Genomic DNA, 57,671 nt, shown 5'->3' with positions numbered 1-57,671 from the left:
ATAGATGCGTGTGGTATCAATGGATTGTATATCAATAATTGTAAGTTTTTAGGATTTAGAGATCTTGATGGAACACGATTTTTCTCTGAAGCAGTTCAGATAGATATACAGGTACCAGGTGCTTTTCCTAAATTTGGTGCTACCGATGGAACAATTACTAAAAATGTAATTATAGAGCACTGTTATTTTGGTAATTCAGATACACTAACAATGCAAACATGGAATCGTGCAATAGGCTCACATGCCAGTCGTTATGATCAATACTATCAAAATATCCATATACGCTATAATACATTTGATGGTCTGAACCAATACGCACTCACACCACTGAAATCAAAAGATACTTATATTCATCACAATATATTTAAAAATTGTGATGGCGGTATAAGGTTTTTAGCGGTTAAAGACGGTAAAAATGCTAAAGACTTAAAAGGTAAAGAACGTGGAACGCAAGCCGGCAGCAATTTAAATATTTATCAAAATAGTTTTGTTGGAAAAATGAGTAAAGAATCGATACGTATTCAAAGCTATAATAAGATTAAACATCAAACTGTACTCATAGCTGACAATAGTTTTGATGACTCATCACAAAGTATGCATTTACAAGATATAGAATCATTATTGCTATTTAATAATAGTTATAATGATATTAAAATAAAAAAAGTCCGTGTAGAGTGATTATATTTTTGAAATAAAATCATAAATATTCTTTATGTAAGTGATTAAAAATACTAACCCTATTTAAAATGTATTATGTTATACTCTAATAAATTATTATGAATATTCAGATAATAATTAAAAGGGGGAAGACATGATGAACGATTTGAATAAAGGGGATAAGAGACGATCGCATTATTTGACGTTTTTTTCAAACAAAAAAGAAAAGAAGTCATATAATGCCGGTCAATTAACAGGTTTAATATTGGGGCCATTATTATTTGCGTTAACGTTATTGCTATTTCATCCGGATGATTTATCAGGTAAGGGAATTTATGTTTTAGCAATCACACTTTGGATAGCGACTTGGTGGATTACTGAAGCGATACCTATTGCTGCAACTAGTTTATTACCATTGATTTTATTACCAATTGGTCATGTGTTGAATCCAGAAGAAGTTTCAGCTCAATATGGTAATGATATTATTTTCTTATTCTTAGGTGGTTTTATTTTAGCAATAGCGATGGAAAGATGGAATTTACATACTCGTGTTGCTTTAACTATTATTAACACGCTTGGAACTAGTACTGGGAAGATTTTATTTGGTTTTATGATTGCTACTGCATTTTTGTCTATGTTTGTTTCAAATACGGCCGCAGTTATGATAATGATTCCGATAGGTTTGGCGATTATTAAAGAAGCAAATGAGTTGAAAAGTGAAAACACTAAATCCGAAAGTCTATCTAAATTTGAACAGTCACTCGTGCTTGCAATTGGGTATGCAGGAACAATAGGAGGACTTGGAACGTTGATTGGTACGCCACCTCTAATTATTCTGAAAGGACAATACCAATCGGCGTTTGGCGAAGAAATTAGTTTTGCTAAATGGATGATTATTGGTGTACCTACAGTTCTTGTTTTATTACTCTTAGTTTGGGGGTATATTCGTTACATTGCATTCAAACATGAAATGAAAGAATTGCCAGGTGGACAAAATTTAATTAAACAAAAGTTAAATGAGCTAGGAAATATGAAGTATGAGGAAAAAATGGTCTTAATAGTCTTTTTACTTGCTAGTACATTGTGGATAAGCAGAGAATTTTTATTAAAGCATTGGTCATATACTTCTGAAGTAGCTGATGGCACAATTGCAATGTTTATATCTGTTTTGTTATTTCTTATTCCTGCTAAAAACAAAGAAAAACATAAGAGGATTATAGATTGGGAAGTTGCTAAAGAATTGCCCTGGGGCGTTTTAATACTGTTTGGTGGCGGTTTAGCATTAGCAAAAGGCATATCCGAAAGTGGGCTAGCAAAATGGCTAGGTGAACAATTGAGACTTATTGAAGGTGTGAGTCCATTAATTATAGTTATCGTTATTACTATTTTTGTATTGTTCTTAACAGAAATAACTTCTAATACGGCAACCGCAACAATGATTTTACCAATTTTGGCAACACTCTCTGTTGCAGTAAATGTGCATCCATTATTACTTATGGTACCAGCAGCTATGGCTGCCAATTGTGCATATATGTTACCAGTTGGAACACCACCAAACGCTATCGTATTTGGAACGGGGAAGATTGGTATCAAAAGAATGGCATCCGTTGGTGTTTGGGTTAATTTATTAAGTATTATAATTGTTGTATTGGTTGTGTATTTCTTAGTACCACCAGTGTTAGGTATTGATGTTACAAAACCATTACCATTGAAATAATAAAATAAGAATCATTTATATAATACTGAAGGCATATCGTATCGAAGTTACTCAACGTAACTTTGCTACGGTGTGCCTTTTTAATAACATATCAAGTTAATTTTTTTATTTATATGAATAATAATTGTTCAAAATTTGGTGAATATGAAAGATACAAAAAAATCGACATCATCAGGTGAGACGATGTCGGTATCGCGGTATCTATTTATTGAATAATTTTTTTGACGATAGACAACGCAATTTAATAGCATTTTTAAATATAATATTAATCGTCAGGTATCTTGTTGCTTATTAGGTTGTGCTAATTCAATTTATTAAATGAACCGATGATAGTAACTTGGAAATCTAAAGTGTTGAGAATTTTAATTACTTTAGATAAATCTTCTGTTATTGGTGTGTCTGCTTGGACAAAAAAATGATACATGCCTAGTTGAGTTTTTAATGGTCTAGACTCTATCCATGATAAATTTATGTTAAACAATACAAAAGTGTTTAAGATACTAGCTAATAACCCTGGTTTATCGAACTGTGGGGTTATAAGTAACATAGTATCGCTAGCATTTTCTATATGACGTGGTTGATTACTAACGACTAAAAAGCGAGTAACGTTATGAGGATAATCTTCTATATTTTGCTCTATAGGTGTGTAACTATAGGCTTCTCCACTACCCAGCGGTGCTATAGCACCGACACCATTCTTAATCATATCTAAGCTTTTAATTGTACTATCTACATAATCAATCTCGAAACCATGTGATTGAATATATTTACTAGTTTGACTAATGGCAGGCCCAATAGAATAAACTTTTGAAATATCGTTAACAGAAGCGCCGTCAACACCATATAGTGCAAATTGAATATCTAGATGGAGCTCGCCTTGTGCATAAATATTTTGTTGTGTTAATGCATCGGCAACGATATTGATAGTACCTTCTATAGAATTTTCAATTGGCACAACTGCTATGCTATCGTCATCTTCAGATACAGCAGTGACTACTTCATATAAATTAGATTTTGATACATAATCTATGTCTGTTTCTGATTGGTATTGAGTTGCAGCTAAATACGAAAAAGTCCCTTTTGGACCTAAATAATAAAGTTTCATTTGACGTTACCCCTTGTTTATATGTGTGTGTGGTAGGGTCGTTAATGAAATGGACAACCAGTAGCTTCTGTTTTTTTATAAAAGAAATTAGGCTCTTTCATAACATTTTTATATCCGTGATGATAATTGGAAACTAATGTGGGTGACAGGGAAGGAGCTAGCCATGACCATTTACCAGTAACTTCTCTACCATTTCTTGTTTCGTTTAATTCGAATCTTTCAAATTGCTTTGATGCAGTGAGATGATCAACAATAGATACCCCAGATTTTTTAAATGAATGATAAACTGCATAATTCAATTCGACAAGTGTGCGATCTTTATTGAAAGAATTATTCTTTAGTGTATCAAATTCAAACGCTTCTGCAACACTTTCTAATAAATTATAACGATAAGAATCTGTGAAATTACGTACAGCTATTTCGTTTACCATATACCAACCATTAAAGGGGGCGGTTGGATATGTAATTCCACCAATCTTTAGATCCATGCTTGATATGATTGGTACCGCATACCATTTTAATCCAAGTTGCTGTAATTTTGGAAAATGATCATGTTCAATTGTAACTTCTTTGATCAAGTGTGGTTGATAGTTATGATATTTCATTGTGCCATTAGGCATTTTATAGATTAAAGGTAAAATATCGAAGTCAGTATGTGAACCCTGCCAACCAAGATGTTCAGCAAGTTTAGTAATACTTTTTTCTGCAGGATCCCCTATATCTTCATAACCTGCATATCTGATTAACTGATTATTATATATTTGAGGAGGATCATCCTTCGAAAATATTGTGATATAAGGTTTTATTTTTCCGTTATTTGTCGCTATTGCGATATGATTTTCAATTGCGTTAATAAAGTCATTTTCAGATTGTATGTGTCTTGCATCGACAACAGTTAATGAATCCCAAAAAAATCGTCCAATACAGCGATTAGAATTTCGCCAGGCCATTTTCGTTCCATAAGTTAATTCTTCGGCGGTATGTTCATAAGTTCCGGTTGCTTCAATGGCATATTCAATTTCTCTAATTCTTTTTGAAATACTTTGATCATCATAATTTAATTCTCTATACATTGTGTCGATGAAGGATTTCGCTTCTTTTAACATATAAACACCTCAATATAGATTATAAATCATTTTTAAGATTTTATAATCTTATATCATATAAATGTCACGACATTGTCGTTAGTCATGTCACATTTTAAACAAATTTAAATCATAGATTAAATAGTATGTGAAAAAAATATAATCTTATGTTGAATTTTTCCAGTATATTTAAGTCCTTTTTCATGTGCTATCAAGCTTTCTTTTATGCTAAACTAATGGAAAAGCCGATTGGAGAGATGGTTGTGTACCAATTTGAAGACGATACGTTAGTATTGCATAATGATTTATATCAAATAAATATGGCAGAAAGTTATTGGAATGATGGGATTCATGAACGTATGGCAGTATTTGATCTATATTTTAGAAATATGCCATTTGATAGTGGCTATGCTGTTTTTAATGGATTGAAACGTGTCATTGATTACGTTAATAGTTTTCAATTTTCAGAATCAGATATCGATTATTTAAAATCTATTGGTTACCAACAAGATTTTCTAAGTTATTTAAAAAAATTGAAATTTACTGGCAATATCCGTTCAATGCAAGAAGGGGAGCTTTGCTTTGGTAATGAACCGTTACTAAGAGTCGAGGCGCCGTTAATACAAGCACAATTAATAGAAACGATGCTATTAAATATTGTTAATTTCCATACATTGATAACAACAAAGGCGAGTAGAATTAGACAAGTAGCACATGAAGATATGCTAATGGAATTTGGTACGCGTCGAGCACAAGAAGCGGATGCAGCATTATGGGGAGCTCGAGCAGCTTACATTGGTGGATTTAATTCTACAAGTAATGTGCGAGCGGGAAAACTATTTGGTATTCCAGTTTCAGGTACACATGCACATGCCATGGTACAAACATATGGTGATGAATATATTGCATTTAAAAAATATGCTGAGCGTCATAAAGATTGTGTATTCTTAGTGGATACGTTCCACACATTGAAATCTGGAGTGCCAACAGCAATTAAAGTCGCTAAAGAATTAGGTGATAAAATTAATTTCGTCGGCATTCGTTTGGATTCTGGAGATATAGCATATTTATCGAAAGAAGCACGTCGTATGCTCGATGAAGCCGGTTTTCCAGATGCTAAAATTATCGCTTCGAATGATTTAGATGAGCAGACGATTACGAGTTTAAAATCACAAGGTGCAAAAGTTGATTCATGGGGTGTTGGAACAAAACTCATTACTGGGTTTGATCAACCTGCATTAGGCGCAGTATATAAATTGGTAGCAGTAGAAGATGGTAACGGTGAGTATGTGGATCGTATTAAACTTTCTAATAATGCCGAAAAAGTTACAACACCAGGTAAAAAAAATGTTTACCGTATTATCAATAAAAAAACAAATAAAGCTGAAGGTGACTATATTACGCTCGAACATGAGGATCCATATGAAGAATCGCCTTTAAAACTATTCCATCCAGTTCATACTTATAAAATGAAATTTATAAAAACATTTATCGCAAAAGATTTACATCATGATATTTTTAAAAATGGTCAACTAGTTTATGAAATGCCAAGTGAGGGTGAGGCGCAAACGTATCTAAGAAATAGTCTTAATTACTTATGGGATGAAAATAAACGTCATTTAAATCCACAAGAGTATCCAGTAGACTTAAGTACAGCGTGTTGGGAAAATAAACACAAACGTATTTTTGAAGTTGCTGAACATGTTAAAGAGATGGAGGAAGAAAATGAGTAACCTACAAGATATTGTTGTTAGAGAAATGAAAGTGAAACCTGAGATTGAAAGTAAAGTTGAAACAAAACAGATTGTTCACTTTATAAAAAGTTATATACAATCCCATTCATTTGTACAAGCATTAGTATTAGGAATTTCAGGCGGTCAAGATTCGACATTAGCAGGGAAATTGTGCCAAATGGCAGTAGAAGAATTAAGAGAAGAAGGGAATTTATGTGAATTTATAGCTGTTAAGTTACCTTATGGTGAGCAAAAAGATGCTTCAGAGGTTGAAGACGCATTAACCTATATTCAGCCAGATGAAATCAAAACTATAAATATTAAACCTGCAGTGGATCAAAGTGTTCAATCACTTAAAGATGCCGGAATTACATTAACTGATTTTCAAAAAGGAAATGAGAAAGCTAGAGAGCGCATGAAGGTTCAATATTCAATCGCATCTAACAAAAAAGGTATCGTTGTAGGCACAGATCATTCTGCCGAGAATATAACGGGTTTTTATACTAAATATGGAGATGGTGCTGCTGATATTGCGCCATTATTTGGTTTAAATAAAAGACAAGGCAAGCAATTATTAAAATACTTGGGTGCACCAAAGCATCTTTATGAAAAAGTTCCTACTGCTGATTTAGAAGAAGATAAACCCCAGTTACCTGATGAGGAAGCGCTAGGTGTAAGCTATAATGATATCGATGATTATTTAGAAGGTAAATCAGTACCTAGTGATGCAAAGACTACAATAGAAAACCATTATATTAAAACTGCACATAAAAGAGAGTTAGCATATACAAGATATACTTGGCCAAAAAATTAATTAAGTTCCAAATATTTTTAGTGACAAAATAAAAAGATGTTGGTAAAATAACTTGAATTTAATAGCAGAAAGGAAAATGGTCATGTCAGTGATAACATCTAATCCATGGTTAATGGTTTTAGCGATTTTTATTATAAACGTTGCCTATGTAACGTGTCTTACAATGAGAACAATATTAACACTTAAAGGTTATCGCTATGTAGCTGCAATTGTCAGTTTTTTAGAAGTTCTTGTGTATGTCGTTGGATTAGGTATGGTAATGTCTAGTTTAGACCAAATTCAAAATGTGTTCGCATATGCGTTTGGATTTTCAATTGGGATTATTGTAGGTATGAAAATAGAAGAGAAATTAGCGCTAGGTTATACTGTCGTTAACGTTACCTCATCTGAATATGAGTTAGATTTACCACGACAATTAAGAGATTTAGGTTATGGTGTAACGCACTACACAGCATATGGTCGTGATGGAAATCGATTAATCTTACAAATTTTAACACCAAGACGTTTTGAATTTAAATTAATAGAGACCATTAAGCAAATAGATGAAAAAGCCTTTATCGTAGCGTATGAGCCTCGTACAATTCACGGCGGTTTCTGGGCGAAAGGTGTCAGAAGTAAAAAACTTAAACAATATGATACGGATGAAGTTGAAAGTATATGAAAAAACAGCAAAAATTTAAAGTAGAAGAAAATGAGACAATTCAAGATTGTTTGCAACGCATGCGTGACGCAGGATATACACCTGTGAAGCGCTTTGAAAAACCACTTTATAAAGAGAATAAAGATGGAACTTTCGAAGTTTATAAACAAGAAATAGAATTTGTTGGTAAAATTTTACAATAATGATTGGCAAACCGTTATGGAATAACATGTCCATAACGGTTGTTTTTATCGGCGCTTAATTTTTTTATACAGATAGTTGAAAAGGTTTATACTTTTTACAAGAATTCTGTTAACTAATAGTGAAAAGGATAAACACGAACTTTTATTAAAAATTATGTTTTAATGTACATGTTTTAAGGCGTAATACTAACAAAATTTATGTATGATAGGAGCTTATTTCAATGATTGAACGTTATTCTAGAGAAGAAATGTCTAATATTTGGACTGATCAAAACCGCTATGAGGCGTGGTTAGAGGTGGAAATCCTTGCGTGTGAAGCGTGGAGTAAATTAGGAGATATACCTACAGAAGATGTAAAAAAAATACGTCAAAATGCCAAGGTTGATGTGGCACGTGCACAAGAAATTGAACAAGAAACACGTCATGATGTCGTTGCATTTACAAGACAAGTATCAGAAACGCTTGGTGAGGAACGTAAATGGGTCCACTACGGTCTGACATCAACAGATGTTGTAGATACTGCATTAAGTTATGTTATTAAACAAGCGAACGATATTATTGAAAAAGATTTAGAGCGTTTTATTGAAGTATTGGCGAAAAAAGCAAAAGACTATAAATATACATTAATGATGGGACGCACACATGGCGTACATGCTGAACCAACAACATTTGGTGTTAAGATGGCATTATGGTACACAGAAATGAAACGTAATTTAGAACGTTTCAAGCGTGTAAGAGAAGAAATAGAAGTTGGTAAAATGAGTGGTGCAGTAGGTACTTTTGCAAATATCCCGCCTGAAATTGAAGCATATGTTTGTGAACATTTAGGTCTAGACACAGCGGCAGTTTCAACACAAACATTACAACGTGATCGCCATGCTTATTACATTGCAACACTTGCTTTAATTGGTACATCAATGGAAAAATTCGCTGTAGAAATACGTAACTTGCAAAAAACTGAAACTCGTGAAGTAGAAGAAGCATTCGCGAAAGGTCAAAAAGGATCTTCTGCAATGCCACATAAACGTAACCCAATTGGTTCAGAAAACATTACTGGTATCGCACGTGTGATTAGAGGATACGTAACAACTGCATATGAGAACGTACCACTATGGCATGAACGTGATATTTCACATTCATCTGCAGAACGTATTATGTTGCCGGATGTTACAATTGCCTTAGATTATGGATTAAATCGTTTCACAAATATTGTAGAAAGATTAACAGTATTTGAAGATAATATGCTTGATAATATAGATAAAACATTTGGTTTAATTTATTCACAACGAGTATTACTTGCCTTAATCAATAAAGGTTTGGCTCGTGAAGCTGCATATGATAAAGTACAACCAAAGGCTATGGAATCATGGGAAACAAAAACGCCGTTTAGAACTTTAATCGAACAGGATGAGTCAATTACAGAGTTATTGACTAAAGAAGATTTAGATGAATGCTTTAATCCGAAGCATCATTTAAACCAAGTAGATACAATTTTCCAAAGAGCCGGTTTAGAATAATTGAATTTTTCAAGTGAAATCGTTACACTTTAATGTATTAGTACGTTAAACTGAGATTAAATTGAAAAATACAGGGGTTGTTTTAAATGCAAATAGAAAAATTAAAAGGGAAAGCATTAGATGAATTGTTTGATGCTATTTTAACACTAGAAAATAGAGAAGAATGTTATCAGTTCTTTGATGATTTATGCACTGTTAATGAAATTCAGTCATTATCACAGCGGTTACAAGTAGCGAAAATGATTAAACAAGGCTATACGTACGCAACAATTGAACAAGAGTCTGGTGCATCAACTGCAACTATTTCACGTGTAAAAAGATCATTGCAATGGGGTAATGATGCTTATACGATGATTCTAGAGCGCATGAATATAGAAACGGCCGATTAACGATTTCGCAAATTAGAAAAATAAAAGATTAGGCTTAGTTGAGCTAACGATAAGATGTTTTACATCTTTGTCGTTAGCTTTTTTGTTTTAATAAGAAATATTATTTGCACTATAAAACAGTCCTTTTCAACTGTAAGTACATTTTGAAACCTGATGTAAATGTTTATAAAAGGAAAGTGAGGCAATTGATATGTAACAATGAAATAAATATAATAATCAATGAACTGACTTGTGGAATTGAATGAAAGGAAGTAACGATATGTTCAAAAAATTGTTATTTGGGCTAATAATATTATTTAGCCTGATAATGTTATTCCTGTTAGCCCTTATAGTTGGAATATGTTTGGCAGTATTTTCAAATCCATACACACCCACTAAATCGAGTATTGTAAAACCTACCAATGCATTGCCAATCATTAGTAAAACACAAGGAGTTACACGTGTGAATGGTCACGTGATTGTAAATAAAAAGTATAAACTCCCAGCACAATACCAGCCAGGTGAAGATAAAGTCGCGAAACAAAATCTTAATAAATTATTGGCTAATGGTGAAGCAGACCAATTAGATTTAAAATTTACTAGTGGTTATCGAAGTTATAGAGAACAACAAGAAGTAGTGAAAGATTTTGAAGAAAAAGATGGTAAAAAAGTTGCGCATCAATACACTGCAAAACCTGGGCAATCAGAACATCAAACAGGTCTTGCATTTGATGTTGGTACCAATAAACCGTTAGATGATTTTCATAAAGATTTTGAGAAAACCAAAGAAGGTCGCTGGATAGAGCAAAATGCGTCAGACTATGGCTTTATTATTAGGTATCCAAAAGGTCAATCACATGAAACAGGTTATGCATACGAGGCATGGCATCTTCGTTATGTTGGTAAACCGCTTGCCAAGATTATTGATGAACAAGATACTAATTTAGAAAGTTACTATCATTTAAATGAAAAATGAAATTAAACAAACAAATCACTTCGAAAATTCGGAGTGGTTTTTTCTACATCATTTTTAGAACTCAAGGCATAAAAATGATATAATCTAATGTATGCTAAAAGAAGGAGTAACATGTTATGGATGAGATTAAAAAGTGGAAACATATTTTTAAATTAGATCCTGCAAAGTCAATTAATGACAAGGATTTAGAGCGGATTTGTAAATCTGGGACCGATGCTATTATGATAGGTGGTACAGATCATGTTACCGAAGATAATGTTTCACACTTAATGAAAAAAGTTAAGACTCATTCCGTACCGCTAGTATTTGAATTTTCAAATTTAGAGAGTATTGTGCCAGGGTTCGATTTATATTTTATACCTACAGTGTTAAATAGCATGGATGTAAAGTTTCATAATGGTATGCTCTTAGAAGCACTGAAAAATTATGGGTATTTAATCGATTTTGAAGAAATAGTATTCGAAGGTTATGTTGTACTAAATCCCGATTGTAAAGTGGCAAAATTGACACAAGCTAACACACAAATAACAACAGAAGATATTGAAGCATATGCACAAATGATTAATGATATTTATAAATTACCGGTTATGTATATTGAATATAGTGGTGTTTATGGAGAAGTTGATATGGTAGAAGCAGCAGCTAATTCATTATCTAATACACAATTATTTTATGGTGGTGGTATTAGTGATTATGAAGAAGCAGAGGCAATGGCTTCTGTAGCTGATACAATCATCGTCGGCAACATTATTTATGAAGATATAAATAAAGCACTAAAAACAGTTAAGATAAAGGAGACACATAAATGAATGCATTAGTTAATAAAATGAATGATGAACAAAGCCAGGCAGTACGTACAACAGAGGGCCCATTACTTATAATGGCAGGCGCGGGTTCAGGTAAAACGCGTGTCTTAACACACCGTATTGCTTATTTGTTAGATGAAAAAGGAGTGTCTCCGTATAACGTTTTAGCGATTACTTTTACAAATAAAGCAGCTAAGGAAATGAAAGCACGTGTCCAAACTTTAGTTGGTGAACAAGCTGAAGTTATTTGGATGTCAACATTCCACTCAATGTGTGTGAGAATTCTTAGAAGAGACGCAGATCGTATCGGTATTGAGAGAAACTTTACGATTATTGATCCGACTGACCAAAAATCAGTTATTAAAGATGTTTTGAAAAATGAAAATATAGATAGTAAGAAATTTGAACCTAGAATGTTTATAGGTGCAATTAGCAATTTAAAAAATGAATTAAAGACACCTGAAGATGCGCAAAAAGAAGCGAATGACTACCATACTCAAATGGTTGCGACTGTATACAAAGGTTACCAACGTCAACTTTCAAGAAATGAAGCGCTAGACTTTGATGATTTAATTATGGTCACAATCCGATTATTTGAGCGTGTTCCAGAAGTATTAGATTATTACCAAAACAAATTCCAATACATCCATGTGGATGAATATCAAGATACGAATAAGGCGCAATACACATTGGTGAAATTATTAGCATCAAAATTCAAAAATTTATGTGTAGTAGGGGATTCTGACCAATCAATTTACGGTTGGCGTGGTGCAGATATCCAAAACATCTTGTCATTTGAAGAAGATTATCCTGAGGCAAAAACAATTTTCTTAGAACAAAATTATCGTTCTACTAAAAACATATTAAATGCAGCAAATGAAGTTATTAAAAATAATTCAGAGCGTAAACCTAAGGGATTATGGACAGGCAATACAGATGGCGATAAAATCCATTACTATGAAGCAACAACTGAACGCGATGAAGCAGAATATGTCGTACGTGAAATCATGAAACATCAACGAAATGGTAAGAAATATCAAGATATGGCAATTTTATATCGTACCAATGCACAATCACGTGTACTGGAAGAAACTTTTATGAAATCTAATATTCCTTATACTATGGTTGGAGGGCAAAAGTTCTACGATAGAAAAGAAATTAAAGATTTATTAAGTTATTTAAGAATAATTGCAAACAGTAATGATGATATTAGTTTACGTCGTGTTATCAATATTCCAAAACGTGGTATTGGTCCATCTTCAGTAGATAAAATTCAAGCTTATGCCGTTCAAAATGATTTGAGCATGTTTGATGCGTTAGCAGAAGTTGATTTTATTGGTTTATCAAAAAAAGTAACACAAGAATGTATTACTTTTTACGATATGATGCAAAACATCATCAAACAACAAGAGTTTTTAGAAATTACAGAGATTGTAAATGAAGTATTAGAAAAATCAGGTTATCGTGAAATGCTAGAACGTGAGCAAACGTTAGAATCTAGAAGTAGATTAGAAAATATTGATGAGTTTATGTCTGTACCAAAAGATTATGAAGAAAATACTCCGTTAGAAGAACAATCCTTGATAAACTTCCTTACTGACCTGTCATTAGTTGCTGATATAGATGAAGCGCAAATTGAAGACGGTATAACGTTGATGACAATGCACTCTGCTAAAGGTTTAGAATTCCCAATTGTTTTTATAATGGGTATGGAAGAATCACTATTTCCACACATTAGAGCGATTAAAAGCGATGATGAGCATGAAATGCAAGAAGAAAGACGTATTTGTTATGTTGCTATTACACGTGCAGAAGAAACATTATACTTAACACACGCTACATCTAGAATGTTATTTGGTAGACCACAGTCTAATATGGCATCTCGATTTTTAAGAGAGATTCCTGAAGATTTATTAGAAAATGAATCTAAGCGTAAGTCTAGTTCTCAAAGTAAAGGGAATAGTTTCCAATCAGCTACAAAACAACCAGCTAAAAGATCTTATAGTCAAAAGACTACTAGTTCAAGAAAAACTCAATCAACAACTAATTGGAATGTTGGTGATAAAGTGATGCATAAATCATGGGGTGAGGGTATGGTTAGTAATGTGAAGGAAAAAAATGGCTCAGTAGAATTAGATATTATCTTTAAATCAGAAGGACCGAAACGTTTATTAGCACAGTTTGCACCAATTGAGAAGAAGGGGGAGTAACAAGTGGCTGATTTGCAATCGCGTGTAAATGAATTACATGAATTATTAAATCGATATAGCTATGAATATTATGTTCAAGATAATCCATCTGTTCCTGATAGCGAGTATGATAAGTTGCTACACGAATTAATAGATATTGAAACAACTCATCCTGAATATCGAACAGAGGATTCACCTACAGTGAGAGTAGGTGGTAGTGCGCAATCAACATTTGAGAAAGTGCAACATGATACCCCTATGCTTAGTTTAGGCAATGCATTTAACGAAGAAGATTTGAGGAAGTTTGATCAACGTATACGTGACAACATCGGTGACGTAGAGTACATGTGTGAATTAAAGATAGACGGTTTAGCCGTATCGTTAAAATATGAAGACGGAAGATTTGTCCAAGGATTAACACGTGGCGATGGTACTACAGGTGAAGATATAACAGAAAACTTAAAAACCATTCACGCTATTCCATTAAAAATTAATGAACCTAGAACATTTGAAGTTCGTGGTGAAGCATATATGCCTAGAAAATCATTTTTTAATTTGAATGAAGCTAAAGCAGAAAATGATGAACAACCTTTTGCAAATCCAAGAAACGCAGCTGCAGGTTCACTAAGACAATTAGATTCTAAACTTGCAGCTAAACGTAAATTAAGCGTCTTCTTATATAGTGTGAATGATTTTACACAATTTAATGCAGATACTCAAAGCGAAGCGTTAGATGAGTTAGACCAATTAGGATTTAAAACAAATCAAGCACGCCAACGTGTTAAAACGATAGACGAAGTGTTGGCTTATATTGAAAAATGGACAGAGCAACGGGAAGACTTACCATATGATATTGATGGTATAGTAATTAAAGTGAACGCTTTAGAACAACAAGAAGAACTTGGATTTACACAAAAATCACCGCGTTGGGCTATTGCATATAAATTCCCTGCAGAAGAAGTAATAACAGAGTTGTTAGATATTGAGTTAAGCATTGGTAGAACGGGTGTAGTGACACCAACTGCAATATTAGAGCCGGTAAAAGTTGCAGGAACTACTGTTTCTCGCGCTTCTTTACATAATGAAGATTTGATACATGAGAAAGATATTAGAATTGGTGACAGTGTTGTCATTAAAAAAGCTGGAGATATTATCCCAGAAGTTATCAAAAGTGTGTTAGATAGACGTCCTGAAAACGCAGAGCAATATCATATGCCTACACATTGTCCTAGTTGTGATCATGAGTTAGTAAGGATAGAAGGTGAGGTTGCACTACGTTGTATCAATCCGAAATGCCAAGCACAGTTAGTGGAAGGTTTAATACATTTTGTTTCTAGACAAGCTATGAACATTGACGGTCTAGGTACAAAAATTATTCAACAATTATATGAAAATGAATTGATAAAAGATGTAGCTGATATTTTCTACCTTACGAAAGAAGATTTAGAGCCACTTGATCGCATGGGTGAGAAGAAAATTGATAATCTGCTTAAAGCTATCGAGTTAGCAAAGTCTAATTCTCTTGAACAATTATTATTTGGATTGGGTATAAGACATTTAGGTGTAAAAGCAAGTCAAGTTATAGCGGAAAAATATAGTACTATGGATAAGTTGTTCGATGTTACGGAAGAAGATTTGATAGCAATCCATGATATTGGGCATAAATTAGCCCAATCAGTAGTAACTTATTTAGAAAATGAAGATATCCGCGCACTTATTGAAAAATTAAAAGTTAAAAATGTTAATATGACTTATAAAGGTGTTAAGACAAGTGAACTTGAAGGGCATCCTGAATTTAAAGATAAAACAATTGTTCTAACTGGTAAGTTGTATCAAATGACACGAAATGAAGCATCAAAATGGTTAGCGTTACAAGGTGCAAAAGTAACTAATAGTGTTACTAAAAGTACAGATTTAGTTATTGCAGGTGAGGACGCTGGTTCTAAGCTGACTAAAGCAGAAAAATTTGGTACAGATGTTTGGTCTGAAGAAGATTTTGTTCAGAAACAAAAAGAAATTGAGGGATAGAGGAGATAATGCATGAAAAGAACGATAATATTAATCATTTCAGCAATTTTTGTATTATCAGCATGTGGTCAAAATGAAGAGAAACCAAAAGAAAAGTCGAAGGATAACGCACAGCAACAAGAATCAGGTTCTATAAAAGAAATCGCGACAGATAAAAATGTACAAGGTGATAACTACAGAACAATTTTACCTTTTAAAGAAAGTCAGGCTCGAGGATTATTACAAGATAATATGGCTAATAGTTATAACGGAGAAGACTTTGAAAATGGGCTTCTAGATTTAAGTAAAAGCGTATTTCCAACAGACGAATATTTATATCAAGACGGTCAATACCTAGATAAATCCACAATTAATGCGTTTTTAAGTCCGAAGTATACGAAATCTGAAGTAGATAAGATGGATGAAGAAGAGCGTAAAGAGAAAAAAGCAAATGAAAATTTAGGACTTAATCCTTCTCACAATGGTGAAACAGATCCTGAAAAAATCGCTGAAAATTCACCAGCCTATTTATCTAACATTTTAGAACAGGATTTTTATGGTAGTGGTGATACTAAAGGTAAAAAAATCAAAGGTATGACAATAGGTTTAGCAATGAATAGTACATACTATTATCAAAAAGAAAAAGATGGCGAAACTTATAGTAAAGATTTAGATGATAAAGAAATTAAAAAGCAAGGTAAGCAAATGGCAGGGGAAATTCTATCTAGAATTCGTGAGCATAAAGAATTAAAAGAAATACCAATCCATTTTGCAATCTACAGACAAACTGGTGAAAATTCTATTGTACCTGGAGAGTTTATTGCAGGTACAACTGTCGAAGAAGGGAAAACTCGCATCAATGATTGGAAAGATATTAATCAAAAAACAGTTTTATTACCTTCACAAGAAGCGGCTGATTTAGATGAAAACTTAAATAATGATTTTAAACAGTTTAATGATGATTTACAAACTTATTTTAATAACTTTACTCAAGCAGTCGGAACGGTTAAATTTGATAAAAAAGAAGCGAAACAATTATCTGTCGATGTACCAATTGATTACTATGGTAAAGCAGAAACAATCGGTATTACGCAGTATGTAACGGAACAAGCAGAAAAATATTTTGATGATATTGATGAATATGAAATTCATATTAAAGATGGTAATAATCCAAAAGCCTTAATTAGTAAAGCAAAAGGTGATAAAGAACCTCAAGTTCATATTTATAAAAATAATAATTAATAAATGTGTGTAAAATGACACCCTTCAAAATTGTCACTATAAGTCAATTAAGGGTGTCTTTATATTAATATGAATGATTAGAACATATTTATTCTTTAATAATTTGCTTGACCCTGTTGAGGTCTTTTTCGACAAAATCCCCCGGTTTTTTAGTATATTTACTAACGAGATAAGTTACAATCACACTTGCTAAGAAACCAGGAATAATTTCATACATACCAAATAACTCATTGATATTAGCTTGAGGTTTTACCCATGTAATCCAAATAATAACGACTACTGCACCTGTAATCATTCCAGATAAAGCTCCTGCATGTGATAGGCCTTTCCAATATAGGGAGAAGATGACTAAAGGACTGAAAGCAGCGCCAAATCCTGCCCATGCATTCCCAACTAAATTTAAGATGGTGTCATTTGGAGACCAAGCAATCCAAATAGCAACAATGGCTACTAACAATACAGACAATCTTCCAACCATCACGAATTCTTTTTCGTGTTCTCGGGCTTGATCTTCTCCACGAATTAATTTATAAAAATCCTCAGTTAATGAACTAGACGTTACAAGTAACTGAGAAGATATTGTACTCATAATTGCTGCCAATATCGCTGCTAATAAGAAACCACCTACAAGCGGATGGAATAAAATCTGGCTCATGACAATAAATAGAGTTTCAGGGTCTTCTAATTGAATATTGCGTGCAGAAATAAATGCAATACCAGTAAGCCCGACCGCTACAGCGCCTAACAAACCTATAACCATCCAACTAATACCAAGTCGTCTCGCTTTAGGTAATAATTTATGTGTTTTAATAGACATGAATCTAACGATGATATGTGGCTGACCAAAATAGCCCAACCCCCAAGCAAATAATGAAATTATACCTAATACGGTTGTACCTTTAAATAAATTCATATTAGTCGGTTTCATTTCAGCTACTTGTCTAAACGTATCTAAACCGCTGAGCTCTATGAGCGCAACAATAGGTACCATGACCATAGCGATTAACATGATAACACCTTGGAAGAAGTCTGTAATAGAGACGGCTAAGTAACCTCCAAAGAAGGTATAGAATATAACGATAGCCGCTACAATAATAAGTCCCCAATGATAGTTCAAACCAAAAGCACTTTCGAACAATTTACCTCCTGAAACAAAACCAGAGTGTGTATATAGCGTGAAGAAAATTACGATAATTAAACCAGAAATAATTTTTATATAATTATTTTGATCATTCAGTCTATTTTTGAAAAAATCTGGTAATGTAATTGCATCACCTGCGAGCTCAGTATAAACTCTTAACCTAGGAGCTACGACAAAGTAGTTCACATATGCTCCTAAAGAGAGCCCAATTGTAATCCACATTGCTGAAAGACCAGTGCTATACACAGAGCCTGGTAATCCCATAATCATCCAACCACTCATATCCGATGCCCCAGCTGAAAGAGCAGTGACATAAGGACCAATACTTCTGCCTCCAAGCATAAATTCACTCAAATTACTTGTAGACTGTTTATATCCATAATAACCAATAACGAGTAGTACAATGAAATATATTACAATCATAATATAAGTCTGCCAACTCGCTTGAACTTGATTAGCTAACGAAGTGCCCAAAATCAGCATGGTTCATCATCTCCCTTTATCTTTATCTATTAAATTGTTTTACATGAATGATTATACAATGAAATTTATAAATAGAGTAGTACTATTTTTATTTTTAAAGAAATATTACTTATCACAACATATAATTAAGCGCTTACATATAGTTGTTGTAATGATACACTCGTTATAAATTTTAGTGATTTATTATGCAAATTAAAAATGAGTTATCTATAGATAAAGTTAATGAATCGATTAAACTTTAAAAAGTAAATAGTACAACTTGCGAAATTAAATCGCTTTAATTTGTGTATATTATTGAAAAACTTAGATTTTTGGCTGGAATTTTGGTACAATTTTGTAATGAATGAGTAAAAAGGAGGCTTTTATTTAATGGCTAAAGTTACACGAGAAGAAGTTGAACACATCGCTAATTTAGCAAGACTTCAAATTACTGAAGATGAAACTGCAGAAATGCAAAACACTTTAGAAAGTATTTTAAACTTTGCTAACCAAATAGATACAGCGGATACAAGTAACATTGAACCAACATATCATGTATTAGATTTACAAAATGTATTACGTGAAGATAAAGCAGTCGAGGGCATTCCCCAAGAACTTGCATTAAAAAATGCTAAAGAGACGGAAGATGGACAATTTAAAGTACCATCTATCATGAATGAGGAGGACGCTTAAGATGACGATCCGTTATGAATCTGTGGAGAATTTAATCAGCTTAATCAAAAATAAAGAAATAAAACCATCACAAATTGTTAATGACATTTACGATGCAATTGAAGAAACGGATCCAACTATTAAATCATTTCTTGCGTTAGATAAAGAAAATGCAATTAAGAAAGCACAAGAGCTTGATGAGTTACAAGCTAAGGACCAAATGGAAGGTAAGTTATTCGGTATTCCAATGGGAATTAAAGATAACATTATTACTGAAGGTGTGGAAACAACTTGTGCTAGTAAAATGTTAGAAGGATTTGTACCGATTTATGAATCAACTGTAATGAATAAGTTACATAATGAAAATGCGGTACTTATCGGTAAATTGAATATGGACGAATTTGCAATGGGTGGTTCAACAGAAACATCTTATTTCAAAAAGACAGTAAATCCATTCGATCATACTGCCGTTCCAGGTGGCTCATCTGGTGGTTCAGCAGCAGCTGTAGCAGCGGGCTTAGTACCATTTAGTTTAGGTTCAGATACTGGTGGCTCAATTCGTCAACCAGCTGCATATTGTGGTATCGTAGGTCTAAAACCAACATATGGACGTGTGTCTCGTTTCGGTCTTGTTGCATTCGCATCATCATTAGATCAAATTGGTCCATTGACACGTACGGTTAAAGATAATGCACTAGTGCTAGAAGCAATTACAGGCGTTGACGAAAATGATTCAACAAGCGCTCCTGTTGAAGAAGCTGATTATACAGCTGATATAGGAAAAGACATCAAAGGCCTTAAAGTAGCTTTACCAAGTGAATATTTAGGTGAAGGTATTTCTGATGAGGTTAAAGATTCAGTTAAAGAAGCAGTTGAAACACTAAAATCATTAGGTGCAACAGTTGAAGAAGTTTCATTACCTAATACGAAGTATGGTATTCCATCTTACTATGTCATAGCTTCTTCAGAAGCGTCATCAAACTTATCTCGTTTTGACGGTATAAGATATGGCTATCATTCGCCTGAAGCTAATTCATTAGAAGAATTATATAAAATGTCTAGAAGCGAAGGTTTTGGTGAAGAAGTTAAACGTCGTATCTTCTTAGGTACATTTGCGTTAAGCTCAGGATATTACGATGCCTTCTACAAAAAATCACAAAAAGTTAGAACTTTAATTAAGAATGACTTTGATCGTATTTTTGAAAATTATGATGTTGTAGTAGGTCCTACTACACCAACAACTGCATTTAATTTAGGTGAAGAAATTGATGATCCACTTACAATGTATGCGAACGATTTACTAACAACGCCTGTAAACTTAGCAGGATTACCAGGTATCTCTGTACCGTGTGGACAATCAAATGGTCGACCAATTGGCTTACAATTTATCGGTAAACCTTTTGACGAAAAAACATTGTACCGTGTCGCTTACCAATATGAAACACAATTCAATTTTCATAATGAATACGAAAAATTATAAGGAGTGGAAATCATGCATTTTGAAACAGTTATTGGGCTAGAAGTCCATGTTGAGTTGAAAACAGATTCTAAAATGTTCTCATCATCACCAGCGCATTTTGGAGCGAAACCAAACTCAAATACAAATGTAATTGACCTTGCATATCCTGGTGTCTTGCCAGTAGTAAATAAACGTGCAGTTGATTGGGCTATGAGAGCATCAATGGCATTAAATATGGAAATTGCTACGGAATCAAAATTTGACCGTAAAAACTATTTCTATCCAGATAATCCAAAAGCATATCAAATATCACAGTTTGACCAACCAATTGGTGAAAATGGTTATATTGATATCGAGGTTGATGGAGAGACAAAACGTATTGGTATCACACGTTTACACATGGAAGAAGATGCTGGTAAATCAACACATAAAGATGGCTATTCTTTAGTTGATTTAAATAGACAAGGTACGCCATTAATTGAAATCGTATCTGAACCAGACATTCGTTCTCCACAAGAAGCGTATGCATACTTAGAAAAATTACGTTCTATTATTCAATATACAGGCGTTTCTGATTGTAAAATGGAAGAAGGCTCACTACGTTGTGATGCTAATATTTCTTTACGCCCATATGGTCAAGAAGAATTTGGTACAAAAGCAGAACTTAAAAACTTAAATTCATTCACTTATGTTCGTAAAGGACTAGAATATGAAGAAAAACGCCAAGAAGAAGAATTGTTAAACGGTGGGGAAATTCTTCAAGAAACACGTAGATTTGATGAATCTAATGGTAAAACATTATTAATGCGTGTTAAAGAAGGTTCTGACGACTATCGTTACTTCCCGGAACCAGATATCGTTCCTCTATACGTTGATGATGAGTGGAAAGAACGAGTTCGTCAAACAATCCCAGAACTACCAGATGAAAGAAAAGAGAAATATGTTAAGCAATTTGGTTTACCAGCTTATGATGCACATGTACTTACACTTACTAAAGAAATGTCAGATTTCTTCGAAGGTGCTGTAGCACAAGGTGCTGACGTCAAATTAACATCTAACTGGTTAATGGGCGGAGTAAACGAGTATTTAAATAAAAACCAAATTGAATTATTAGATACTAAACTTACACCCGAAAACTTAGCTGGAATGATTAAATTAATCGAAGACGGAACAATGAGTAGTAAAATTGCTAAAAAAGTATTCCCAGAACTTGCCGAAAATGGTGGGGATGCCAAGCAAATTATGGAAGATAAGGGCTTAGTTCAAATCTCGGATGAGGCAACACTTCTTAAGTTTGTTAATGAAGCATTAGATAATAACGAACAATCAATTGAAGACTATAAAAATGGTAAAGGTAAAGCGATGGGCTTCTTAGTTGGACAAATTATGAAAGCTTCAAAAGGCCAAGCTAATCCACAATTAGTCAACCAATTATTGAAACAAGAACTAGATAAAAGATAATAAGTTAACACATAGATATTTATAAGTACTAAATTGTTATCATATGTATTAAATCTATAACTAGTATTAGCGGGCTGGGACAATTAAATTGTCTCAGCCTTAATTATTTTATTTGCAACAGCTAACGTCCCACTTCGCTAAAGAAGCATTTCTTAATTTATTGGTTAGTTCTTCTTATGCATGAGCGGAAGTTCAGCTAAATCTCTTAATCCTAGTTATCATATACAAGGGAGCGAAGTAATATTTTAAAAAGAAAATTAAATTCCTTTGTTGCTCTTGATTTTTGCACGTTGTTACATATTTTCTTTTAAAATTTAATCTAAAATGCTTTTATCATCTATGTAAATCATTTAATATAGGTAATGAGTATACGAAGTTGAGGGATAAATTATGAGAAAACGAGCTAGAATCATTTATAACCCAACATCTGGCAAAGAACTTTTTAAACGTACCTTACCAGATGTTTTAATTAAATTAGAAAAAGCAGGTTTTGAAACAAGTGCTTATGCAACTGAAAAAGTCGGAGATGCTACAACGGAAGCAACACGTTGTTTAGAACAAAATTACGATGTACTCATAGCCGCAGGTGGCGATGGCACTTTAAATGAAGTTATCAATGGCATAGCAGAAAAGGCCAATAGACCAAGTTTAGGTATCATTCCGATGGGCACTGTTAATGATTTTGGTCGTGCGTTACATTTACCTACTGATATAATGAGTGCGATTGATGTCATCATTGAAGGTCACATTACGCGTGTAGATATAGGGAAAATGAATAGTCGCTATTTTATTAATTTAGCGGCAGGAGGACAATTAACTCAAGTATCGTATGAAACACCGAGCAAATTAAAATCCATTGTTGGACCGTTTGCATATTATATAAAAGGGTTTGAAATGTTACCGCAAATGAAAGCAGTAGATATCCGCATTGAATATGATGATGAATTATTTCAAGGCGAAGCACTTTTGTTTTTGCTTGGCTTGACTAATTCAATGGCAGGTTTTGAGAAATTAGTGCCTGATGCGAAATTAGATGATGGTTATTTTACTTTGATTATCGTTGAAAAGGCAAATCTTGCTGAACTAGGCCATATAATGACTTTAGCATCAAGAGGTGAACATACGAAACACCCAAAGGTACATTATAAAAAAGCGAAATCTATAAGTGTTTCCTCATTTACTGATATGCAACTCAATGTAGATGGTGAATATGGTGGTAAACTACCAGGTAATTTCTTAAATTTGAAACAACATATTGAAGTGTTTACACCAAGTGATATACAAAACGAAGAAATAGTAGAACAATAAAATACAGAATAAACTACGAGGTTAGGTCAGTCTATAAATATTCCTAACCTCTTTTAGTGTGGGGTGAAATAATGAACGCAATTCAAAAAAATGAAGTCGTAGAGGGTAAAGTTGTAGATTTAACGCATGAAGGTCATGGTGTTGTTAAATTTGATCGTTATCCTGTTTTTGTTCCTAATGCATTAATAGACGAAATAATTGAATTTAAAGTGATTAAAGTAAAAAAGAATTTTGCAATAGGTAAACTAATCACTATTAAAGAACAAAGTGAGTCACGTGTAGAACCACCATGTGTCTATTATTATAAATGTGGTGGCTGCCAGTTACAGCATATGACTTATCAAGCACAATTAAATATGAAAAAAGAACAAGTGGTAAATTTATTTCAACGAAAAGCAGGATTTAAAGATGTTGTTATACACGATACAATTGGAATGGATAACCCTTGGTATTACAGAAATAAATCACAAATTCCAGTAGGAAAAAATAATGAGCATGAAATAATAACAGGGTTTTATCGTCAGCGCAGCCATGACATAATCGATATGGATGAATGTTTAATACAAGATAGTTTACATCAAGATGTAATAAATAAGGTTAAAGTATGGTTTAACGAACTTAATGTGAGTGTTTATAATGAACATCAGAAGCAAGGATTAATGCGTCATGTGGTTATTAGAACTGGGCACCACTCAAGAGAATTAATGGTAATCTTTGTCACAAATGGTAAAAAGTTTAAACAAAGTGATGTTATAACTGAGAGATTAGTAGCTGACTTTCCAGAAATTGTCAGTGTTAAACAAAATATAAATACAACACATTCCAATGTGATTATGGGAGATAATTCATATACTTTATATGGAAAAGATGAGATTGAAGATACATTATCTGATGTTACATTCAAAATAAATGACCAATCGTTTTATCAAATTAATTCCGTACAGACTGAAAAGTTATATCAACGTGCTATAGAATATGCTGAACTACAAGGTGAAGAAGTAGTGCTTGATACGTATTGTGGTATTGGTACTATTGGATTATACATGGCTCCAAAAGCGAAACATGTCTATGGGGTTGAAGTTGTACCTGAAGCAATAAAGGATGCGCAGTTAAATGCGACTATAAACCAATTTGAAAATACTACTTTTGTCTGTGGTAAGGCTGAAGATGTTATCTTAAAATGGGAATCAGAAGGAATTAAACCAGATGTAGTAATGGTTGATCCACCTCGTAAAGGGTGTGACGAAACATTTTTGGAAACTTTATTAGAATTAAAACCCAAAAAGATCGTCTACATTTCCTGCAATCCATCGACACAGCAGCGCGATGCTCAATTACTAGCACAACATTATAAATTAACCCAAATAACACCTGTAGATATGTTTCCTCATACAACACACGTTGAAACTGTTGCACAATTTGAGAGACTTTAGATTTAAATCAGTAGGTTAATAAAATGTTTTATTATATATAGTAATTGTGAAAGTAATTAATTATTTGTTTACTGAGTATTGCAGATTATTGCAAATAGAGTAAGTTTGTTAAAATTTAATTACAAGCAACTAACTTTGTTGAAAAGCCCTTTATTAGTGTAGGTAATCGTTGTATACTCTAGGTAATAACGAATGACATGGAGGGGTGACTGATGTTCAAAATTGATTTGTTTTCGAGCAAAAAGGCGCTTGAAGGCTTTATCTTATTTCAATTTACAATTGTGATGATAAGCATTTTAGTATCTTATAAAATAGCTTATTCTATGACACATATTATTGAACAGAACATTGTTTTAAATTTGTTGCTTGGCATAATAGGTTTTGCAGTTGTATACTTCTTACATGAATTTATTCACAACATTATGTTTCGAATGTTTTCAAAAGGTAATAAACCTACGTATCAGATTCGATTAGGTTTAATGACAACACATATGCCGAACGTTTATTTTAAAAAATGGCAGTACATCAGCATCATGTTGGCTCCATTTGTCATTATTACAACTGCGATATTCATACTATTTTCTTTCTTTGCATATTCATCATTTATATTTATAGCGTGTTTCCACATAGGATACTGTGTGTTGGATTTGTACTTTCTATCAGGTGCATTCAATAAAAACGTGCAATTGATTGAAGACACAGAAGATGGCATTATATTTTACACGAAAGCTTCACTTCAAGACTTACAAATAGAAGCAAAATAGCTTATATTTAATATAAATTGTTTTTAATTAGAGAGTTAGTATTCTACTATTAAAATACATATTGACGATACGTTCGTTATGTATTTTAATAGCTAGAACTAACTCTTTTTTAATGAGCAAATTTGAAGAATTATAATATAGTAAATTGTAAGATATAAGTAATGTAAAGTTTGAAACTTAATAAAAAGAGGAGGTGAGGACATTGTCAGAGAGAAGAATTATTCATATTGATATGGACTGTTTTTTTGCGCAAGTTGAAATGAGAGACAATCCAAAATTAAAAGGGAAACCAGTTATTGTAGGTGGTAAAGCAAGTGGTAGAGGCGTTGTTTCTACAGCGTCTTATGAAGCAAGAAAATATGGTGTTCACTCTGCAATGCCCACCGCTCAGGCTCATAAACTTTGCCCAAATGGTTATTACGTGACGCCTCGGTTTGAGGCTTATAGGGAAGCATCAGAACAGATCATGAAAATATTTAAAAGTTATACTGACATCGTTGAACCACTTTCTTTAGATGAGGCTTACTTAGATATTACCCATCTTGTCAGACCAGATTTACCTGCTTCTCAAATTGCACAATATATACGGAGAGATATTTTTGAAGCGACCCAACTTACATCATCTGCAGGTGTCTCTTATAATAAGTTTCTAGCAAAGTTAGCTAGTGGTATGAACAAACCAAACGGTTTAACTGTAATTGATTATCGTAATGTACACAAAATATTGATGGAGTTAGATATTGGTGATTTTCCGGGAGTAGGTAAAGCTTCTAAAGAAAAAATGCATGAGCATCACATATATACGGGGCAAGATTTATATAATCAAAGCGAGCGAGAGCTTATTAGGCTGTTTGGTAAAAGAGGTCACGGTTTATATAATAAGGCAAGAGGGATAGACAATAATCCAGTTAAATCAACGAGGATTAGAAAATCAGTCGGTACAGAGCGAACATTTGCTGCCGATATGAACGACGATGATGAAATATTACAAAAAGTTTGGGAGCTTAGTAATAAGACAGCAGAACGGTTAGCTAAATTGCATAAATCAGGTAAAACGGTAACTGTTAAAATAAAGACATTTAAATTTGAAACATTATCAAAGCAACGTAGCTTACGTGACCCTATACGGAATGAAACCGATATCTATAATGTTGCATATAGTTTATATACCGAATTAAAAGATTCCAATACACCTATTAGACTTATAGGTGTAACTGTAGGGAACCTGGAAAAGGCGACATTCGAAAATATGACAATTTATGATTATATTTAAAAGATTTTAATTGATATAGTTTCATCAACTTATAGTCACTGATAAGGTTTAGTCTTTATCTCTAAGGTCTTTACCGTATACCTTAAGCATACTTGATAAATTGTCATAGTGTTTTAAAAGTCTAAATGTAATCATAGCACAAGCTTTAGCATCGTTAAGGGCATCGTGATGTCCATGAAAGTCTAAGTTATAATATTGCATCATATAGTTCAAACCATAACGATGATGCTGAATTGTTCTTCGAGATAATTGAAGTGAACAAAAATAAGTCATGCATGGCGTTTCAATTCCTAATGATCTAATACTTTCATGTAAAACAGTCATATCAAAAGCTGCATTATGAGCTACTACTGGTAAATCATCTATAAATTTTAACATGTACGGGTACACAGTTTTAAAAGTAGGAGCGTCTGCAACTTCCTCGGGATGAATACCATGTACTGCAATATTTTGTTGTGAAAAGAAATCATTAGGATTAATGAGGGTGTAAAATGTTTCTGTTATTTGATGGTTAACAACTTTAACCATCCCTACTGAACAAATACTCGTACGTTTCCCATTTGCAGTTTCAAAATCTAGAGCAATAAAGGCATCTGAATTCATGTTACAGGTTTCCTTTCTTAATATTAAATATGTAATGACTTTATATAAATATGGGAAACTAGTCAAGCTAACAAAACTATTCAAGGTGGCTTTTGTAATCAGTTTAAAGAATATTAATTTGTGGAAGGATAGTAATAAGAAGGATATGACAAAAAATTGATTTCTAGGTTGATTCCTTTATAATTTTCCAAAATCGAGCATGGAGACAAAAAAATAAGATATTTATGCTATGGCATTAGAATAGCATAAATATCTTATAAGTGATTTAAATGTACGATAAGACTTAAGCTTCCTCTTCGAACGAACGTGCAGCTAATTCTTTTTCATAAAGATAGAGCGTATTACTGTCATCACCAATACGATTTAAGTAATCGATGTGTGTTTCAAACATAGCTTCTTCTTCAACTTGTTCATCTAAGAACCAATTTAAGAATGAAATTGTTGCGTAGTCTTTATCTTTAGTTGCTAAGTCAGATAAATTATAGAATCTACGTGTAACTTCTTGTTCTTGAGCTAAACCATCTTTAAATGTTTCTAAAATACTTGTGAATTCTGTTTTTGGTGCAGGGATAGAACTAAAAAGTGCGTGGCCGCCACGGTCATTAATATAGTCATATATTTTTTTACCATGGAAACGTTCTTCTTTCGCTTGTTGGATATAGAAGTTAGCAAATCCTTCATAAGAATTGTCATCACAGAAAGCAGCCATAGCCATATATGCATGAGCGGCATAAAATTCATGGTTCATTTGTTCATTTAATGCATTTAATAAGTCTTCATTTAACATAATTAATAAGCCTCCAATGCTTTTTTTTAAGTATATCAAAACTATTCATAGTAGTAAATTATACACAATAATCATAGTAAAAATGTAACGGTAATTTAGATTTAGAATTGTTTGGAATACAACATAATCATGTTATAATATTCTAGTGAAGAGTAGAGGAGGAAGTATATGAGACATTGGACTGCAACCCGATTAGCAAAAATAGCTAGGCAAGCGAGTAAAGCTGCCGGTAAAAAAGGTACAGATTTGCCAGGTCAAGTTGCTAGAAGAATAGATAAAAATATATTACGAAAATTAGCTTCTCAAGTTGATGAGATAGTCTTCATTAGTGGTACAAATGGCAAAACGACGACTTCGAACTTAATCGGTCATACTTTAAGAGCTAATGATATTGAAATCATACATAATAATGAAGGCGCAAATATGGCTGCAGGTATAACATCAGCTTTTATTTTACAAAATAAAAAAGATACAAAAATTGCAGTTATTGAAATAGATGAAGGGTCAATTCCAAGAGTACTTAATGAAGTAACACCGACAATGATGGTTGTTACGAATTTCTTCCGAGATCAAATGGATCGTTTTGGCGAAATCGATATTATGGTTAATAATATAGCAAATGCAATTAATAATAAGGGAATTAAGTTGCTGTTAAATGCGGATGACCCATTTGTTAGTAGATTAAAAATAGCTAGTGATACAGTCGTTTATTATGGGATGAAAGCACACGCTCATGAATTTGAGCAAAGTACAATGAATGAAAGCCGTTATTGTCCAAACTGTGGTCAGTTATTACATTATGATTATGTACAATATAACCAAATAGGGCACTATCATTGCGAATGTGGATTTAAACGTGAAGATGCTAAATACGAAGTATCTAAATTTACACTTACACCATTTATTAATTTAGATGTTGGAACAACTACATTTAATATGAAAATAGCTGGTGATTTTAACGCGTATAATGCGATAGCAGCATACACAGTTTTAAGAGAATTAGGTATAAATGATGAAGGTATACGACAAGGTTTTGAAACTTATACTTCGGACAATGGCCGTATGCAGTATTTTAAAAAAGATAGTAAAGAGGCAATGATTAATCTTGCGAAAAATCCTGCTGGAATGAATGCAAGTTTATCTGTGGGAGAACAATTGGCTGGTAGTAAAGTTTATGTGTTGAGCTTAAACGATAATGCAGCAGATGGTAGGGATACATCATGGATATATGATGCTGATTTTGAAAAGTTAACCAGACAGCAAATTGAAGCAATTGTTGTTACAGGTACACGTGCTGAGGAATTGCAATTAAGATTAAAACTTGCTGGCGTTAACGTGCCGATTATTTTGGAAAAAGATATATACAAAGCAACGGCTAAAACAATGGATTATAAAGAAAGTTTTACCGTGGCAATTCCAAATTACACTTCACTTGCACCAATGTTAGAACAATTAAACCACTCATTCGAGGAGGTCGAAGTGAAATGAATGAATTAACGATTTATCATTTTATGCCAGACAAATTAAATTTATATAGTGATATAGGTAACATTATTGCATTAAAGCAACGTGCCAAATTAAGAAATATTAAATTGAATGTTGTAGATGTTAATGAAACAGAAGGTGTTACGTTAGATGGATGTGATATATTCTTTATCGGCGGTGGAAGTGATAGAGAACAAACGCTTGCTACAAAAGAGTTAAGTAAAATTAAAGATATTTTAAAAGAAGCAATAGAAGATGGCATGCCAGGTCTAACGATTTGTGGAGGGTATCAGTTTTTAGGTAGTAAATACATTACTCCTGATGGTACAGAACTTGCGGGCTTAAATATATTGGATTTTTATACAGAATCACAAAAAGAACGTCTTACTGGTGACATCGTCATACAAAGCGAGACTTTCGGTACGATTGTTGGTTTCGAAAATCACGGTGGTCGTACATATCATCCTTATGGTACTTTAGGTAAAGTAACACATGGTTATGGCAATAACGATGATGAAGCGACAGAAGGTATACATTATAAAAATCTATTAGGCACATATTTGCATGGTCCAATTTTACCAAAAAATCATGAAATTACAGATTATTTATTAGAGAAAGCTTGTGAGCGTAAAGGTATAGAATTTGAGCCTAAACAAGTGGATAATACAGAAGAAGAAGCTGCTAAAAGAGTAATTGTTGAACGTGTACAAAAAAGTAATTAATTAAATTTAAAGGCACTATAATAAATGTTTTGAATAAAGCGTATTAAGGGTTTATGCTAATACGATAGCATTATATACAATTGACGCAAAAGAGTGGTACAGAATATTTTTGACTAAAATAATTTCTGTACCACTCTTTTTTTATATCTAATTAGTTAGCAAATACAATTATCTAGCAATTGGCTAAGTATAATATTGTTAAGCGAAACGATGATCTAATATTCGATAAATTAATAGTATTTCATAAATGATGTGACTCTTAATTTGATTTTCGTCAAATTCATCTAAACCTTTGACTGATGTCTTGAGCAATGAAGCGTGGCGTGGTTGGCGTTCAAAATGTCCAGTAACATAGATGTTATTTATACTCTGTGCAATATAAAGGATGGCCAATTTTTCCTCATGTGTAAATGTTACATTAGTATCTTTTGGTAGGTAGACTAAATTTGATAAATGAGTTATAAATAACCTATTTGTGTGAGATCGGGTAGTTAATGACTTTAACCGTAACCAATCGGAGTCATTATGCTTATGGTAACTGAGTTCATCTTTTTGATAAGCTAATAACGTTTCTACTTTCTGATTAATGTCGACTAAAGCATTTAACTGACGATAAGGTGCGCTTTTAGTGAATTTACCAAGTAGGAGTTGACGCATTCTCAAATCAAAAAGAGCATACATTTTACGTTCTGAAGTATTAATGGAGGATTCTAATTGATCATAATACTTTGGAGGTAAAATAATAAAGTTTACAAGGCCAGCAGTTACAAGACCGATGATAGCTGTTAAAAGTCTAGAAAAGAAGTTAAAGAAATAAGCATCGTGGATGCCTGGAATCATAGCCATTGCAGTAAGCGTGGCAACAGTTGTGCCTACATGTAAATTTAATTTTGTACACAAAATAATTGTAAATGTTGCACTAAAAGCATAAGTAAAAGGTGATTGGTCACCGAAGATAAAGGTAAATACTACGGCAAATAAAGCGCCTATAATTGTTGCTGGTAGTCTTCGATAGCCTTTTTTCAGAGAAGCTTTAGCAGTTGGTTCAATTGTAACAATTGCTGTTAAAATTGCAAAAATAGGATTTAAGTCTAATGCCAAGCATAACAATGCTGTTAAAAATGTAGCTAATCCTGTTTTGATTGTTCGTGCACCAATAATCTTTTTATACCAAATGTCATTCATAGAAAAACTCCTAATGGTATGTATAGTAGTTAAAACAATATGAAATATTAAAAGTAGTCATGTCATTCGTTCCATAAAATGTTAAACTATACATGTTAAAATTTTCTAATTTATTATATCAAAAAAATTCTGCTATAATAAGGGAGAATATAATATATATAAAGGAACGGGATAATATGATCGTAAAAACAGAAGAAGAATTAGCAGCTTTAAAAGATATTGGTTACATATGTGCTTTAATAAGAGATAAAATGCAAGCTGCCACTAAACCAGGTGTAACTACTAAAGAGTTAGATGATATAGCAAAAGTATTATTTGAAGAACATGGTGCAATCTCAGCACCAATTCATGATGAAAACTTCCCAGGTCAAACATGTATCAGTGTGAATGAAGAAGTTGCTCACGGTATTCCGGGTAAACGTAAAATAAACGAAGGTGACTTGGTGAATATTGATGTATCAGCCTTGAAAAATGGTTACTATGCGGATACAGGTATTTCATTTGTTGTCGGTGAAGCTGATAACCCATTGAAACAAAAAGTTTGTGACGTAGCATTAGAGGCTTTTGAAGCAGCGATGACAAGAATTAAACCAGGTGCTAAACTTAGCCAAATTGGTAAAGCAGTGCATGCAACTGCACGTAAGAACAACCTTACTGTAATAAAAAACTTAACTGGTCATGGTGTTGGACAATCATTACATGAAGCACCAAACCACGTGATGAACTATTACGAACCAAAAGATAAAACGTTACTAAAAGAAGGTACAGTCATAGCAGTAGAACCATTTATTTCTACAAAAGCAACATACGTTACTGAAGGAAAGAATGAATGGGCATTTGAAACAAAAGATAAAAGTTTTGTGGCTCAAATTGAACATACTGTCATTGTGACAAAAGACGGACCAGTATTAACTACTAAAATAGATTAGATGGTGTTTCGGTCTAAAGTCCTAATATAAGATGGTTCCGGAGCCTATATTAAAGGTTCCGGATATTTTTTATAATAGAAGCTAATCAATCATGAGGTGATTCTATGAATTATATTAAGACTTACTTAGAAAAAATGACAAAAAACACTTTCTATACTAGTTTAGTAGAATATAGAAAGTATTTAGATAACAAATTAAGAAGTATTGAAATGTACATAAATTACTTACGCGATAGAAAAGTTTATGTAGGAAAATTAATTGATAATTTAACGTTATCATTAGAAAATAAGTATATTGATATGATAGATGAAGATTACATTTATTGTGCTCAAGAGATTGAGGATATCGAAATAGATAGAATAAAAAATGACTTAAATGAAATGGAAGCAGACTACGCTCGAATCGAATCCGATCTATCACAACAAGCAGTTGAAAGAGCAAATATCGAAACTGAGTGTGATTTAATCGAACGCATTAGTTTAGTCGCTTGAAGAAAGGTGGCGAAACATGACTCATAAATATATATCGACAGAGATGCTTATCGTTTTTACAGCATTGATGATTATTGCCAATTTTTATTATATTTTCTTTGAAAAAATTGGCTTTTTACTTGTTTTATTACTTGGTTGTATTTTAGTTTATGTAGGTTATATTTATTTTCATAAAGTACGTGGACTACTCTCGTTTTGGATAGGGGTATTGTTTATTGCATTTACGTTACTTTCTAATAAATACACAATTATAATCTTGTTTGTATTTTTAATAGTACTTATTGTTAGATACATTATTTATAGATTTAGACCTTTGAAAATAACTGCTACTGAAGAAGAGGTCGATACGCCAGATTTTATAAAACAAAAATGGTTTGGTGAACAACGTACACCTGTGTATGTATATAAATGGGAAGATATTCAGGTACAACATGGTATTGGGGACATCCATATCGATATGTCGAAGGCAGCCAATATTAAAGAGAATAATACGCTAGTCATCCGTCATATTATTGGGAAAGTACAAATTATCGTCCCATTGAACTACAATATAATTTTGCATTTCACGACGTTATATGGTAACGCCTATGTAAATGAGACATCTTATAAAGTTGAAAATAATAATATCAAAATTATTGAGAAAACTAAAGAAGATAACTATGCTGTAAATATTTATGTTTCGTCCTTCTTAGGTGATGTTGAGGTGATTTATAAATGAATCACTACATTAGAGCAATAGGTTCGATGTTGATATTAGTTTATAGTACATTTTTTGCTATATTTTTTATTGATAAAGTATTTGTTAACGTAATGTACTTTCAAGGTATGTTTTATACCCAAATATTTGGTATACCCGTCTTATTATTTTTAAATTTAATGGTTATTTTGCTCTGTATTATTGTAGGTTCTGTATTAGCTTATAAAATAAACCAACAAAATCATTGGTTAAAAGACCAAATAGAAAGATCAATAGAAGGGCAAACTGTAGGTATAAATGATCAAAATATAGAATTGTATAATGAAACCATTGAGTTATATCAAACGTTCGTCCCTTTAAATCAAGAAGTACATAAATTAAGGATGAAAACGCAAAATTTAACTAATGAATCATATAATATTAATGATGTAAAAGTGAAAAAAATTATTGAAGATGAACGACAAAGGCTAGCACGTGAATTACATGATTCAGTGAGTCAGCAGTTGTTCGCAGCAAGCATGATGTTATCAGCAATAAAAGAAACAAAATTAGAGGCACCATTAGATCAGCAAATTCCGGTACTAGAGAAAATGATTCAAGATTCTCAGCTAGAAATGAGAGCTTTATTACTACATTTAAGACCTATAGGATTGAAAGATAAATCACTTGGTGAAGGTATTAAAGACTTAGTTGTAGATCTACAGAAAAAAGTACCGATGAAAGTTATACATGATATAGAAGAATTTAAAGTACCTAAAGGTATTGAAGATCATTTATTTAGAATCACACAAGAAGCTATATCGAATACATTAAGGCATTCAAAGGGAACTAAAGTAACTATAGAGTTATTTAATAGAGATGATTATTTATTATTGAGAATACAAGATAATGGTAAAGGCTTTAATGTTGATGATAAAGTAGAACAAAGTTATGGCTTAAAAAATATGCGTGAGCGTGCACTTGAGATTGGTGCAACGTTTCATATTGTGTCACTACCTGATGCAGGTACCAGAATTGAAGTTAAAGCCCCATTAAATAAGGAGGATTCATATGCCGATTAAAGTTTTATTTGTGGATGACCATGAAATGGTCCGAATTGGAATATCTAGCTATTTATCAACACAACCAGATATTGATGTTGTAGGAGAAGGGAAATCGGGAAAGGAAGCAATTGAAAAAGCTCACCAATTGAATCCTGATTTAATATTAATGGATTTACTAATGGATGATATGGACGGTGTTGAAGCAACCGAACAAGTAAAAAAAGATTTACCTCATATGAAAGTAGTCATGCTTACGAGTTATATAGAAGATAACGAAGTATACCGTGCACTTGATTCTGGTGTGGATAGCTACATTTTAAAAACAACGAGTGCTAGTGATATTGCAGAGGCAATAAGAAAAACCTATAATAATGAGTCGGTTTTTGAAGCAGAAGTTTTAGTTAAGATGAGAAATAGAATGAAGCAACGTGCAGAATTATATGAAATGTTAACAGAACGTGAGATGGAAATCTTATTATTAATAGCAAAAGGCTACTCAAACCAAGAAATAGCAAGCGCCTCACATATAACAATTAAAACTGTTAAAACACATGTAAGTAATATTTTGAGTAAATTAGAAGTACAAGATAGAACACAAGCTGTTATTTACGCTTTTCAACATAACTTAATTCAATAAGTTACAAAGTATATAATAAATAAAGGCTAAAACAGAAACGTAATCATTAAATACGTTGTGTTTTAGCCTTTATTTTTATATCAAGATGACGTAAGCCAACCATAATCAGTATAATGAGTTAGTAGGCTTGCACCAAATTTTTTAGATTTAGATCAGGCGAACTGTCTAACCTAGTCATCTTAGCTAGGTTAGAATGGCGAAATCTTTTTAAATAAATTAGATTTCTGTCCCGTTCACATGACTTTAGCAATTATAGCGTTATTAAAATTTATTGATTATTATTTTGACTATTTTTTGAATCAGTAGCTAAATTCACATCTTCTGAATTTGAATCTTGTTGTTCAGATGGTGTATGATTTTGCTTGATTTCCGCAAAAGTTTGTTCTTCAGGTGTCTTACCAGCAACAACTTTTCTTTGATGGAAAATGGCATTGATTTCAGCACCTATAATAATAATGAAACCAGTGATATATAACCAAAGCATTAATATAATAATACCAGCGATACTACCATATGTTTTAGAATAATTGGAAAAATTAGATATATATATACCAAATAAGTATGAACCAGCTAAGAAAACGATAGTTGCAAAGATAGCACCAGGTATAACGGACATTAACTTAATTTTAACATTTGGAGCTAAGGTATATAAGACCATGAATGCAATTAAGACTACAATTACTGGAAGTACATAACGAACCGTATCAAATACCCATTTCACTTGTTCTCCAAGTCCGAGTGGACCGAATAATAAATCGCCAATTTGTTGACCGAATGTTGGTAATACAAGTGCTACTGGCATAACAATTATCATAGCTAATGTAAATAAAACACTATATAATTTTGAAACAATAAAATTTCTACTATCTTCAACATCATAGGCAACGTTAAATGAATTCATTAATGCAGTCATTCCATTTGATGCTGACCATAACGCTAAGATCAAACCTACAGATAAAATACTACCACTAGCATTACTCATGATATCGCCAATGATATCAGCTACCTGTGAAGCATATGTAGGTGGTACATGATCTTTAATCATATCTCTAATAGTAGATTGTTTTACACCAACTACAGGAACTATTGATAGTAAAAATAATAACATTGGGAATAAGGATAACATAAAATAATAAGACAGTTGTGCTGATAAACCAGATGCGTCGTCTTTACCTATTCTATACACCAAATAAGAGAAAAAATTTGAGTCTTTGGTATATTTAGCTGGTTTGTTAATACGCGATACAAAGAACGCTTGATTGTCCTTTTTAGGTGATTTTGATTTGAATTCGTCAGGTGTAATATATATACGATCACGTTTAATCTGTTCACCACTATTTTCATTTGAGTTCTTATTTTCCATCTCTTTAGCAGAATTTAAAAAGTTAGAATTAGTTTTTTCTTTTTTAGACATATCAAAACTCCTTATGTATTTATATTTTTAATATACTTTAAAATGATAATAAGGTAAATATGTGTTGCCATATTCTTACTATAAAAATGAAAAGAATAATTTCAGATAATATTGTAAATTATAAAATAATATAAAAAGGAGCGAGACAGAAATCAAAATTTTAATTTGATTTCGTGTTTCGCCCCAAGTTAGAGTTATTGATATCTAAAAAATTAAAATGAATAATACTTAATATTTAAATATCAATTATTACTGTGCATTGTATCATTAAAAAGTTATAAATTTAGAATTTACTTTGTTAACAATAATCTATTAGTGCACAATGTAATACCTCAAGTTTAATTCAGAGACTTCATTAGCTGTTTAAACGATTGTTTTTACGTTCGACAAATGTGTTCTTAGCATCTTTTATTGAGCGTTCCAATTCAGGATTGTTGCGTCTAATTTCTTCAACAACATCTTTCCAATAAAATACTTCATCTTTTATATTATTAATTGCAGATGATTTTTGAGGACGGTTGCCTTCTTTTCTGTCTTTGAAAGATTGTTTTAAAGACTGTCTTGTTGATTTGTCTGCTAATGTTGCTGCTCCTCCGACGATGGCACCTATTAATATTCCTGGAATTAATTTGTTTTGCATTATATTTTACCCCTCTCTTAAGTTTGCATCTTTAATTATAAAATTAATTAAATTATCACAAGATGATTGTACCATTTTATAAACGCCTTCGAAATTATTTGTATAATAAGGGTCTGGTACATCAGTTTCGTCCATATCACTAAAGTCTAACAATTTATATAATTGACCTTTAATGTTGGGATTGATTTGTTTAATATTCTCTACGTTACTTTGATCCATTGCAATGATATAGTCAAAGTCATCATTAGGTTGAAACAATTCGCTAATCATACCGTCGAATGGTATGTTATGCGAGTTTAAAATTGCTTGAGTCCCTTCATGAGGAGGTTGTCCTAAATTCCATTTCCCTGTACCTTTAGAGGATACGTTGATATCTTTAATGTTTCTATCTAGTAATTTTTGTCGCATAATGGCTTCTGCCATAGGTGAGCGACATATGTTACCTAGACATACGAATGCTACAGTTGTCATATGAGTACCTCCAAATTTATATAATCCTCATTCCCATTTTAAAGCTTTTTCAATCATTTCTAAAGGGGGAATTATGATAAAAGTTTTACAAGGTTGTTAAATTTGATAAAATGAGAAAAAAAGAGGTGAATAATTTGGCAAATAATAATGAGCAAATGATAGACGAAATAAGAGGACGATTAAATCTTGTGAATCAAAGTGTAATTGATCCTGAAAAGTTTAAAACAGCGAATGAACAAGAGATTCGTGAAATTTATGATTATGTAACATCAAAGGCGTCGTTTACGCCAAGTGAAGCATCAGCTATTGCAGAGGCGCTTGGTCAGATTCGTCAATAGGAATGGAGTGAGTACATATGACTCAATTACAAGATAAACTAAAACAATATGCCGAACTTTTAGTAGGTGTAGGTATGAACGTTCAAAAAGATCAACCAGTATTTATTCGTTCAAGCGTAGATGCGCTTGAGTTAACACATTACATAGTAGAGGCTGCTTACCAACGTGGTGCATCTGACGTTAAAGTAGAATATAGTGATGATAGATTATCACGTTTGAAATTTGAGTATGAGACAGTAGAACATTTTGAGAAAAATGAAGTTAAATCATACGAAGTTGAACAACGTATGGATTACGTTAAAAGAGGTGCAGCGAATCTTGCGTTAATTACTAAAGACCCTGATCTATTAAGTGGCATAGATGGTGATAAATTATCTGCATTTCAAAGACAGTATTCAATGGCATATAAAGGTTATATGGAAGGGAGTCAAAAAAATCAATTTCCTTGGTGTGTAGCAGCATATCCATCAAAATCATGGGCGAAACGTGTCTATCCAGAACTATCTGAAACAGACGCATACTGCAAATTTATCGATGAAGTGCTAGATATTGTGCGAGTAGATGGTAACGATCCGGTGACGAATTGGCAAAAACATGTGGACAATTTAAGTCAACGTGCTAAAAGTTTGCAACTTAAAAACTATAAAGCTTTTCATTATGTGTCAGAAGGTACAGATTTAGAAATTGGTTTACCTGAAGGACATATTTGGGAAGATGCTACGAGTTATACGAGTGAAGGACAAGCTTTTGTAGCTAACATACCTACAGAAGAAGTTTTTACTGCACCACATCGATTGAAAGTTAATGGCTATGTTACGAATAAATTGCCTTTAAGTTATAATGGCAATATTATTGATAATTTCACATTAACATTTAAAGATGGAGCTGTAGTGGACTATAAAGCTGAAAAAGGTGAGTCAGTATTACGCGACTTATTAAATACTGATGAAGGCGCAAAACGTTTAGGAGAAGTAGCGCTCGTACCTGATGATTCACCAATTTCAAACAGAAATACGATTTATTACAATACTTTATTTGATGAAAATGCTTCATGCCACATTGCTCTTGGGGCGGCATATGCTTTCAATATTCAAGGTGGTACAGAAATGACAACGGAGGAAAAAATAGAACACGGACTTAATGACTCGTTGATTCATGTTGATTTTATGATTGGTAGCCCCGATTTAACTATTTATGGTATTACGCAAAATGGTGAAAAAGAATTAGTATTTGAACAAGGAAATTGGGCAAAGTAACATATAACGCTTAATAATTTACAGTGTTTTGATGTAATTTCAAAACACTGATTTTTATTAATTAAAAGCAAAGGAATGGAATATATTATGGGAAATGTAAAGCGTAAGTCAATGTCTGAATCAAGAAGTATTAAGGAAAGACAAGTCTTTCCGCAAGATACAAACCATTTGCATACAATGTTTGGAGGTATATTGATGGCAAATGTGGACGAAATTTCTGCAATAACTGCAACGAAGCATAGTAATTCCCAAGTAGTAACAGCTTCAACAGATTCTGTAGATTTTTTGAAACCGATTAAGACCGGTGATATAGTGTCATACGAAGCTATGGTGTCATATGCAGGACAATCATCTATGGAGGTTTGTGTACAAATTATTATAGAAGATATTATAAAAAATGAACGTCACTTAGCAGCTTTAAGCTTCTTAACTTTTGTTGCATTAGATGAGGATGGTAAACCACGAGAGGTACCTCAAGTATACCCAGAGACACAAACTGAAATGTGGTTTCATGACACGGCGCTTGCACGAGTGAAACGTAGAAAAGAACGTAGAAATGAAAGTAAAGAAACCATAGCATTTTTAGCAAATGCTCAAAATATGAAATAGGTATTGGAACGACAAAATTTAATATAATGACGAAAAAGCGGTTAAGATCATTAATGATCTTAACCGCTTTTTAATCATATTAGAATAACTTGAGTTCATCCCAGTTATATAATTGCAATAAAAACAATACGATAAATTTGAATTATATTTAAAGCATTGTATGTAATGAGTGCATAGTTTTTTCTCTTTCTTTAAAATCAGTATCAGGATAATACATATTTTTTACAAGCACATTAGGGCCGAGACAACTAAATGATGAACAATGACAATTGAGTGATTGTGCGAGCGAGGAGTTTAACCAATGGTTAAACACATCAGGTAATTTATCATTTTTAATATTTGAAATAGTACCGTTTTCGTCTCCAAAGTCTGTCACGATCACATTACCTGTAAACACATTAACATTTAATCGGTTTCTGCCATCCGGATCATTGCGCATTGTAACGTTAGGTGTATCACGTAAACGTTGAAGTAACGCTTGGTCATTCTCGTCATTAATACATGGATAAATTGGTAGCGTCCCAAATAGCATCCATAAATCTGGATCACGTAAATCTAAAAGTTGGTGTATTGCTGTTTTCATGTCTTTAAGTGATAATACATCTAATTGACTTGCAAAATCTGCAGGATACATCGGGTGAATTTCATGTCGTTGACACTTCATGTCATTTACGATTTCTTTATGAATTTTTTCAAGATGTGGCACAGTACTTTGATTTAACATGGTTTCAGCAGAAACAAACATACCTTGATCAGAAAGTGTGCTAGAATTCGTAAGCATTTGATCATATAATTTAAGTTTTGCTTTTAAAGGGGGCTGCTTATCCATTGCTCCGAAACCTACATCTGTAAATTCATCGATTGTACCCCAGTTGTGGGAAATGTGCATCACGTCAATATATTCAGCGATATCTAAGTAGCGATCTAGTGGTAAAGTTAGATTTGAGTTCATTTGTGTATAAATGCCGCGGTCATAAGCATATTTTAATAATGGTTTAACGACATTTTTAATTGATTTTTTAGAAAACATGGGCTCACCACCAGTAATGGACATCGTTTTAAGATCTGGTATTTCATCAAGGCGACGATAAATTAAATCCATTGGTAATGGATCAGGGTCAGCTGTTTGCAGTGTATAACCAACGGCGCAGTGGCTACAACGCATATTACATAAATTAGTTGTAGTAAACTCGATATTGCTTAATGTCAAACGATTATGTGCTTGCATATCATTGTAAGCTTCCCACGGGTCATTGTTTATTGAAATTGGTTTCTTTGAATTAGTAATGTGTAGATTTAGCATAAATTAAACTTCCTTTTTATTAACTTTGTACTTAAGGTAATTGAAAATAAATGTATTTTAGTAATTGCATCATAGCATAATAAAATTAATTAATTTACAAGTAGTGGTGTGATTTCCAAAATAATGTATGTATTTTTGTTGAGGAATAAAAACATAGAACAAAACAGACATTCAATTTAATATTATTAAGACTATACCAAAATTTGTCAAATCCATGTTAGGATATAACTATCATAAAAAAAGGAGTCATTTTTAAAATGGATGAAAATCAAACAATTGATCAAATAAAGGCAAGATTAGAAAAATTTATCGATGACATTGACCATGTTAACCCGGATGAAGTTAAAGTGGAAGATATTGATGAGTGGATTGGCTTACTCGACCAACTAGAAGAAAAAGTTAAAACTGTCTCAAACAATTCTGACTCAAACGAAGCATAAATAAATGAAAAATAAAAATTATGTTTAAATCCTAGTCATTTAGTCTATATTATATGTAGAACTTAAATAGAGAAAGGTGATTAAACATGGCGAAAAAAGTAGCAATCATAGTAACGAATGAATTTGAAGATAGCGAATTAACAAGTCCTAAAGAAGCAATTGAAGAAGCAGGACATGAAACAGTTGTAATTGGCGATGAAGCAAATAGTGAAGTAGTCGGTAAACACGGTGAAAAAGTTACAGTAGATTTAAGCATTGCTGATGCTAATCCTGAAGATTACGATGGATTATTAATTCCTGGTGGATTTTCACCTGATCACTTGCGTGGAGATTCTGAAGGAAGATACGGCACATTTGCGAAATACTTCACTAAAAATGATGTTCCGACCTTTGCAATTTGCCATGGACCACAAATTCTAATAGATACTGACGACTTAAATGGTCGTACATTGACTGCAGTATTAAATGTCCGTAAAGATTTGGCTAACGCTGGAGCACAAGTTGTCGATGAGTCTGTAGTAGTAGATAATAATATTGTTACGAGTCGTACACCAGACGATTTAGATGATTTTAATAGAGAAATTGTAAATCAACTTAACGACTAAAAGTAACATTGATTAAATAAAGTAGTGATTTAATTTAGCATAGCTGGAAAAACATATGATAACGCATATTGAAAAATGATATTTCTTAAATTTATCATGAAGTAATATGTAAGTGTCTTTGTTTTTCCAGTTTTTATTTTATGGAAATGTAAGGTATTTTATGTGGATTGATAATAATGTAAAACTTCATGTTGAGTATTGCATACACCCTTGGACTGATTTTTGCAATTAGCTCTAGATAAACATTTCAACTATTGATAAACTCACTTATAATGATATGAGAGCAACATAAAGGAGCTACCGCATGAAAAGAAGCGATCGATATAAAGAAAATAAACACTATAAAGCAAAAGGTTCGAATATACCGCATCACAATACTTACTCACAACCTGTTAGTAAGCCAAAGAAAAAGAAAAAAGGCATTGGGTTGTTATTTAAACTGTTAATGCCAATCATTCTCATAATAGGCATTTTTATTGGTGCAATGTACGCTCTGTCTTTAAGAGCCGATGTTGATGAATTAAAATCAATTGAAGACAAAGAAAGTTTTGTTTCGGCTTCAAATATGCCTGATTATACAAAAGGCGCATTTATAGCTATGGAAGATGAACGGTTTTACAAGCATCACGGGTTTGATTTCAAAGGAACTTCAAGAGCACTTTTTTCAACATTGAGTGATAAAAGTGTTCAAGGTGGAAGTACTATCACACAACAAGTAGTTAAAAATTACTACTATGATAATGAACAGTCTTTTACTAGGAAAGTTAAAGAATTATTTGTCGCACATAGAGTAGAAAAAAATTATGATAAGAATGAAGTGTTAAGTTTTTATATGAATAATATATATTTTGGTAGCGATCAGTATACTGTCGAATCTGCAGCGAATCATTATTTTGGGGTGACGACAGATAAGAACAATCCAAACTTACCACAAATATCAGTTTTGCAAAGTGCGATCTTAGCAAGTAAAATTAATGCGCCAAGTGTGTATGACATAAATGATATGTCAGATAATTTTATTAATCGTGTTAAAACGGATTTGGAAAAAATGAAACAACAAGATTTTATTACAAATGAGCAATATGAAAATGCTATTCAAGAATTAGGAGTTTAACTAAATAAAGCAGCAATATGACATCTAGTAGCAAGGTAGATGTCATATTGCTGTTTTTCTATTTTTTAGATGGAGTATATGTAAATTGTTTTATGTTGCTCCTACCAATACTCGTTAAACTTTATAATATATTCATAAAAATTTTCACGCTATTAATGCTATAATTTGGTAATACATATTATGAATTAAAATTAATTTTAAATATACTAGACACTATAATTCCATTAATAAACAATATAAGTTATCCTAATAAGTGGAGTGAGGAATATGCCTAAAATTACTAAAATAGAAGTACAGAAAAAGAATAAAGAGCGCTTTAATTTATATTTAGATGGTGAATTTGAAATGGGTATAGATATGGATACGTATATTCACTTTAATTTAAAAAAAGACCAGATTGTCGAAGCGCAAGATATGGAAAAAATTCAAAACTATGATCAATATAGACAAGCTGTAAATACAGCGATTCAGTATATATCTTATCGGAAGAGAACAGATCATGAAGTAATAAAACATTTACAAAAAAAAGAAGTTTCAGAGTCTGTAATAGCAAAGGTAATAGAATATTGCCATGATCAACGTTTGATTGATCATAATGATTATGCTAATAGCTTAAAAAATACTATGATATTAACTACTGACAAAGGTCCGGGGATCTACAAAGAAAAACTGCGTGAAGCAGGTGTCGAACAAATGATTATAGATGATTATGTAGATAAATATGAAGCTGAACAACCATTAGAAGCGGTTGTTAAAGTAGCAAATAAGATTTTAAAGCAAAAAAAAGGTCCAGTAGTAAAAAGAAAAGAAAAATTAACTCAGTCATTAATGCAAAAAGGGTACTCATTTGAAAAGATTAAAGAAGTTATGGAAGAAATGGATTTTTCTCAGCCTGAAGAAGAATTAGATGGTTTATTACAACAAGAATTAGAGAAAGTATATAACAAACAGTCTAGAAAATATTCTGGTAAGAAATTGATTAATAAAACCATTGAAGGTCTTATGAGAAAAGGTTATAAATATGATAAAATTAAAGGTAAATTAGAAGAGAGTGGTATCGTCGATGGAACAGAAGAAATTGAGTGAAATGAGTGAAATAGAATTACGTCATGAAATTCAAGGCTATAAAGAAAAAATGAGAAAAGCAGAAATGAATGGTATTTTAAATGAATATGATGTATATCAAAGTAAAGTTATAATTGCAGAAAGCTACTTAGTTGATAGAACGAAAGTCGAGCTAGGAAAAATATACAAATTAAATGACGGCACAGGAAGCTATTTTAAAGTTGAAAGATTAAAAGGCGTGTTTGCATGGGGCTTTAGAATTAAAAGTTCAGAACCTGAAGAAGGTTTACCTATTGCATTATTAAAATTATAGAAGGATGAAGATAGGATGGGTAGTTCAATTATATTAAAGTTACTGAATGTAACGCATTATTATAGAAATAGAAAATCCAAAAAATGGTATCAACCCTTTGGTTATGATGCAGAAGATATAGAATTGAATAACATTAACCTACATATCTATCAAGGTGAAGCCTTAGGTATAATTGGTGAAATCGATTCCTCTAAATCATTGATAGGTCGTTTGTTGAGCGGTGAAATCAAACCAGATAAGGGTAAAGTTGTGAGAAAGACAGATATGTTTTTCGCGGATATAGAAGATAAATCATTGTTATCTTTATCTGTTAGTGATTATGTAAAAAATGTAATAACATTATTTAAATACAACACTTCTGAACATAAAGTAGAACAAATAATAAAGTTTTCACATCTTCACGACTTAACAAATGCACCAATTCATTCTTTAACCGATCAACAGTATGCTCAATTGCAATTTACGTTGGCTAGAACATCTAGAGCTAGCATTATAATCATGAACCAAATCTTACATAATTTGGATGAAAGTTATTTTGAAAAAGCAATTGAATTAACAGATGAATACATAAATAATAACTTAACAATAGTTATGATAGATGACGATGTAAATCGTATTTCAAGAGCTAGTAATTATTTAGCTTGGATTTCTCACGGACAATTAAGAATGGAAGGTTCAATAAAACAAGTATTGCCTGTGTTTAATGAACATGAAAAGGATAGACATTCATTAAAGACTGAAGAAGAGAAAGCGAATTTTGATGTAGACTGGAAAAAAAGTAGAACAAGAATTCCAGAATTGACTTATAATTTTAGAAGAATTGAACGTTATAAACATGCAAAGCCACCTGTTGCGTTGATTCGTTTTTGGACTTTATTTACGGTTTTCTTTATGGGACTTTTATTTATGGCACTATTGATGTTTAATGATTTAGGTAAACTTGAGATTGGTGAAAATCAAGATCAGGCTTCTATTCAAAACCAACAGAAAAACCCATATGAAGAGAAACTGGCGTATGGTATTGTATTAAATGATGCTATTAATTTAGAAAATATGAAAAATGATAAGAAAATAACTGCAGATGAATATTCATTTGTAACGATTACTGGTGAAAACTCTAAAAATTATCGTGTGGTTGTAGATAATACGAATTATAAAATTGCCAAAAATAAGATACGTTATTTTGATCCAGCGGGATTATTTGAAGAGCATAGTTTGAAATCATTAGCACCGTATATGCATACAAATTATAGTAATTACAATGAATTTTTCAACAGTCATTTGCATAAAAAGCATAATAAAGTAACCGACTCGCTTGTACCTGAAAATGGGAAGGATAACCGTTTTAATGTACCGATTGTGCAACAACCAATTTCTATGATTTTTGACGATCAAAATAAATTAACTGGTTTTACTTTCCCTATTAAAGATAAAAAAGAATTGAAAGATAAATTTGATATTGAAAATAACTTCTGGATAACTAAATCAGGCGATGGCTATTTCATGGCAGATTTAAAGAATAATAAATGGATTTATATTGAATTGTAGGTGTAAAAGATGATTGATAGTATGATTAGCTATTTTAAAAACACGCCATATTTAATGAAACATGCATATCATCGTTTGAAGTCGAAGTGGATGTGGTTAGCAATACCATTTGTGGTAAGCATTGCTATGTTACTTATAATGATGTTGATATTTCATTTAAATGGTACAGAAGAAATAAAGCAAGCACGTGGTTATTTTAGATTATCTTCGTTAGTCTGTTTTGCATTTATTTGGGTTGCGATATATCAAAGCTACAACAGCTTTAAAACTGATTATTTTATAGTGAAATTATTTAATTTCAACCCTATTTACCAAAATATTCTTATTGCGATTGTTACAAGTATAACTATGTTTATAACACTCATAATTATTATGTTAGCAACGCCTGTTAATATTGAAAGTTCTATATACTCTGCATTATTTTATGTTGTTATGACTTTGTTGTTTATCATAGTTACATCTACACTGTTAGGTTTAATTTCAATCATAAATAGTAAAGTTAACATCATATTCTATGTCGTTACATTTATTATGTTCTTTACTGTGCCAATTATTTTTATTCCTAAGAGTGATACATCTATATGGTTACATATTTTAATGTTGAATCCTTTGTTCTATTTGGTTGAAGGTATTTCACAATCTGTAGTGTTAGGTGCATTGAGTTTGAATAATATCCCATATCACTTATTTTTTGTTTTATTTTTAGCAATTATATGTGTATTTATCTATGCATTGTATAGAATTATAGCACATAAAAAATATGTCTATGCGCAATCATCTTCACAAATGAGAGATAAAACGCAAGAAAATCAACAAAATGAAGAACAAGATATCAAAGAAGATTAAACGCATAACCATAATAGTATGTAAAACAGTATATGCGGTTTTTAATTGGAGTATTATTTCTTCATTTTAAGAATAATATTTGTATATGAAATAGAAAAACTGGAGGCAACCGTTAAAATAAACGCGTGCCTCCAGTTTTATTAATAAGATATTGATTTTTACTTTGCAAATAATTTACGTTGCAATTTATCTTCGCTAAACACCCAGCCGATGTATGAATGATCAATCTGCATATCTTTATCTAAGTGAGCAATTGCAACAAAAGAGTAGTGGCCATTTTTTAAATAGCGTAAATCAACTAGCCTTATTTCTGTAGTACCATCCTCTAATTTTTTGGCTTGCCAACGATAAATAGAAGAAAAATTAAGGAAAGTTCTTATGTTTTTATCATTTTTTACATATTGCATCAAATTATCATTAGGAAATGATTGCCGCTTACCTTTATCACTGAAAACAATATTACGTCCGTAACTTCTTCCTACATAATCATGTTCTTCAGTTTGAATAGCGACGCGCCATTGCATAAAACGAATAGTTGGTGCTACAAAAACTTTCACAGGATTATGTTCTTGCTTAATTTGTTTCAATGCTTGTTGTTTAATTATCTCTTGCATTCTAAAACGTATCATATAATATACAACGAGAATAGCAATGATAGGGAAGAAAGCGACATATGGATGAATACCGATTAACCAAAGTAATATTCCAACGCACCATAATATGAAAATAATAGGATCAAAGGTATTTATTACGCTTAACTGAATCCATTTATTAGTAATAGGTCTAAGGGCTTGTGTACCATAAGAATTGAAAATATCTACAAATACATGAAGAAACACAGCTAGTTGCGCCCATAACCAAACATGTGTGTTATCTACATTTTTAAAAAATGTGAAAATAAAAAGTGTTATTAATAAAGGCCATAGAATTGTAAAAGGTATTGAATGTGTTATCCCTCTATGATGGGATATATAAGTAGCATTATCTTTTAATTTAAAAACTGTGTCACCATCAGGTATTAATGAACCAACTACTAATGTTGTAGCTGTTGCTGCAAAAGATCCTGCCATAGCTGGATCTTGGGTAGCTAATGCAGTGAGTCCGATACCCATGACTATATGTGTTCCTGTATCCATAAGTATTCACTCATTTCATGTCAATATTATATTCATTATAATCGAATATGCATAATTTTAAAAATAACATACTATGTTAATCAAAAAAACTTTTACTAAACTAAAGAAAGAGATGTGGAAAATGTTTAATGAACCGAAATTCAAAAAAAATCTTGTAACATGGTTTGAAATCAATCAACGAGAAATGCCATGGAGAGAAACTTCAAATCCTTATTATATCTGGTTAAGCGAAGTTATGTTGCAACAAACACAAGTAAAAACAGTTATAGATTATTATAATAGATTTATTAATCGTTTTCCCACAATTGAAAATTTAAGTAATGCAGAAGAAGATGAAGTGCTAAAGTATTGGGAAGGCTTAGGTTATTATAGTAGAGCGAGAAATTTTCATACTGCAATTAAAGATGTCCACGCAAACTATCAGGGACAAGTGCCTGATTCACCACAAGCATTTGGTGATCTGAAAGGTGTAGGTCCATATACACAAGCGGCAGTGATGAGTATTGCATTTAATTTGCCTTTAGCGACTGTTGATGGAAATGTCTTTAGAGTATGGTCAAGGTTAAATAATGATACAAAAGATATTAAATTGCAATCGACAAGAAAAGCATACGAAAAAGAATTACAACCATATGTTGAAGAAGATTCTGGTACATTTAATCAAGCTATGATGGAATTAGGAGCTTTAGTTTGTACACCGAAAAATCCAATGTGTTTATTTTGTCCTGTTCAAGAGAATTGTGAAGCATTTGAACAAGGGACTGTCGAAGACTTACCAGTAAAAACAACGAAAATTAAAAAGAAACATGTAAAGCAACATGTATACATCGTTAGAAATGAAGATAATCAGTTATTAATAGAAAAAAGAATGCAAAAATTGCTAAATAATATGTGGGAATTTCCAATGTATGAAGCAGATGAAGCAGAAAATATAAATACGAAACTGAATACGAATCTTCAATTTTCAGAAGTACCCATTTTTAAGTTGAAACATCAATTTACTCATATTACATGGGATATTGAGGTATACCTAGCCGATAAAATAATTAATAAAATGGATGTTAATTTACCTGAAAATATGACATGGATGCATGATGATGAGAAAGAAATGTTTAATTTTCCTGTGAGTATGTCGAAAATATTTAAATTCATTTCAACACATTGTTAGACTCGTTGTTGAATACATACTTATGTTATAATTTATATAGTGAAATTAAGAAAAGGTGGTGTGGAGCATGGTAAAAGAATCCATACCTAAAGAAGGTCAGACAATTAAGATTCAAAGTTATAAACATGATGGTAATATACATCGTGTTTGGTCTGAAACTACTATATTAAAAGGTACGGAACATGTTGTAATTGGTGGAAATGATCATACGCTTGTTACTGAAAGTGATAGTCGCACATGGATAACTAGAGAACCAGCAATTGTTTATTTTCATTCTGAATATTGGTTTAATGTTATATGTATGTTTAGAGAAGACGGTGTGTATTACTATTGTAACTTATCATCACCGTTTGTTTGTGATGAAGAAGCGTTAAAATACATTGACTATGATTTGGATATTAAAGTTTATCCAAATGGTAAGTACCATTTATTAGATGAAGATGAGTATGAACAACATATGAGACAAATGAATTATTCTTCAGATATTGATGTGATTTTAAGACGTAACGTTGATATTTTACAACAATGGATTGAACAGAAGAAAGGTCCGTTTGCTCCAGATTTTATAAAAGTTTGGCGTGAACGATATAAAAAAATTAGAAATTATTAAGCACATTTAATGTTTTTAATTTCATTATCATTTATAGTGATATGCGTATGAGCTATTTAGGCATGACAAAACATGGTTAAAATAAATAATCGTATGCGCGCGAATGAAATGATAAACAAACTAAGATACGCGTTTACTACAGCCTCGTTGATAGCTCAACGTAGGCTGTTTCATTTGCTATAAAGTATGGGGGAGGAATGGAATTTATGATTCGTAGATATTTACAATTTGTAAAACCATATAAATGGCGAATCATTGCTACGATACTTGTTGGTATTTTAAAATTTGGGATTCCGATGTTGATTCCATTATTAATAAAATACGTTATTGACGATATTATTAATAATAATTCAATTTCAGTAGAAGAGAAATTTACAAGATTAGCTATTGCTTTGGGAATTGCAGTATTTATTTTTGTAATTGTACGACCACCAATTGAATTTTTAAGACAATATTTAGCACAGTGGACAAGCAATAAGATTTTATATGATATACGTAGAAGACTTTATAATCATTTACAAGCATTAAGTGCTAGGTTCTATGCTAATAACCAAGCAGGACAGGTTATATCTAGAGTGATTAATGATGTCGAGCAAACAAAAGATTTTATTTTAACAGGATTGATGAATATTTGGCTGGATTGTATCACAATTGTGATTGCACTTTCCATTATGTTTTTCTTAGACGCTAAACTAACACTAGCGGCACTTGTGATTTTCCCAGTGTATATACTAACTGTTTACTTTTTCTTTGGTCGTCTAAGAAGTCTAACAAGAAAGAGATCTCAAGCATTAGCAGAAGTACAAGGCTTTTTACATGAACGTGTACAAGGAATGTCTGTTATCAAAAGTTTTGCTATTGAAGATAACGAAGCGCAAAATTTTGATAAACATAACCGTAATTTCTTGCAAAAAGCATTTAATCACACACGTTGGAATGCTTATTCCTTCTCAGCCATTAATACAGTAACCGATATAGGACCGTTAATTGTTATTGGTTCAGGTGCATTTTTAGCTATTAATGGCTCAATAACTGTTGGGACATTAGCTGCATTCGTTGGCTATTTAGAGCAATTATTTGGTCCGTTACGTCGACTTGTATCTTCATTTACAACGTTGACACAAAGTTTTGCTTCAATGGACCGTGTTTTCCAATTAATGGATGAAGGTTATGACATTAAAAATAAAAAAGGCGCATTACCAATTGAAATTAATAAGGGTCGTATAGAGTTAAATGATGTAAGTTTTAAATATAACTCAGAAGAATCAACAATTTTAAATAATATAAATTTAGAAATTAACCAAGGTGAAACGGTAGCGTTTGTTGGTATGAGTGGTGGAGGGAAATCTACTCTAATCAATTTGATACCTAGGTTTTATGATGTAACAGATGGTGAAATTAAAATTGATGGTACTAATATCAAATCATATTTAACTGGAAGTTTAAGAAATCAAATAGGATTAGTCCAACAAGATAACATCTTGTTTTCAGACACAATAAAAGAGAATATCTTATTGGGTCGCCCTGACGCCACAGATGAAGAAGTGATAAAAGCTGCTAAGATGGCCAATGCTCATGACTTTATCATGGAATTATCTGAAGGCTATGATACAGAAGTTGGGGAAAGAGGCGTAAAACTTTCCGGCGGACAGAAACAACGTGTATCTATCGCTCGTATTTTCTTAAACAACCCACCTATTATTATTTTAGATGAGGCTACAAGTGCTCTAGATTTAGAAAGTGAATCTATTATTCAAGATGCATTAAATATTTTAAGTGAAAATCGTACAACATTGATAGTCGCACATAGACTTTCAACTATTACACATGCTGATAAAATTGTAGTAATCGAAAATGGAGAGATTGTTGAAACAGGTACACATGAAGCGTTATTAGCTAAGAAAGGTGCTTATGAACATCTTTATAGTATACAAAACCTGTAAAATAGTATGTTCTTGCTGATTTGATAAAAGACATAAAAAAGCCCGAGAGTGTTGTAATAACACAATCTCGGGCTTTTTTTTATAAGTCGAAATCTTCATCTAAAATATCAATATCATTATCGTTATTATGATATGAGAAGAAACTGATGCGCAGTCTATCTAAATGTTCTAGCGTATAGCGATATTCTTCTATTGCAGATATAATTTGCATAATATTAGCATAAGAGTATACCGTTTGATATGGGTTTTTAATTATTTCTTTTTGGAAAGCATCCATAAGTTCTTTTTTCTGTGGATTTTCTATTTGACTGTCGAATTGACTAACATCATATTTAGCTTTTTTAGATAGACTAATAAATATTTGTTCATGATATGCAATTAGAGTATCTAATTCTAATTTAATTTGAAGTAGTAACTCATGATTTAAGTTGTGTAAATCGTTTTGGTAACGATTCATTTTTTTTAGTACCTCATATGCATGACGAGTACTACGAACGACTTCTTTAAAAAGTATCTTTTTACGATTTTGTGCGTATACTTGTTTTTTAGTAAATGGTCGTTCCTCTTCATAATAACTAAATGTTTGTTCAAGTCTCTTGATGCGATCACTTATTACTCCTCTATCTTCTTTAATATGGTGGTATTCTGATGTATCGTTCAATACGAGTTTAAACCATACAAAAATATCAGAACATATATTCAAAGAGTTGTAATAAATTTTTGATTCAAATTTTGGTGGTAAGAATAATAGATTAACTGTTGAAGAACTAATTACACCAATCATAACTAGTACAAATCTATAAAATGCAGAAACATAAAAATCCCCTGAGTGCTGCCCCATAATAATTAACGCTGTAACACTCGCTAATGTAGCAACATGTGCTAAATTGAAACGGAAAAGTATAGCAATTAAAAGTATGACAGTGACACCCATAATTATGACATTATCTCCAAATACCGTAACCATTGCTACAGCAAGTAATGCACCAACGACATTACCAAGCGCTTGATCAGAAACAGTTTTTATAGATCGAAAAACACTTGGTTGCATAGCAACGACTGCACTGACTCCAGCGATTGCTTTTAAACCAGCTTCATTAGGTAATAGAGAAGCGATAAACAAAGCAAGTATAATGGCTATACCTGTCTTGAGAATACGGGCTCCTAATTTCAAATGTACCGCTCCTTAATAAATGTATTTATACTTGTTATACAATGATTGGAGCTAAAATTCAAGTTTATTTCATTTGACTAAAAGCGTAATCGGCTGCTTTTAGTGTTGCATCTATTTCTTCTTCAGTATGTTCTGTTGTTAAGAACCAAGCTTCAAATTTAGAAGGTGCTAGGTTTATACCTTGATTTAGCATCAATTTAAAGAATTTACCGAAGGCCTCTCCATCTGAATTTTCCGCTTGATCATAGTGAACAACAGTCTCTTCTGTAAAATAGAGTGTAAGTGCGCCATATACTCTATTAATTGTAGCTGTAATATTATGCTTTTCTATTAATGATAGTAGTCCATCCTCTAAGCGTTTACCTAAGTCGTCTAATTTTTCATAAACGCCATCTTGTTCTAGTACTTCTAATAATGCAATACCAGCTTTCATAGATAAAGGGTTTCCAGCCATTGTACCCGCTTGGTATGCAGGGCCTAATGGGGCAACTTGTTCCATAATTTCTTGTTTACCGCCATACCCACCAATTGGTAGACCGCCTCCTACAATTTTGCCAAATGCAGTTAGATCAGGATAAACATTATACAAATCTTGAGCTCCGCCAAAATGGAACCTAAATGCAGTAATCACTTCGTCATATATTACTAAACTTCCATTGTTATGTGATATTTCATTTACTTGTTCTAAAAAGTTAGGTTGTGGTTTAACCATACCGAAATTTCCGACAATCGGTTCTACAAGAACTGCAGCGATTTCATCGCCCCAATAGTCTATAGCTTCTTTGTATGCATCAATATCATTGTAAGGCACAGTAATTACTTCTTGAGCGACACTTAAAGGTACACCAGCAGAATCAGGAGAGCCTAATTGTGATGGACCACTACCGGCAGCTACTAATACTAAATCTGAATGACCATGATATTGTCCGGCAAACTTGATGATTTTAGTTCGATTCGTATAAGCACGTGCGACACGTATAGTAGTCATTACAGCTTCAGTCCCAGAGTTAACAAATCTAATTTTTTCTAACGAAGGGATTGCTCCGCGTAATTTTTGGGCAAATTCAATTTCTAATTCTGTAGGTGTACCATATAACACACCTAATGCTGCTTGTTCTTGAATTGCTTTAGTAATATGTGGGTGTGCGTGCCCAGTGATAATTGGACCGTAAGCTTGTAAGTAATCAATATATTTGTTTCCATCGACATCATAAAGATATGCGCCTTGTCCAGAACGCATCATTACTGGCGCTCCTCCGCCAACTGCTTTATATGAACGTGAAGGTGAATTTACACCACCTAAAATATATTCATCAGATAATTTCTGAAGTTTTTCACTTTCAGTAAATTTCATAGTTATCAACCTCTTTTAATTTAATATTTACGACTATTATCGTATCATAAAATAAAGAATAAAAAGAAATAGGGTGAATGAAATGTTAAAAAAAGGAAGTCAGTTTCCAAAGTTTGAATTAGAAAATCAGAATGGTGAGTTAATATCAAATGAAAGTATTAAAGGTAAAAAGGCTGTGCTTTATTTTTACCCGAGGGATAACACACCAACATGTACTACGGAAGCTTGTGATTTTAGGGATAACCTTGAAATGTTTAATGAATTAAATGTAAATGTTTATGGAATTAGTGGAGATAGTAAAAAGAAACATCAAAATTTTAGCAATAAGTTAGAGTTGAATTTTGATTTATTGGTAGACGAAGATTATAAACTTTCTGAAGAAGTTGGCGTATATCAATTAAAAAAATCTTTTGGCAAAGAATCAATGGGTATTGTAAGAACTACTTTTGTTTTAGATGAAAATGGAATTATTATAGATATAATTGAAAAAGTAAAAGTGAAAACTCAAATTGAAGAACTAAAAGATATATTGGGGTGATTTAAATGAAAGCTGTAAGTTTAATGAGGATGGGTGATCTAGAAACTGATTTAACAGAACGCTTTCCTAATGTTGACTTTGTATTTACAACAGGAGTTTCTAGTATCAATACACAAGATAAACAAAACATAGATATATTGTTTGGCTACGATAGTAATTTAGATGCTGCATTTTTAAGTGACTGTCCAAATTTAAAATGGTTAGCCTGGTACTCTACAGGTGTGAATAATCTTCCATTAAAATTTATTGATGAAAATAATATAAAACTTACAAATGGAAAAGGTGTACATGCAAAACAGATGTCAGAGTTTATCTTTGCGTATATCTTAGATGATTATAAAAAAATGAGAACTTCCTATTTAAATCAAATTAAAAAGTATTATGATTCAAAAATGAGTGGTAAAAGATTAAGTGGCCAGAGATTATTATTTCTTGGGACAGGCAGTATTGCACAAAATACTACTAAAATAGCTAATACCATGAACATGGAAGTGATTGGCATAAATACTAATGCTCATAGTGTAGAGGGCTTTAGTAAAACATATGCTATTAAAGATTTGAAGGATGTTATATCTGAAGCGGATATAATTGTTAACACACTTCCCGAAACTAGTGAAACAATACATCTACTCACAAAAAATCATTTTGAATTGATGAAAAACGATGCTCTATTTATTAATGTAGGTAGAGGAACTATTGTAAAGGAAGAAGTTTTAGTTGAAGCATTAAAGGAAGAATTGATTAGACATGCATACTTAGATGTTTTTGAAAATGAACCATTAACTCCAGAAAATCCACTATATGAATTAGAGAACGTTACGATTACAGCTCATATTACTGGTAATGGTTCAGAAAACAAAGCAGAAGTAACACAAATTTTCATTAAAAATCTAACATCTATTCTCAATAACAATGAACTAATTGAGAATTTAGTTGATCCAAAGAGCGGATATTAATGAGTTTAGACTAAGAATATTGACATTTCCCCAATTTAACAGTTATATTAATATTAAGTAATAATAATTCTTAAATAGAAAGATGGGGATGGAAATGAGTGCAGAGATGGAAACAGTTGAACATCAACTAGAAGATTCAATTGCATCTTTAAGAAATAATGGCGTGAGAATAACTCCACAAAGACAAGCAATCCTTAAATTCTTAATTGCTTCAGAGTCGCATCCTACAGCCGATGAAATTTATCAAGCACTTTCACCTGATTTTCCAAATATAAGTGTTGCTACTATATATAATAATTTACGTGTCTTCAAAGAAATAGGGATAGTTAAAGAATTGCCATACGGTGATTCATCAAGTCGTTTTGATTTTAGTACACACAATCACTACCATGTTATTTGTGAGGATTGTGGAAAAATTGTAGACTTTCATTATCCACAACTAGATGAGGTAGAACAATTAGCTCAACACGTAACAGATTTTAATGTAACGCATCATCGTATGGAAATTTATGGTTTATGTAAAGATTGCCAAGATAAAAAAGAATAATCAAAACCATAGTTGAAGTAATGATTAATTTAATAGTTACGAAGTAACTAAATTGAAAGAAAGAAACCGAGACATTAAATATCTCAGTTTCTTTTTTGTTTTCAATTCCTTCTATAGTAGAAACAGATATAATTGAAAATATATGATTATTTAAAAATGTAAATACATATTGTATATAAAAATTACATTCATTAACCAATGGAAACAGGAAATTGAAACAAAATGAGTAAATAGTTATGCAGTGTTATTACACAATTTAAAAAACCTATACATCTATTTACTAAATAGTGAATATAAAGGTAAAATTCAACTAAAAAGATTCGGGATAATTATTGACGATATGTAATAATATTGATACTATATAAAAGTCGTCAAAACAAGACGCACTGCAACATCGATTGAAACAAAAATGATTTTTAAAAAGTGTAAAATTAACGCTTGTGAATATCATTTAGAAGTTATATAATAGTAAATGTTGAGTTGAGAAAAACGAAACAAACTTAATAAAAAAACTTAAAAATTATCATTGACTTAACAAAAACTTAATGATAAAATAATTTCTTGTAACACATTAATGAACATTGAAAACTGAATTGCAATATGTCAACGTTAATTCCGAACGCAACATTAAATTGTTGGTTCAAAACAAGTGTTAGAGATAACACAAATTAG

At 32.2% G+C, this 57,671-nt stretch carries 56 protein-coding genes (1 of these 56 running past the window's edge); 43 read left to right on the top strand and 13 right to left on the bottom strand.

The window, feature by feature from the left end; genetic code table 11:
* A protein-coding gene (locus tag BTM19_RS11775; RefSeq protein WP_029378951.1) for a glycosyl hydrolase family 28-related protein crosses the window boundary here: on the top strand, nucleotides 1–678 show its 3' portion. Its footprint begins 411 nt before the window's first position; the window shows 678 of its 1,089 coding nt (coding positions 412–1,089); its start codon lies beyond the left edge, outside the window; its stop codon occupies nucleotides 676–678.
* Between the two features lie 136 nt (nucleotides 679–814).
* Complete coding sequence (locus BTM19_RS11770; RefSeq protein ID WP_029378952.1) at nucleotides 815–2,374, top strand: SLC13 family permease; 1,560 nt, start codon at nucleotides 815–817, stop codon at nucleotides 2,372–2,374.
* 301 nt (nucleotides 2,375–2,675) lie between these two features.
* Here the strand turns inward: BTM19_RS11770 and BTM19_RS11765 are convergent, their stop codons facing one another.
* Complete coding sequence (locus BTM19_RS11765) at nucleotides 2,676–3,479, bottom strand: prephenate dehydratase (protein WP_038678858.1); 804 nt, start codon at nucleotides 3,477–3,479, stop codon at nucleotides 2,676–2,678.
* A gap of 41 nt (nucleotides 3,480–3,520) precedes the next feature.
* The gene (locus BTM19_RS11760) at nucleotides 3,521–4,585 is read right to left on the bottom strand and encodes a nitric oxide synthase oxygenase (protein WP_038678856.1); all 1,065 of its coding nucleotides are present in this window, start codon (nucleotides 4,583–4,585) and stop codon (nucleotides 3,521–3,523) included.
* Nucleotides 4,586–4,827: 242 nt separating this feature from the next.
* Between BTM19_RS11760 and BTM19_RS11755 the strand changes: the two genes are divergently transcribed.
* The 11 genes from BTM19_RS11755 (at nucleotide 4,828) to BTM19_RS11705 (ending at nucleotide 17,059) form a co-directional block, all read left to right on the top strand.
* A complete protein-coding gene (locus BTM19_RS11755) occupies nucleotides 4,828–6,297 on the top strand; it encodes a nicotinate phosphoribosyltransferase (RefSeq protein ID WP_029378955.1) in 1,470 nt (489 codons plus the stop codon).
* Nucleotides 6,290–7,111 (top strand): ammonia-dependent NAD(+) synthetase, encoded by an 822-nt coding sequence (gene nadE, locus BTM19_RS11750; RefSeq protein ID WP_029378956.1) that lies wholly within the window; start codon nucleotides 6,290–6,292, stop codon nucleotides 7,109–7,111. Before BTM19_RS11755 ends, nadE begins: the two co-directional genes overlap by 8 nt.
* A gap of 82 nt (nucleotides 7,112–7,193) precedes the next feature.
* Nucleotides 7,194–7,772: a DUF2179 domain-containing protein gene (locus BTM19_RS11745; RefSeq protein ID WP_017723468.1), complete on the top strand. Its 579-nt coding sequence runs from the start codon at nucleotides 7,194–7,196 to the stop codon at nucleotides 7,770–7,772.
* Nucleotides 7,769–7,954, top strand: a complete 186-nt coding sequence (locus tag BTM19_RS11740; protein ID WP_029378957.1) for an NETI motif-containing protein — start codon at nucleotides 7,769–7,771, stop codon at nucleotides 7,952–7,954. Before BTM19_RS11745 ends, BTM19_RS11740 begins: the two co-directional genes overlap by 4 nt.
* 221 nt (nucleotides 7,955–8,175) lie before the next feature.
* Nucleotides 8,176–9,471: an adenylosuccinate lyase gene (gene purB, locus BTM19_RS11735; protein ID WP_029378958.1), complete on the top strand. Its 1,296-nt coding sequence runs from the start codon at nucleotides 8,176–8,178 to the stop codon at nucleotides 9,469–9,471.
* Between the two features lie 86 nt (nucleotides 9,472–9,557).
* A complete protein-coding gene (locus tag BTM19_RS11730) occupies nucleotides 9,558–9,860 on the top strand; it encodes a YerC/YecD family TrpR-related protein (RefSeq protein ID WP_017723471.1) in 303 nt (100 codons plus the stop codon).
* Nucleotides 9,861–10,203: 343 nt separating this feature from the next.
* Nucleotides 10,204–10,815 carry a M15 family metallopeptidase gene (locus BTM19_RS11725; protein WP_225489542.1) on the top strand — a complete coding sequence of 204 codons (612 nt, stop codon included), beginning with the start codon at nucleotides 10,204–10,206 and terminating at the stop codon, nucleotides 10,813–10,815.
* Between the two features lie 116 nt (nucleotides 10,816–10,931).
* Nucleotides 10,932–11,624 carry a heptaprenylglyceryl phosphate synthase gene (pcrB, locus tag BTM19_RS11720; protein WP_038678851.1) on the top strand — a complete coding sequence of 231 codons (693 nt, stop codon included), beginning with the start codon at nucleotides 10,932–10,934 and terminating at the stop codon, nucleotides 11,622–11,624.
* Nucleotides 11,621–13,831: a DNA helicase PcrA gene (pcrA, locus tag BTM19_RS11715; protein ID WP_069796820.1), complete on the top strand. Its 2,211-nt coding sequence runs from the start codon at nucleotides 11,621–11,623 to the stop codon at nucleotides 13,829–13,831. Before pcrB ends, pcrA begins: the two co-directional genes overlap by 4 nt.
* Nucleotides 13,832–13,834: 3 nt before the next feature.
* Entirely contained in the window at nucleotides 13,835–15,838 is a 2,004-nt protein-coding gene (gene ligA / locus BTM19_RS11710; protein WP_038678849.1) for an NAD-dependent DNA ligase LigA, read from the top strand.
* A 12-nt stretch (nucleotides 15,839–15,850) separates the two neighbouring features.
* Entirely contained in the window at nucleotides 15,851–17,059 is a 1,209-nt protein-coding gene (locus BTM19_RS11705; RefSeq protein WP_029378963.1) for a CamS family sex pheromone protein, read from the top strand.
* Between the two features lie 88 nt (nucleotides 17,060–17,147).
* On the opposite strand, the gene putP is transcribed toward BTM19_RS11705, so the two are convergent.
* Nucleotides 17,148–18,683 (bottom strand): sodium/proline symporter PutP, encoded by a 1,536-nt coding sequence (gene putP / locus BTM19_RS11700; protein ID WP_029378964.1) that lies wholly within the window; start codon nucleotides 18,681–18,683, stop codon nucleotides 17,148–17,150.
* A 369-nt stretch (nucleotides 18,684–19,052) separates the two neighbouring features.
* On the opposite strand from putP, the gene gatC reads away from it, so the two are divergent.
* From gatC to dinB, 7 genes are all read left to right on the top strand, one after another.
* The gene (gatC, locus tag BTM19_RS11695) at nucleotides 19,053–19,355 is read left to right on the top strand and encodes an Asp-tRNA(Asn)/Glu-tRNA(Gln) amidotransferase subunit GatC (protein ID WP_029378965.1); all 303 of its coding nucleotides are present in this window, start codon (nucleotides 19,053–19,055) and stop codon (nucleotides 19,353–19,355) included.
* A gap of 1 nt (nucleotide 19,356) precedes the next feature.
* Nucleotides 19,357–20,814: an Asp-tRNA(Asn)/Glu-tRNA(Gln) amidotransferase subunit GatA gene (gene gatA / locus BTM19_RS11690; protein WP_029378966.1), complete on the top strand. Its 1,458-nt coding sequence runs from the start codon at nucleotides 19,357–19,359 to the stop codon at nucleotides 20,812–20,814.
* Between the two features lie 12 nt (nucleotides 20,815–20,826).
* Entirely contained in the window at nucleotides 20,827–22,254 is a 1,428-nt protein-coding gene (gene gatB, locus BTM19_RS11685) for an Asp-tRNA(Asn)/Glu-tRNA(Gln) amidotransferase subunit GatB (RefSeq protein ID WP_029378967.1), read from the top strand.
* A 390-nt stretch (nucleotides 22,255–22,644) separates the two neighbouring features.
* Nucleotides 22,645–23,562, top strand: coding sequence for a diacylglycerol kinase (locus tag BTM19_RS11680; RefSeq protein ID WP_029378968.1), 918 nt, complete (start codon nucleotides 22,645–22,647; stop codon nucleotides 23,560–23,562).
* 71 nt (nucleotides 23,563–23,633) lie between these two features.
* Nucleotides 23,634–24,995, top strand: coding sequence for a 23S rRNA (uracil(1939)-C(5))-methyltransferase RlmD (rlmD, locus tag BTM19_RS11675; RefSeq protein WP_038678846.1), 1,362 nt, complete (start codon nucleotides 23,634–23,636; stop codon nucleotides 24,993–24,995).
* Between the two features lie 212 nt (nucleotides 24,996–25,207).
* On the top strand, nucleotides 25,208–25,759 hold the full coding sequence (locus BTM19_RS11670; RefSeq protein ID WP_029378970.1) for a DUF3267 domain-containing protein: 552 nt from the start codon (nucleotides 25,208–25,210) through the stop codon (nucleotides 25,757–25,759).
* Nucleotides 25,760–25,961: 202 nt separating this feature from the next.
* Nucleotides 25,962–27,032 (top strand): DNA polymerase IV, encoded by a 1,071-nt coding sequence (dinB, locus tag BTM19_RS11665; protein WP_038678844.1) that lies wholly within the window; start codon nucleotides 25,962–25,964, stop codon nucleotides 27,030–27,032.
* A gap of 48 nt (nucleotides 27,033–27,080) precedes the next feature.
* Here dinB and BTM19_RS11660 read toward each other — a convergent pair whose 3' ends face one another.
* Nucleotides 27,081–27,635: a 3'-5' exonuclease gene (locus BTM19_RS11660; protein ID WP_029378972.1), complete on the bottom strand. Its 555-nt coding sequence runs from the start codon at nucleotides 27,633–27,635 to the stop codon at nucleotides 27,081–27,083.
* Nucleotides 27,636–27,918: 283 nt separating this feature from the next.
* Entirely contained in the window at nucleotides 27,919–28,422 is a 504-nt protein-coding gene (locus tag BTM19_RS11655; RefSeq protein WP_029378973.1) for a ferritin, read from the bottom strand.
* Nucleotides 28,423–28,590: 168 nt separating this feature from the next.
* On the opposite strand from BTM19_RS11655, the gene murT reads away from it, so the two are divergent.
* Both murT and gatD read left to right on the top strand, forming a co-directional pair.
* Nucleotides 28,591–29,910 carry a lipid II isoglutaminyl synthase subunit MurT gene (murT, locus tag BTM19_RS11650; protein ID WP_029378974.1) on the top strand — a complete coding sequence of 440 codons (1,320 nt, stop codon included), beginning with the start codon at nucleotides 28,591–28,593 and terminating at the stop codon, nucleotides 29,908–29,910.
* Nucleotides 29,907–30,629, top strand: a complete 723-nt coding sequence (gatD, locus tag BTM19_RS11645; RefSeq protein WP_029378975.1) for a lipid II isoglutaminyl synthase subunit GatD — start codon at nucleotides 29,907–29,909, stop codon at nucleotides 30,627–30,629. The genes murT and gatD overlap by 4 nt, the downstream gene beginning before the upstream one ends.
* 198 nt (nucleotides 30,630–30,827) lie before the next feature.
* Here gatD and BTM19_RS11640 read toward each other — a convergent pair whose 3' ends face one another.
* Nucleotides 30,828–31,814: an FUSC family protein gene (locus BTM19_RS11640; protein ID WP_038678842.1), complete on the bottom strand. Its 987-nt coding sequence runs from the start codon at nucleotides 31,812–31,814 to the stop codon at nucleotides 30,828–30,830.
* A gap of 176 nt (nucleotides 31,815–31,990) precedes the next feature.
* On the opposite strand from BTM19_RS11640, the gene map reads away from it, so the two are divergent.
* The 5 genes from map (at nucleotide 31,991) to vraR (ending at nucleotide 35,611) form a co-directional block, all read left to right on the top strand.
* Entirely contained in the window at nucleotides 31,991–32,743 is a 753-nt protein-coding gene (gene map, locus BTM19_RS11635) for a type I methionyl aminopeptidase (protein WP_029378977.1), read from the top strand.
* 104 nt (nucleotides 32,744–32,847) lie between these two features.
* Nucleotides 32,848–33,234 (top strand): hypothetical protein, encoded by a 387-nt coding sequence (locus BTM19_RS11630; protein ID WP_029378978.1) that lies wholly within the window; start codon nucleotides 32,848–32,850, stop codon nucleotides 33,232–33,234.
* A gap of 16 nt (nucleotides 33,235–33,250) precedes the next feature.
* The gene (gene vraT / locus BTM19_RS11625; protein WP_029378979.1) at nucleotides 33,251–33,952 is read left to right on the top strand and encodes a cell wall-active antibiotics response protein VraT; all 702 of its coding nucleotides are present in this window, start codon (nucleotides 33,251–33,253) and stop codon (nucleotides 33,950–33,952) included.
* A complete protein-coding gene (gene vraS, locus BTM19_RS11620; protein WP_029378980.1) occupies nucleotides 33,949–34,992 on the top strand; it encodes a sensor histidine kinase VraS in 1,044 nt (347 codons plus the stop codon). The genes vraT and vraS overlap by 4 nt, the downstream gene beginning before the upstream one ends.
* Nucleotides 34,982–35,611 (top strand): response regulator transcription factor VraR, encoded by a 630-nt coding sequence (gene vraR, locus BTM19_RS11615; RefSeq protein ID WP_017723494.1) that lies wholly within the window; start codon nucleotides 34,982–34,984, stop codon nucleotides 35,609–35,611. Before vraS ends, vraR begins: the two co-directional genes overlap by 11 nt.
* Before the next feature lie 268 nt (nucleotides 35,612–35,879).
* Here the strand turns inward: vraR and BTM19_RS11610 are convergent, their stop codons facing one another.
* From BTM19_RS11610 to BTM19_RS11600, 3 genes are all read right to left on the bottom strand, one after another.
* A complete protein-coding gene (locus tag BTM19_RS11610; RefSeq protein ID WP_058625640.1) occupies nucleotides 35,880–37,025 on the bottom strand; it encodes a YihY/virulence factor BrkB family protein in 1,146 nt (381 codons plus the stop codon).
* 355 nt (nucleotides 37,026–37,380) lie between these two features.
* Nucleotides 37,381–37,665 carry a hypothetical protein gene (locus BTM19_RS11605; RefSeq protein ID WP_029378982.1) on the bottom strand — a complete coding sequence of 95 codons (285 nt, stop codon included), beginning with the start codon at nucleotides 37,663–37,665 and terminating at the stop codon, nucleotides 37,381–37,383.
* Nucleotides 37,666–37,671: 6 nt separating this feature from the next.
* Nucleotides 37,672–38,136 (bottom strand): low molecular weight protein-tyrosine-phosphatase, encoded by a 465-nt coding sequence (locus tag BTM19_RS11600; protein WP_029378983.1) that lies wholly within the window; start codon nucleotides 38,134–38,136, stop codon nucleotides 37,672–37,674.
* 134 nt (nucleotides 38,137–38,270) lie between these two features.
* Between BTM19_RS11600 and BTM19_RS11595 the strand changes: the two genes are divergently transcribed.
* The 3 genes from BTM19_RS11595 (at nucleotide 38,271) to BTM19_RS11585 (ending at nucleotide 40,339) form a co-directional block, all read left to right on the top strand.
* Complete coding sequence (locus BTM19_RS11595; RefSeq protein ID WP_017723498.1) at nucleotides 38,271–38,474, top strand: DUF1128 family protein; 204 nt, start codon at nucleotides 38,271–38,273, stop codon at nucleotides 38,472–38,474.
* A gap of 17 nt (nucleotides 38,475–38,491) precedes the next feature.
* Entirely contained in the window at nucleotides 38,492–39,730 is a 1,239-nt protein-coding gene (locus tag BTM19_RS11590) for an aminopeptidase (protein WP_038678839.1), read from the top strand.
* Between the two features lie 87 nt (nucleotides 39,731–39,817).
* Nucleotides 39,818–40,339: an acyl-CoA thioesterase gene (locus BTM19_RS11585; protein WP_029378985.1), complete on the top strand. Its 522-nt coding sequence runs from the start codon at nucleotides 39,818–39,820 to the stop codon at nucleotides 40,337–40,339.
* Between the two features lie 148 nt (nucleotides 40,340–40,487).
* Here BTM19_RS11585 and yfkAB read toward each other — a convergent pair whose 3' ends face one another.
* Nucleotides 40,488–41,642 carry a radical SAM/CxCxxxxC motif protein YfkAB gene (gene yfkAB, locus BTM19_RS11580; protein WP_038678837.1) on the bottom strand — a complete coding sequence of 385 codons (1,155 nt, stop codon included), beginning with the start codon at nucleotides 41,640–41,642 and terminating at the stop codon, nucleotides 40,488–40,490.
* 257 nt (nucleotides 41,643–41,899) lie between these two features.
* Between yfkAB and BTM19_RS11575 the strand changes: the two genes are divergently transcribed.
* From BTM19_RS11575 to BTM19_RS11545, 7 genes are all read left to right on the top strand, one after another.
* Nucleotides 41,900–42,082, top strand: coding sequence for an SE1561 family protein (locus BTM19_RS11575; RefSeq protein ID WP_029378987.1), 183 nt, complete (start codon nucleotides 41,900–41,902; stop codon nucleotides 42,080–42,082).
* Between the two features lie 86 nt (nucleotides 42,083–42,168).
* Complete coding sequence (locus BTM19_RS11570; RefSeq protein WP_029378988.1) at nucleotides 42,169–42,687, top strand: type 1 glutamine amidotransferase domain-containing protein; 519 nt, start codon at nucleotides 42,169–42,171, stop codon at nucleotides 42,685–42,687.
* Between the two features lie 304 nt (nucleotides 42,688–42,991).
* Nucleotides 42,992–43,801: a monofunctional peptidoglycan glycosyltransferase SgtB gene (sgtB, locus tag BTM19_RS11565; RefSeq protein ID WP_029378989.1), complete on the top strand. Its 810-nt coding sequence runs from the start codon at nucleotides 42,992–42,994 to the stop codon at nucleotides 43,799–43,801.
* Between the two features lie 267 nt (nucleotides 43,802–44,068).
* Nucleotides 44,069–44,887 (top strand): recombination regulator RecX, encoded by an 819-nt coding sequence (gene recX, locus BTM19_RS11560; protein WP_058625641.1) that lies wholly within the window; start codon nucleotides 44,069–44,071, stop codon nucleotides 44,885–44,887.
* The gene (locus BTM19_RS11555) at nucleotides 44,865–45,179 is read left to right on the top strand and encodes a YfhH family protein (protein ID WP_029378991.1); all 315 of its coding nucleotides are present in this window, start codon (nucleotides 44,865–44,867) and stop codon (nucleotides 45,177–45,179) included. The genes recX and BTM19_RS11555 overlap by 23 nt, the downstream gene beginning before the upstream one ends.
* A gap of 15 nt (nucleotides 45,180–45,194) precedes the next feature.
* Entirely contained in the window at nucleotides 45,195–46,727 is a 1,533-nt protein-coding gene (locus BTM19_RS11550) for an ATP-binding cassette domain-containing protein (protein ID WP_029378992.1), read from the top strand.
* Nucleotides 46,728–46,736: 9 nt separating this feature from the next.
* A complete protein-coding gene (locus BTM19_RS11545) occupies nucleotides 46,737–47,573 on the top strand; it encodes a sugar ABC transporter permease (RefSeq protein WP_029378993.1) in 837 nt (278 codons plus the stop codon).
* 158 nt (nucleotides 47,574–47,731) lie between these two features.
* On the opposite strand, the gene BTM19_RS11540 is transcribed toward BTM19_RS11545, so the two are convergent.
* Entirely contained in the window at nucleotides 47,732–48,709 is a 978-nt protein-coding gene (locus BTM19_RS11540) for a metal-dependent hydrolase (protein ID WP_029378994.1), read from the bottom strand.
* A 121-nt stretch (nucleotides 48,710–48,830) separates the two neighbouring features.
* Here BTM19_RS11540 and mutY point away from each other — a divergent pair, with 121 nt between their 5' ends.
* The 3 genes from mutY to BTM19_RS11525 all read left to right on the top strand — a co-directional run bounded on the left by mutY (nucleotide 48,831) and on the right by BTM19_RS11525 (nucleotide 52,430).
* Complete coding sequence (mutY, locus tag BTM19_RS11535) at nucleotides 48,831–49,877, top strand: A/G-specific adenine glycosylase (RefSeq protein ID WP_038678833.1); 1,047 nt, start codon at nucleotides 48,831–48,833, stop codon at nucleotides 49,875–49,877.
* A gap of 67 nt (nucleotides 49,878–49,944) precedes the next feature.
* Complete coding sequence (gene ntdP, locus BTM19_RS11530) at nucleotides 49,945–50,487, top strand: nucleoside tri-diphosphate phosphatase (RefSeq protein WP_017722819.1); 543 nt, start codon at nucleotides 49,945–49,947, stop codon at nucleotides 50,485–50,487.
* 206 nt (nucleotides 50,488–50,693) lie between these two features.
* Nucleotides 50,694–52,430 carry an ABC transporter ATP-binding protein gene (locus tag BTM19_RS11525; protein WP_029378996.1) on the top strand — a complete coding sequence of 579 codons (1,737 nt, stop codon included), beginning with the start codon at nucleotides 50,694–50,696 and terminating at the stop codon, nucleotides 52,428–52,430.
* 79 nt (nucleotides 52,431–52,509) lie between these two features.
* Here BTM19_RS11525 and BTM19_RS11520 read toward each other — a convergent pair whose 3' ends face one another.
* Both BTM19_RS11520 and BTM19_RS11515 read right to left on the bottom strand, forming a co-directional pair.
* Complete coding sequence (locus BTM19_RS11520) at nucleotides 52,510–53,604, bottom strand: FUSC family protein (protein WP_029378997.1); 1,095 nt, start codon at nucleotides 53,602–53,604, stop codon at nucleotides 52,510–52,512.
* A gap of 64 nt (nucleotides 53,605–53,668) precedes the next feature.
* Nucleotides 53,669–54,958, bottom strand: coding sequence for a glutamate-1-semialdehyde 2,1-aminomutase (locus BTM19_RS11515; protein WP_029378998.1), 1,290 nt, complete (start codon nucleotides 54,956–54,958; stop codon nucleotides 53,669–53,671).
* Nucleotides 54,959–55,040: 82 nt separating this feature from the next.
* Between BTM19_RS11515 and bcp the strand changes: the two genes are divergently transcribed.
* The 3 genes from bcp (at nucleotide 55,041) to perR (ending at nucleotide 56,999) form a co-directional block, all read left to right on the top strand.
* Nucleotides 55,041–55,496 (top strand): thioredoxin-dependent thiol peroxidase, encoded by a 456-nt coding sequence (gene bcp / locus BTM19_RS11510; RefSeq protein ID WP_029378999.1) that lies wholly within the window; start codon nucleotides 55,041–55,043, stop codon nucleotides 55,494–55,496.
* A 5-nt stretch (nucleotides 55,497–55,501) separates the two neighbouring features.
* The gene (locus BTM19_RS11505; protein WP_029379000.1) at nucleotides 55,502–56,452 is read left to right on the top strand and encodes a phosphoglycerate dehydrogenase; all 951 of its coding nucleotides are present in this window, start codon (nucleotides 55,502–55,504) and stop codon (nucleotides 56,450–56,452) included.
* A gap of 94 nt (nucleotides 56,453–56,546) precedes the next feature.
* Nucleotides 56,547–56,999, top strand: a complete 453-nt coding sequence (perR, locus tag BTM19_RS11500; protein WP_017722825.1) for a peroxide-responsive transcriptional repressor PerR — start codon at nucleotides 56,547–56,549, stop codon at nucleotides 56,997–56,999.
* The last annotated feature ends 672 nt before the right edge of the window (nucleotides 57,000–57,671 follow it).

The organism is Staphylococcus xylosus, assembly GCF_002732165.1.
Lineage (GTDB): Bacteria > Bacillota > Bacilli > Staphylococcales > Staphylococcaceae > Staphylococcus > Staphylococcus xylosus.
The sequence above is the reverse complement of the archived record's forward strand: the minus strand, read 5'-3'. Positions and strand labels throughout refer to the sequence as shown.

Excerpts from the sequence above, each read along its gene's own strand:
- BTM19_RS11545 (WP_029378993.1), top strand. The coding sequence starts at position 46,737 with ATGATTGATAGTATGATTAGCTATTTTAAAAACACGCCATATTTAATG.
- vraS (WP_029378980.1), top strand. The coding sequence starts at position 33,949 with ATGAATCACTACATTAGAGCAATAGGTTCGATGTTGATATTAGTTTAT.
- BTM19_RS11640 (WP_038678842.1), bottom strand. The coding sequence starts at position 31,814 with ATGAATGACATTTGGTATAAAAAGATTATTGGTGCACGAACAATCAAA.
- BTM19_RS11655 (WP_029378973.1), bottom strand. The coding sequence starts at position 28,422 with ATGTTAAATGAAGACTTATTAAATGCATTAAATGAACAAATGAACCAT.
- BTM19_RS11740 (WP_029378957.1), top strand. The coding sequence starts at position 7,769 with ATGAAAAAACAGCAAAAATTTAAAGTAGAAGAAAATGAGACAATTCAA.
- perR (WP_017722825.1), top strand. The coding sequence starts at position 56,547 with ATGAGTGCAGAGATGGAAACAGTTGAACATCAACTAGAAGATTCAATT.
- pcrA (WP_069796820.1), top strand. The coding sequence starts at position 11,621 with ATGAATGCATTAGTTAATAAAATGAATGATGAACAAAGCCAGGCAGTA.
- BTM19_RS11605 (WP_029378982.1), bottom strand. The coding sequence starts at position 37,665 with ATGCAAAACAAATTAATTCCAGGAATATTAATAGGTGCCATCGTCGGA.
- gatB (WP_029378967.1), top strand. The coding sequence starts at position 20,827 with ATGCATTTTGAAACAGTTATTGGGCTAGAAGTCCATGTTGAGTTGAAA.
- purB (WP_029378958.1), top strand. The coding sequence starts at position 8,176 with ATGATTGAACGTTATTCTAGAGAAGAAATGTCTAATATTTGGACTGAT.
- yfkAB (WP_038678837.1), bottom strand. The coding sequence starts at position 41,642 with ATGCTAAATCTACACATTACTAATTCAAAGAAACCAATTTCAATAAAC.
- BTM19_RS11730 (WP_017723471.1), top strand. The coding sequence starts at position 9,558 with ATGCAAATAGAAAAATTAAAAGGGAAAGCATTAGATGAATTGTTTGAT.
- BTM19_RS11555 (WP_029378991.1), top strand. The coding sequence starts at position 44,865 with ATGGAACAGAAGAAATTGAGTGAAATGAGTGAAATAGAATTACGTCAT.
- BTM19_RS11660 (WP_029378972.1), bottom strand. The coding sequence starts at position 27,635 with ATGAATTCAGATGCCTTTATTGCTCTAGATTTTGAAACTGCAAATGGG.
- recX (WP_058625641.1), top strand. The coding sequence starts at position 44,069 with ATGCCTAAAATTACTAAAATAGAAGTACAGAAAAAGAATAAAGAGCGC.
- BTM19_RS11680 (WP_029378968.1), top strand. The coding sequence starts at position 22,645 with ATGAGAAAACGAGCTAGAATCATTTATAACCCAACATCTGGCAAAGAA.
- BTM19_RS11525 (WP_029378996.1), top strand. The coding sequence starts at position 50,694 with ATGATTCGTAGATATTTACAATTTGTAAAACCATATAAATGGCGAATC.
- BTM19_RS11590 (WP_038678839.1), top strand. The coding sequence starts at position 38,492 with ATGACTCAATTACAAGATAAACTAAAACAATATGCCGAACTTTTAGTA.
- BTM19_RS11505 (WP_029379000.1), top strand. The coding sequence starts at position 55,502 with ATGAAAGCTGTAAGTTTAATGAGGATGGGTGATCTAGAAACTGATTTA.
- BTM19_RS11600 (WP_029378983.1), bottom strand. The coding sequence starts at position 38,136 with ATGACAACTGTAGCATTCGTATGTCTAGGTAACATATGTCGCTCACCT.
- gatC (WP_029378965.1), top strand. The coding sequence starts at position 19,053 with ATGGCTAAAGTTACACGAGAAGAAGTTGAACACATCGCTAATTTAGCA.
- BTM19_RS11515 (WP_029378998.1), bottom strand. The coding sequence starts at position 54,958 with ATGAAATTTACTGAAAGTGAAAAACTTCAGAAATTATCTGATGAATAT.
- nadE (WP_029378956.1), top strand. The coding sequence starts at position 6,290 with ATGAGTAACCTACAAGATATTGTTGTTAGAGAAATGAAAGTGAAACCT.
- gatA (WP_029378966.1), top strand. The coding sequence starts at position 19,357 with ATGACGATCCGTTATGAATCTGTGGAGAATTTAATCAGCTTAATCAAA.
- BTM19_RS11670 (WP_029378970.1), top strand. The coding sequence starts at position 25,208 with ATGTTCAAAATTGATTTGTTTTCGAGCAAAAAGGCGCTTGAAGGCTTT.
- BTM19_RS11745 (WP_017723468.1), top strand. The coding sequence starts at position 7,194 with ATGTCAGTGATAACATCTAATCCATGGTTAATGGTTTTAGCGATTTTT.
- BTM19_RS11575 (WP_029378987.1), top strand. The coding sequence starts at position 41,900 with ATGGATGAAAATCAAACAATTGATCAAATAAAGGCAAGATTAGAAAAA.
- gatD (WP_029378975.1), top strand. The coding sequence starts at position 29,907 with ATGAATGAATTAACGATTTATCATTTTATGCCAGACAAATTAAATTTA.
- BTM19_RS11770 (WP_029378952.1), top strand. The coding sequence starts at position 815 with ATGAACGATTTGAATAAAGGGGATAAGAGACGATCGCATTATTTGACG.
- BTM19_RS11705 (WP_029378963.1), top strand. The coding sequence starts at position 15,851 with ATGAAAAGAACGATAATATTAATCATTTCAGCAATTTTTGTATTATCA.
- BTM19_RS11570 (WP_029378988.1), top strand. The coding sequence starts at position 42,169 with ATGGCGAAAAAAGTAGCAATCATAGTAACGAATGAATTTGAAGATAGC.
- rlmD (WP_038678846.1), top strand. The coding sequence starts at position 23,634 with ATGAACGCAATTCAAAAAAATGAAGTCGTAGAGGGTAAAGTTGTAGAT.
- BTM19_RS11760 (WP_038678856.1), bottom strand. The coding sequence starts at position 4,585 with ATGTTAAAAGAAGCGAAATCCTTCATCGACACAATGTATAGAGAATTA.
- bcp (WP_029378999.1), top strand. The coding sequence starts at position 55,041 with ATGTTAAAAAAAGGAAGTCAGTTTCCAAAGTTTGAATTAGAAAATCAG.
- ntdP (WP_017722819.1), top strand. The coding sequence starts at position 49,945 with ATGGTAAAAGAATCCATACCTAAAGAAGGTCAGACAATTAAGATTCAA.
- BTM19_RS11585 (WP_029378985.1), top strand. The coding sequence starts at position 39,818 with ATGGGAAATGTAAAGCGTAAGTCAATGTCTGAATCAAGAAGTATTAAG.
- murT (WP_029378974.1), top strand. The coding sequence starts at position 28,591 with ATGAGACATTGGACTGCAACCCGATTAGCAAAAATAGCTAGGCAAGCG.
- pcrB (WP_038678851.1), top strand. The coding sequence starts at position 10,932 with ATGGATGAGATTAAAAAGTGGAAACATATTTTTAAATTAGATCCTGCA.
- BTM19_RS11630 (WP_029378978.1), top strand. The coding sequence starts at position 32,848 with ATGAATTATATTAAGACTTACTTAGAAAAAATGACAAAAAACACTTTC.
- BTM19_RS11610 (WP_058625640.1), bottom strand. The coding sequence starts at position 37,025 with ATGTCTAAAAAAGAAAAAACTAATTCTAACTTTTTAAATTCTGCTAAA.
- map (WP_029378977.1), top strand. The coding sequence starts at position 31,991 with ATGATCGTAAAAACAGAAGAAGAATTAGCAGCTTTAAAAGATATTGGT.
- BTM19_RS11550 (WP_029378992.1), top strand. The coding sequence starts at position 45,195 with ATGGGTAGTTCAATTATATTAAAGTTACTGAATGTAACGCATTATTAT.
- BTM19_RS11765 (WP_038678858.1), bottom strand. The coding sequence starts at position 3,479 with ATGAAACTTTATTATTTAGGTCCAAAAGGGACTTTTTCGTATTTAGCT.
- sgtB (WP_029378989.1), top strand. The coding sequence starts at position 42,992 with ATGAAAAGAAGCGATCGATATAAAGAAAATAAACACTATAAAGCAAAA.
- mutY (WP_038678833.1), top strand. The coding sequence starts at position 48,831 with ATGTTTAATGAACCGAAATTCAAAAAAAATCTTGTAACATGGTTTGAA.
- putP (WP_029378964.1), bottom strand. The coding sequence starts at position 18,683 with ATGCTGATTTTGGGCACTTCGTTAGCTAATCAAGTTCAAGCGAGTTGG.
- vraR (WP_017723494.1), top strand. The coding sequence starts at position 34,982 with ATGCCGATTAAAGTTTTATTTGTGGATGACCATGAAATGGTCCGAATT.
- vraT (WP_029378979.1), top strand. The coding sequence starts at position 33,251 with ATGACTCATAAATATATATCGACAGAGATGCTTATCGTTTTTACAGCA.
- BTM19_RS11540 (WP_029378994.1), bottom strand. The coding sequence starts at position 48,709 with ATGGATACAGGAACACATATAGTCATGGGTATCGGACTCACTGCATTA.